This is a genomic window from Flavobacterium beibuense F44-8, assembly GCF_000769915.1.
Lineage (GTDB): Bacteria > Bacteroidota > Bacteroidia > Flavobacteriales > Flavobacteriaceae > Flavobacterium > Flavobacterium beibuense.
Genome location: NZ_JRLV01000020.1, coordinates 57,672 through 98,448 on the forward strand (window position 1 = coordinate 57,672; position 40,777 = coordinate 98,448).

25 protein-coding genes (1 of these 25 running past the window's edge) are annotated in these 40,777 nt (G+C 37.2%); 19 read left to right on the forward strand and 6 right to left on the reverse strand.

Features of this window, described 5'->3' with window-relative positions; translation table 11 throughout:
• The 6 genes in view from Q763_RS14595 to Q763_RS14620 are tightly spaced (at most 52 nt apart) and all read left to right on the forward strand, a layout consistent with a single transcriptional unit that may run on beyond the window.
• Positions 1 to 2,705, forward strand: partial view of a PAS domain S-box protein gene (locus Q763_RS14595; RefSeq protein ID WP_035135630.1) — the 3' portion only. It extends 910 nt beyond the left edge of the window; only the last 2,705 of its 3,615 coding nucleotides appear in the window; its start codon lies beyond the left edge, outside the window; the stop codon is at positions 2,703 to 2,705.
• 52 nt (positions 2,706 to 2,757) lie between these two features.
• Positions 2,758 to 3,465, forward strand: a complete 708-nt coding sequence (locus tag Q763_RS14600; protein ID WP_035135631.1) for a response regulator — start codon at positions 2,758 to 2,760, stop codon at positions 3,463 to 3,465.
• A 2-nt stretch (positions 3,466 to 3,467) separates the two neighbouring features.
• Positions 3,468 to 3,833, forward strand: coding sequence for a response regulator transcription factor (locus Q763_RS14605; protein ID WP_035135633.1), 366 nt, complete (start codon positions 3,468 to 3,470; stop codon positions 3,831 to 3,833).
• A gap of 13 nt (positions 3,834 to 3,846) precedes the next feature.
• Positions 3,847 to 4,854, forward strand: coding sequence for a HEAT repeat domain-containing protein (locus Q763_RS14610; RefSeq protein ID WP_035135635.1), 1,008 nt, complete (start codon positions 3,847 to 3,849; stop codon positions 4,852 to 4,854).
• A gap of 6 nt (positions 4,855 to 4,860) precedes the next feature.
• The gene (locus Q763_RS14615; protein ID WP_035135637.1) at positions 4,861 to 6,288 is read left to right on the forward strand and encodes a glycosyltransferase family 2 protein; all 1,428 of its coding nucleotides are present in this window, start codon (positions 4,861 to 4,863) and stop codon (positions 6,286 to 6,288) included.
• Between the two features lie 18 nt (positions 6,289 to 6,306).
• Positions 6,307 to 7,578: a YaiO family outer membrane beta-barrel protein gene (locus Q763_RS14620; protein ID WP_232297533.1), complete on the forward strand. Its 1,272-nt coding sequence runs from the start codon at positions 6,307 to 6,309 to the stop codon at positions 7,576 to 7,578.
• 98 nt (positions 7,579 to 7,676) lie between these two features.
• Here the strand turns inward: Q763_RS14620 and Q763_RS14625 are convergent, their stop codons facing one another.
• On the reverse strand, positions 7,677 to 8,096 hold the full coding sequence (locus Q763_RS14625; protein ID WP_035135641.1) for a response regulator: 420 nt from the start codon (positions 8,094 to 8,096) through the stop codon (positions 7,677 to 7,679).
• A 1,674-nt stretch (positions 8,097 to 9,770) separates the two neighbouring features.
• Between Q763_RS14625 and Q763_RS14630 the strand changes: the two genes are divergently transcribed.
• The 7 genes from Q763_RS14630 to Q763_RS14660 are packed head-to-tail and all read left to right on the forward strand — an operon-like array spanning position 9,771 to position 15,903.
• Positions 9,771 to 10,184 (forward strand): response regulator, encoded by a 414-nt coding sequence (locus Q763_RS14630; RefSeq protein ID WP_035135686.1) that lies wholly within the window; start codon positions 9,771 to 9,773, stop codon positions 10,182 to 10,184.
• 7 nt (positions 10,185 to 10,191) lie between these two features.
• A complete protein-coding gene (locus Q763_RS14635) occupies positions 10,192 to 10,731 on the forward strand; it encodes a heme NO-binding domain-containing protein (RefSeq protein ID WP_035135643.1) in 540 nt (179 codons plus the stop codon).
• A gap of 2 nt (positions 10,732 to 10,733) precedes the next feature.
• Positions 10,734 to 12,659: a PAS domain S-box protein gene (locus Q763_RS17575; RefSeq protein WP_052123461.1), complete on the forward strand. Its 1,926-nt coding sequence runs from the start codon at positions 10,734 to 10,736 to the stop codon at positions 12,657 to 12,659.
• A gap of 5 nt (positions 12,660 to 12,664) precedes the next feature.
• A complete protein-coding gene (locus Q763_RS14645; RefSeq protein ID WP_035135645.1) occupies positions 12,665 to 13,798 on the forward strand; it encodes an FIST signal transduction protein in 1,134 nt (377 codons plus the stop codon).
• The gene (locus tag Q763_RS14650; protein ID WP_035135648.1) at positions 13,795 to 14,850 is read left to right on the forward strand and encodes a sensor histidine kinase; all 1,056 of its coding nucleotides are present in this window, start codon (positions 13,795 to 13,797) and stop codon (positions 14,848 to 14,850) included. The genes Q763_RS14645 and Q763_RS14650 overlap by 4 nt, the downstream gene beginning before the upstream one ends.
• A complete protein-coding gene (locus tag Q763_RS14655) occupies positions 14,837 to 15,157 on the forward strand; it encodes an Hpt domain-containing protein (RefSeq protein WP_035135650.1) in 321 nt (106 codons plus the stop codon). The genes Q763_RS14650 and Q763_RS14655 overlap by 14 nt, the downstream gene beginning before the upstream one ends.
• Positions 15,158 to 15,171: 14 nt before the next feature.
• Positions 15,172 to 15,903 carry a LytR/AlgR family response regulator transcription factor gene (locus tag Q763_RS14660; protein ID WP_035135652.1) on the forward strand — a complete coding sequence of 244 codons (732 nt, stop codon included), beginning with the start codon at positions 15,172 to 15,174 and terminating at the stop codon, positions 15,901 to 15,903.
• Positions 15,904 to 16,124: 221 nt separating this feature from the next.
• Here the strand turns inward: Q763_RS14660 and Q763_RS14665 are convergent, their stop codons facing one another.
• The 3 genes from Q763_RS14665 to Q763_RS14675 form a co-directional block, all read right to left on the reverse strand.
• Positions 16,125 to 18,629 carry a T9SS type B sorting domain-containing protein gene (locus Q763_RS14665; protein ID WP_035135654.1) on the reverse strand — a complete coding sequence of 835 codons (2,505 nt, stop codon included), beginning with the start codon at positions 18,627 to 18,629 and terminating at the stop codon, positions 16,125 to 16,127.
• A gap of 198 nt (positions 18,630 to 18,827) precedes the next feature.
• On the reverse strand, positions 18,828 to 20,471 hold the full coding sequence (locus tag Q763_RS14670) for a tetratricopeptide repeat protein (protein WP_035135656.1): 1,644 nt from the start codon (positions 20,469 to 20,471) through the stop codon (positions 18,828 to 18,830).
• Between the two features lie 248 nt (positions 20,472 to 20,719).
• Positions 20,720 to 21,799, reverse strand: a complete 1,080-nt coding sequence (locus Q763_RS14675; protein ID WP_035135657.1) for a phosphatidylinositol-specific phospholipase C1-like protein — start codon at positions 21,797 to 21,799, stop codon at positions 20,720 to 20,722.
• 224 nt (positions 21,800 to 22,023) lie between these two features.
• Between Q763_RS14675 and Q763_RS14680 the strand changes: the two genes are divergently transcribed.
• From Q763_RS14680 to Q763_RS14705, 6 genes are all read left to right on the forward strand, one after another.
• Positions 22,024 to 22,554, forward strand: coding sequence for an RNA polymerase sigma factor (locus Q763_RS14680; protein WP_035135665.1), 531 nt, complete (start codon positions 22,024 to 22,026; stop codon positions 22,552 to 22,554).
• Positions 22,555 to 22,618: 64 nt separating this feature from the next.
• Complete coding sequence (locus Q763_RS14685; protein ID WP_232297534.1) at positions 22,619 to 23,560, forward strand: FecR family protein; 942 nt, start codon at positions 22,619 to 22,621, stop codon at positions 23,558 to 23,560.
• A gap of 144 nt (positions 23,561 to 23,704) precedes the next feature.
• On the forward strand, positions 23,705 to 26,920 hold the full coding sequence (locus tag Q763_RS14690) for a SusC/RagA family TonB-linked outer membrane protein (protein WP_394331010.1): 3,216 nt from the start codon (positions 23,705 to 23,707) through the stop codon (positions 26,918 to 26,920).
• 3 nt (positions 26,921 to 26,923) lie between these two features.
• On the forward strand, positions 26,924 to 28,693 hold the full coding sequence (locus Q763_RS14695; RefSeq protein WP_035135671.1) for a RagB/SusD family nutrient uptake outer membrane protein: 1,770 nt from the start codon (positions 26,924 to 26,926) through the stop codon (positions 28,691 to 28,693).
• Positions 28,694 to 28,815: 122 nt separating this feature from the next.
• The gene (locus Q763_RS14700) at positions 28,816 to 29,388 is read left to right on the forward strand and encodes a Crp/Fnr family transcriptional regulator (RefSeq protein WP_035135673.1); all 573 of its coding nucleotides are present in this window, start codon (positions 28,816 to 28,818) and stop codon (positions 29,386 to 29,388) included.
• 72 nt (positions 29,389 to 29,460) lie between these two features.
• Positions 29,461 to 30,135 (forward strand): hypothetical protein, encoded by a 675-nt coding sequence (locus tag Q763_RS14705; RefSeq protein WP_035135675.1) that lies wholly within the window; start codon positions 29,461 to 29,463, stop codon positions 30,133 to 30,135.
• Positions 30,136 to 30,184: 49 nt separating this feature from the next.
• Here the strand turns inward: Q763_RS14705 and Q763_RS14710 are convergent, their stop codons facing one another.
• Entirely contained in the window at positions 30,185 to 38,326 is an 8,142-nt protein-coding gene (locus Q763_RS14710; RefSeq protein ID WP_084596084.1) for a LamG-like jellyroll fold domain-containing protein, read from the reverse strand.
• 331 nt (positions 38,327 to 38,657) lie between these two features.
• On the reverse strand, positions 38,658 to 40,625 hold the full coding sequence (locus Q763_RS14715; protein WP_035135679.1) for a cytochrome-c peroxidase: 1,968 nt from the start codon (positions 40,623 to 40,625) through the stop codon (positions 38,658 to 38,660).
• Between the last annotated feature and the right edge of the window lie 152 nt (positions 40,626 to 40,777).

A 40,777-nucleotide genomic window follows, 5' to 3' on the forward strand; every position in this document is an offset into this window, starting at 1 on the left:
AAATTATAAATATAAATCCTGCTACTATAAAAATGTTTGGCTTCAGTAAAACTGATATGCCAAACGTAATACAAAACTATACTTATAAAAATCTTATACACCCTGACGACCTTAAAAAAGCTAATGAATATAGACAAAAACTTGTAAATGAAGAAATTGATCATTATACACTTGTAAGTCGCTACTATAAAACTAATGGAGAACTGATGTTATGTAAGGTTAATGCTGCTTTTGTTAAATCAACAGATGATTCTGAAAGTATGATTATTAGCCATATAGAAGATATTACTTCACAAAAAAAACTGGAAGACGATGCGCTGGAATACTCTTTACGCTTTAAAAGTGCTTTTGAATATTCTCCTAACGGTATGGCCCTGGTTGGGCTGGACGGAAAATGGCTTATGGTTAACAAAAGCCTGAGTAGTATGCTGGGGTACTCTAAAGAAGAGTTTTTAAGCCTTACTTTCCAGGACATTACCTATAAAACCGACCTTGATGCCGATTTACGATTACTTAAGGAGACTATTGAAGGAAAAAGGGATACTTATAGCATGGAAAAACGATACATACACAAAGATGAAAGTATTGTTTACGGACTACTTAATGTATCATTAATAAGGGACGAGAAAAAAGAACCGCTGTATTTTGTTTCTCAAATAAATGATATTACTAAAAGGGTTAAGGCTAAAGAAGAACTTCAAAACAGCCTGCTGGAACTTGAAGGACTTTTAGGTGCTACTACTCATGTATCAATAATAGAAACCGACCTTGTTGGTAATGTAAAGAAGTTTAATAAAGGAGCCGAAAATTTACTGGGCTACAAAGCCGAAGATGTTATAGGTACATTTAATGTAGGTGCTATTCACGATGCTAAAGAGATTGAAGAGCGAGGTAAGGTACTTTCAAAACAATACAATCAGCACATAGAAGGTTTTAATGTATTTGTACACAAACCTAATTTAGGACAATACGACTCTCACGAGTGGACTTATATAAAGAAAGACGGAAGCAAATTCCCAGTACAACTTGTAGTAACTGCTATTAGAAATAAGTACAATGAAATTACCGGATATGTAGGTATCGCTACTGATATTTCACAGCTTAAAGAAATGGAAACTTCACTTATACGTGAAAAGCAAAAAGCAGTAGCTGCCAATAAATCAAAATCAGAATTCCTTGCTAATATGTCGCACGAAATCCGTACACCATTGAACGGTGTTATAGGGTTTACCGACCTGTTAATGAAAACAGATTTGAATGAAACGCAAAGGAAGTATATGCAAATGGTTAATACTTCGGCACATTCATTACTGGATCTGATAAACGATATTCTGGACTTCTCTAAAATCGAAGCCGGAAAACTGGAGCTAAACCAAGATAAAACCGACCTGGTTGAACTATGTTCCCAAACGGTTGACATCATTAAGCACGAAGCTCATGAAAAAGGGCTGGAACTGTTGCTTGACATTTCGCCAAAAGTAAAACGCTTTATCTATGCCGACTCGGTTAGGTTAAGGCAAATTTTAGTAAACCTGCTGGGTAATGCCATCAAGTTTACCGAAAAAGGTGAAGTGGAACTTAAAATAAGAAACAAAAAAATAGAAAACGACGAGGACGAAATGATGTTCGAGTTTTCTATTCGTGATACAGGTATAGGTATTGCACCTCATAACCTGCAAAAAATATTCAATGCCTTTGATCAGGAAGACTCTTCTACTACGCGTAAATATGGCGGAACGGGGCTTGGACTCACCATTAGTAACAGGCTACTGGAGCTTATGGATAGCCGACTTGAGGTTGATAGTGAGTTGAATAAGGGAAGTGTATTCTCGTTTAAAGTAAAGTTTAAAACCGAAGTAGGTGAAAGCTTCCCTGAAAGGAATACCGAACTGGTAAACAATGTTCTTATTGTAGATGACAATGAAAACAACCTAACCATATTAAGAGATATGCTTGCCTTTGGTAAAGTAAATTCGGTTAGCGCTATAAACGGTATTAAGGCTCTTGAAATTCTTGAAAAAGAGAACAACTTTGACCTTGCCATTATCGATTTTAATATGCCTTACCTAAACGGTTTGGAACTAATAACACATATTAGGAAAAAGCTACGTATAACGAAAGAGCAACTTCCTATAATGCTGTTACATAGTTCGGTTATTGATAATAAGTCGTTACAGTTGTGTAAGGATATGGATGTTAGGTTTGAAGTTACAAAACCTATAAGAATAGATCAGTTATTTGAATTTATCAACCATATAAATGATGATGAGGAAACAACTATTGATGAGATTTTAACAACAGGCAGCAACAATGAAGACCAAACCATTAATATATTAATCGCCGAAGATAATCCGGTAAACCAGTTTCTGGCAAAAACCATTATCCAAAAGGTATTGCCTAAAGCTAATATTGTTGTAGCCGAAGACGGTGAAAAGGCGGTTAAAATTTATCGAAGCATGCCTTTAGACCTTATCTTTATGGATATACAAATGCCGGTTATGAGTGGTTTTGATGCAACAAAAAAAATACGAACTCTGGAAGATAACGATACCCACATCCCCATCATAGCGCTTACAGCGAGAGCCCTTAAAGGCGAAAGAGAACGTTGCCTTGATGCCGGAATGGATGATTATATAACCAAGCCAATTATTTTTGACACCATTAAAGAGACCATAAAACTGCACATGCCCACAGCAAACAGATAAAACGGTTTCACATAATTTATTTAATTTTAATCATTATTAAATCCCCACTCTCATGCACTTAAACATTTTAGTTGTTGAAGACAATAACACAGAAAAAGCCGCCAGACTGCTTCCGGAAGACTGGCAGGTAACTTATTGTGACAACAGCTATGACGCTATACAATTAATAAAAAAGGAGGATAGTTTTCAGCTTTTAATGTTGGATGAGTACGCTTCTCCCCTTAGCGCTTACCAGACTTTTGACTATCTTAAATCAGAAATAAAAACCGAAGTACCTGTTCTTGTATTAGGAGAAGAAGGAGAAAACGGCATATTAGAGCATTATCAAAACAAAATGGCTTTTATTAAAAAGCCGGTAACCAGTAACGACATCAAAATCATAAACGATTTGGTTGAAAAAAACTTTGTCCCAAAAGAAGTTTCAGACAAGGCTTACTCACTGGAGTACCTAAATGTTATATCAGACAGTAATTTTGAGTTCATCAAAGAAACACTGATAATATTCCGTACCTCTGTAAAAGACAAACTGATTCAGCTTAGAGAAGCTTTAGGTCAAAACGATTTTAAAAGTGTGGCAGAAATTGCCCATAATATCAAACCTTCTTTTGAGATGCTTGAAAATAAAACATCGGTACATATATGCGATCTGTTAAACAACAGGGCACCAAAAGAAGAAGTACCTGAACTTGTTACAGAACTTGAATCTCAATTTGATAAAATCAATACCGAACTGGAAAACGATTTTCCTGAATTATTATAATTATGAAAAAGAAAATTCTGGTAGTGGAAGACAACCCAATGGTTGTAAAATCATTAGAATTTAAACTCAATAAAGACGGTTATGACGTTGTTGTGGCCGTAGACGGAAGGGTTGCGCTTGACACCCTTAAAAACAATAATTTTGATTTAGTTATAACTGATTTAATGCTGCCGTTTGTTACCGGTTCTCAGCTTATTGAACATATTAAAAAAGAAACTCCCAATACACCTATAATAGTACTTTCTACAGCTACACAGGAAGACATCATTATGGACGCCTTTACTATGGGCGTAGATGATTTTATAACAAAACCCTTTAGTCCTAATGAGTTATCGTTAAGGGTTAAACGAAGCCTGAGTAAAACCTAATATTTTTTAAGTATTGGAAAAGTTTTACGACTACATATATTACAACAGTGGTTTGGAGTGGATAGTAAACGTGAATATACTAATCAGTTTACTTTTTCTGCTTTTAATACTGTTGCTTATTTTGTTTATTCTTTATTTAAGGGTATATAAAAACTTTCGCAACATTAAAAAGGCAGAACATATTGAAAAACTTACCGATTTTATTAACGGATATCTTTTTGATACAGAGTTTGAAGAGGCCAGTATTGAAGAGTTTAGAGCGCACCATGTTAGGAGTAAACTACAAAAAAAGGTAACTACAAAAGAGATACTTGTATACAGCCAAAACTTTAAGGGAGAGGCAAATGCCTCTATCAAAAAACTATTTTTCAGGCTGGAACTGGACGGTTTGGCTTTTAAGGAAATAGCCAGCAGGAAATGGTACCTGCGTGCCCGTGGTATGCATACGGTTTCCAACATGGGAATAAAAATACAGGAATCAACGGCTGTTAGGCTTCTTAACGACAAAAGGGTTGAAGTGAGGCTACAGTCATTGCTGTACTTTATAAAGCTTTCTCAAAAATATCCGCTTAACTTTTTATACCGATTAGAAGAACCCTTAACCATATGGCAGCAAATTCATATTGAAGATGCACTTAAAGGTTATAAGGAAGAAATCCCTGATTTCTCTAAATGGTTAAATCACAAACAGCCTACGGTTATAGGCTTTTGTATAAAGCAAATTTCGGCTTTTGACCAGTATGAAAATGTAGAAAAAGTGATTCCGTTTCTGGAACATCCTGAAGAGATGCTAAAAAAAGAAGCTATAAGATGTATGCGAAAAATGGGTAACCATGAGTCGGTCAATATTGTGCTTACCAATTTTGCTTCTGAAAACAACACCATTAAAAAGGAAATCCTTAAACTGATAAAAGAAGTAGGTTCGTATAACCAACTTCAAACATTATCTTACGAATTAAACGGGGATAATGAGGAAATTAAAATTGAATATTTAAAAGCAGAAGAATATTTTTTAAAGTAAAAAGCCATGAATTACGATCTTTTAGTTGACATAGCGAGCTGGCTTTTCCTGATATATGCTGTTGTCATATCATCGGGTTATCTTTTTGCTGCCGTATTTTCCTTTCTGGAAATAAAAGAATATAAGAGGGAAAACATCCCTACAGATGATGTTACCCTGTTACAAAGCACTTCCCTTCCACCTATTTCGGTACTGGCTCCGGCTTATAACGAAGAAGCTAACGTAGTAGAGAATGTAAAATCACTGCTTACGGTAAACTACCCTTCTTATGAAATTGTGGTTATTAACGATGGTAGTAAAGATAACACCCTGCAAAGGCTTATAGACACTTTTGACCTTGTTAAGGACGAATCGCTTCGATACAACTCTATACCAACAAAGGAAATTAGGGGTGTATATATGTCTACTCACAAAGCATATAAAAACCTAACGGTTATAGACAAAGCTAACGGAGGTAAAGCCGATGCACTTAATGCAGGTATAAACAACTGTAAGCACGACCTTATTTGCTGTATAGATGTGGACTGTATTCTGGAAGACGACGCACTGCTTAAACTGGTAAACCCTTTCCTTAATAATGAGAAAACAGTAATTGCATCGGGCGGTATTATCCGTGTGGCAAACTCCTGTATTATTGAGGACGGACGTATTATAGAGGTACGCCTGCCGGATAAGTTTTTGGCAAGAGCACAAATACTTGAATATTTCAGAGCTTTCCTTATGGGGCGTATGGCATGGTCAAGGCTGGACGGACTCCTGCTTATATCGGGTGCATTTGGTATGTTCAATAAAAAAATAGCCATTGAGGTAGGCGGTTACAATACCAAAACCGTGGGTGAAGATATGGAACTCCTGGTGCGTATGCGCAGGATGATGCGTGAGAAAAAGGAGGCTTATACTGTAGGCTTTATACCCGATCCGCTTTGCTGGACTGAGGTGCCCCAACAATGGAAGGTTCTCCACAGGCAACGTAACCGATGGACCCGCGGTACTATGGAAACACTATGGATTCACCGCAAAATGCTGTTCAACCCTAGGTTTAAAGTACTGGGTATGCTAAGTACACCTTACTGGATGTTTTTTGAGTGGCTTGCTCCTATTATTGAGTTCTTCGGGGTACTGTTTATTGTGTTATTATATGTGCTAGGCAGACTGGACTGGACTATTTTCTTTAGCTTTTTTGCTGTGGTATACTTCTTTTCGGTACTGTATTCCATCACTGCAATTTTCTTTGAGGAATACTCCTTTCAGCAATATAAAAAGCCGAAGTACATATTCAGGCTTGTAGCTACTGCTTTTGCAGAACCCCTGCTGTACCATCCGTTTGTAATGTGGGCTGCCATAAAAGGAAACATCGACCTTATAAGGGGTAAAAACTCATGGGGGACTATGAGCCGAACCGGATTGGCTAATCCGCAAAAGAAACAAGTATAATTTTTAAAGACTTTTAGTGTGAAAATCATTTCCGTCAACATAACAAAATCAATTATAGCAGGCTTTTACATAATGGTAACGCTTTTGTTTGCACCTGCTGCTTTTGCACAGCAAACAAGTGACGAACTGTATGCCGAAGCCCGCACACAAGCCTTTGATAATAAAAATTATAAAGAGGCTATTATCCTTGCCCAAAAGGCATTAGAGCAAACCCCTGATTACCCGGATTTAAATATCTTTTTAGGAAGACTATACACTTGGAACGGACAAACGGAAAACGCATGCAATACATTTGACAGCGTAGTAAAAAAATACCCAAACAATGTAGACGCCTACCTTGCCTACGGAAGTTTGGAGTACTGGAGCAAAAACTACGACAAAGCATTACAACTTACTGATAAAGGTTTAGCTATTAACCCAAAATCAGAAGAATTGTTACTTCTTAGAGCCAGAATATTAAGTGATTCGAAAAAATATCCGGAGGCAAACAAATCATTAAAAACATTATTGGAAATAAACCCAAAAAATAATGATGCCCGGACGCTGAGCCAAAAAATAAGCATGATGAGCTCTAAAAATGCTGTAGGCATTAACTATGATTACTACCATTTTGACAAACGTTTTGATGACGACTGGCACATTGCAGGTGTAGACTATACCAGACAGGGAAGCTTTGGTACCATAACAGGTCGTGTTAATTATGCCAACAAGTTTGCCATGGATGCGCTACAATTTGAAATAGAGTCTTACCCTCGTATATCAAATACGTTTTATGCCTTTGTGAACTTTGGTATGTCAGACGATCAGGGGATTTTCCCTGAGTACAAAACAGGCTTCTCATTATTTGCAAACCTGCCAAAAGGTTTTGAGGCCGAAGGTGGTTTCAGGATGCTTAGTTTTTCGGGAGAACAAACCTGGACCTATACCGCATCTGTGGGGAAATATTATAAAAATCTATGGTTTAACTTAAGGGCTTACATCACACCAAATAGTGATTCGGTAGGTCAGTCCTATCAGCTTACTACACGTTATTACCTTGGCGGACCCGATGATTATTTAAGCTTAAGGCTGGGAACAGGTATTAATCCTGACGGACAAAACAATATATTACTTAACGGCGAAGCGTTTAGCTATAAACTAAAATCTAACAATATAGCTGCAGAATACAGGACTACCATAAACCAAACTTATGTATTTTATGTAAAAGCCGGACTGGAAAACCAAAAATATGCACCCGATACTAAAGGGAATCAAATATCGGCAGGTATTGGTGCTATAAAAAGGTTCTAAAAAAAAATAACACCCGCCATCAACGGGTGTTACTCAACCAAACCAACCATAAAACTATCATAAACCTATTTGCAAGTATTTATGAAGTATCTTTATTTTTAATTAAGACAAAGTCCTGTACTTCCTGTAAGTCGTTTAACCCTTGCCTCTATTTCAGATATGCTAAGTGGCATTTTAGCATAATCATTAACTCCTAATTCAAAACTCTTATTAAACACACCTTCATCACTATGGCATGAAACAACCATAACCGGTGTAGACTCTTTTTTAATAAGCCTTATGTACTTTAAAAGCTCCAGCCCTGCTGTGTTACCTCTGCTTTTGTTTATAAAAGGCACCACACTGTATGCTACCGGCAGGCTTATATCTGCTATCAGTAAATCTGGCCTAAAAGCCTCATAGCTCTGTTTTGCATCTATAGCGTTATCACAACACTCTATATCATAACCTAAGTCGCTAAGGCATCTGCCAAGAGACATCAGTATATGTCTTTCGTTATCTACAATTAGTACTTTCATAATCTCCTTAGCATTAATAAACTTTATTACTCTTATCTCTGTTTTGTACTATCACCTTAACTATCTAAAAAAGCATTTACGGTATTTTTGGGTTATCGGTCATTATTGGGGGCAATAATTTTCGATTCTCTTGTTATCGGGTTTCGGTGCTAATTACATTACAAATGTCCGTCAAGTTTCAAACTTTTATGTCTACTTTTCGATTAACAAGCCTTAACTGTAGACGAACGGGGTTATATCATCCGCTAATATGTTAACCTAATTATCAAAGCACAGTTAATCACTGCTCTCTATAATAACAGAAAGCCTCCGTTACGGAGGCTTTCTAAGCATTAACCAATTTACATTCCAATCATCATATCTTCTTCTAAACAAAACATGTTTATCATCCTGGGGGCTTAGTCAGATAATATGTTCAGTTATTTCTTTGTTTTTGCTTAATGAAATAGCATTAACGGTATTTTTGGGGTATCGGTTATCATTGGGGGGCAATAATTTTCGATATCTTGTTATTAGTTTGTCATTAATTACACTGCAAATATCCGACGGGATTGCAACTTTTACCCCTGTTTTTCGATTAGCAGACTTTAACTGTCGACGAACGGAACCTATCTCCGGTTAGTATGCTTTTTACTACAAAAACACTATTATTTTTCAAACTCCATAAAAACAGAAAAGCCTCCGTACGGAGGCTTTTCTAAGCATTAATCAATTGCATTCCAATCATTATATCCTTCACCTAAATAAAATTATCATAATCATTTTTTGGGGGCACAAATACGATAACCTTGTTTTGCTTATTGCTGTAATTATACTGCAAAGATGGGCTGATTTATGAAGCTAAACATACTTTCTTCGACGAATGGAATTTTAGTGTAGACGAATGGTTTAAACTTGCCCGACGAATTGATTTAACCTATTTATAAGCCCAGAATATAGCCATAAAAAAAGCCTCCCGAAGGAGGCCACCTGAAAATAAACATAAGTTAATTGTGTATCCTAACTGTTTATTTTTTTCTTATGAGCCATTTAACTATCATAAATATTTTTGGGGGTATGCAAGTATGACAATAGTTCTATATGTTCATCGATTACACAACAAATATCGGGAGAGATTAAAAAAGTTAAGGTCATATTTCGACTATCGGCTAGTTACTATAGATAAAACACACCTTATAAAAAGGCTAACCGTAATTTAAAAGCCAAATCGATAGCCATAAAAAAAGGAGCCTCTTTACAAGCTCCTTTTACACACCAGTATTCTTTAACCGAATATTCAATTTATAGCATTATGATATAAATTATAAAACTAAAAACTATCAGATAAAAAGCTAATTGTTAACCTCTTATCTTCAAAGCAAATATCTATACTTATGTAAAGTTAATAAAGCTATTTCGACGAATGACATTTAAGTGTAGACGAATGGTTCAAAACAAGATGCTCCAAACTGAGCAAAAAAGCACCTAAAAAACTAAAAAACAAACACTTAAACATTTATCCGTATTTTTAATGTAAGAAACTGCTTATAGCAGCTCTATTACCATTCGTCGCTTCACAACTACCATTCACCGAACATTAGACATCGGTTATCGAAAAGAAAAATAAACGGATACGGACTCCCGTAATTTTGTTCTTGGTAAAAATTGTATACATTCCAGATCCCAGATTTTAAAATGGCGAGAGCACTTAATATATTATTAATTGAAGACGATGCTATAGAGGTTATGAAGTTTAACAGGGTTTTAAAAACCCTGCATCTTAATCATAAGATAGTTGAAGCTAATAACGGAGAAGAAGCATTATCTATACTTAAGGATAAAGAGATTATCCCGGATATTATTATCCTTGATCTTAATATGCCTAAAATTAACGGAATTGAGTTTTTAGGTATCCTTAAACAAGATGAAGTGCTTAGGTACATACCGTCTATAGTACTTACTACCTCAAACAACCACAGGGATGTAATGGAATGCTATAGAATTGGTATTGCCGGTTATTTACTAAAACCTCTTAAATATGAGGATTATGTAGACCGCGTTAAAAAGCTTATTGAATATTGGAGCGTAAACGAGTTAATTTCGCAATAACAAACATATGTATGGCTTTGTTAATAATGCAATAAAAGATTATGTAGTTTCTACATTTGGGCAGCCACTTTGGTCTAAAGTGAAAATGGAGTGTGCGCTCAAACCAAGCTTTTTAGATGCCGAACAGCCATACAACGAAGAATTAATTTTAGCCACAGCAAAAGCTGTATCAAATCACATCCAAATCCCTATAAGCGATATACTTAGAGGTTTTGGAGAACGTATTTCGCTTACACTTTCTGAAAAATATAAATTCCTGATGGAATCCAGAGGTGAAAACCTCAAAGATTATTTAGTAAATTTACCTAACTTTCATAACAGGATTATGTTGATTTATCCCGAATTAACACCGCCTGAATTTAGGATTAGTAATGTAGCCCCAAATAGTTTATACCTGCATTACACTTCTGATAAAAGCGGAATGAAGGATTTATTGATAGGTTATATAGATGGTTTGGTTAAAATTTTTAATGAAACAGTATTCGTAGAAACCGTTGAGTCCCCACATGAAAGCCGCCCTCAGGAAGTTTTCAAAATCAATTGGTAATTATGAACAAAAGCCATACGTTTAATTTTAATTCCGAAAATTTTAATCGGATATTTCCTTTTTATATACTACTCAACGAACATCTTGAGGTTGAGTCGTTAGGGAACAGTATCCAGAAAGTTGACGATACTCTTAAAAAAGGGGGATACTTTCCTGATTATTTCTCACTCGTAAGGCCACATTCAGAAAACATATCGCAGGAAATACTTGTAGACAACCTGAGCCAGTTAGTGATACTGGAAAGTAAAAAACAATCAGATCTCATACTACGCGGGCAGTTTGAACCTATGGAAAATAATTTTCTGTTTGTGGGTTCGCCCTGGTTAATGTCGGTCGAAGAAATAAAGACCAGGAAACTTTCTATTTTTGACTTTGCCAACCACGACCCCCTACTTGATTTACTGCAAATATTAAAAACACAGGAAACCACCACTCAGGAACTCAAAGAGCTTTTACGTGTAAACAACGAGCAGAAAAATGCACTTAAAACCGACCGTGAAGAGCTAAACAAACTATCGGTAGTAGCTAGTGCAAACGAAAATGCCATTGTTTTTACCCATCCTAATGCACAGATATTTTGGTGTAACGATGCCTATTTAAGGCTTACGGGCTTTAGCCGTGAGGAAATTATGGGGCGTACTCCTATTGAAGTAGGGCTTACAGAGTCGACCGACAGAGATGCCCTGCAAAAAATGATAGATCTTTTTTACACAGGTGAATCATTTGACGTAGAGATAACACATGGCCGTAAGGATGGCAGTTACTTTTGGACAAGAACAAAAGGTCAGCCTATTTATGATGATAACGGAAATGTACTTCAGTATTTCGCTATGATTGAAGACATGACCGAGGTAAAAGAAAAAGAAGAACAACTGGTACTACTTTCGCTAATTGCCGAAAAAAATATTAATTCGGTTATAATATGTGATAAGGAAGGGCAAATAGAATGGGTAAACTCCAGTTTTGAACAAATGTCCGGCTACACCAAAGAAGAACTTATAGGGCAAAAGCCCGGTATATTATTACAGGGACCCGACAGCCACCCTGAAACAGTAGCTTATTTAAGTGATCAGATAAAAAAAGGAGAACCGTTTAACTGCGAAATAGTTAACTACTCTAAATCTAATAAAAAATATTGGGTAAAAATACAAGGACAGGCTCTTTACAATAACTGGGGAGAAATTGTCCGTTTTTTTGCTATAGAAGAAGATATTACAGACAAAAAGCTTTTGGAAAGTCAAAAAGAAGTACTGCTTAAAAGCCTAGCTAAAAGTAATAAAGAACTGGAAGATTATGCCCAAATCGTATCGCACGATCTTAAGTCACCATTACGAAGCATAAACTCGCTTGTTGCTTGGATTAAAGAAGATAATGAGGGAGCACTTACAGAGCAGACTACCCAATATCTTAACATGATTGAGGACAAGCTGGAAAAAATGGATCACCTTATCCAGGGGGTACTTACCTATTCTAAAATCGATAAAACCGATATCGCTAAAGAGAATGTAAACATCCATGAAGTGGTAAGTAACATTATAAGCATTATACATATACCGCAACACACAAAGGTAGAAATCAAAAACACATTGCCGGTACTTAAAGCCGACAGGTTCAGGATACAGCAGCTATTCCAAAACCTTATAAGTAATGCGGTTAACTATATAGACAAGGAAGAGGGACTTGTTAGCATTGACGTAGTGGAAGCTAAAGACTGTTTTATATTCTCTGTAAGGGATAATGGTCCCGGTATTGCAGAGGAGAATCAGGAAAAAATATTTAAAATATTCCAGTCGTTTAGCAAAAGTGAAAAATCTACCGGGTTAGGGCTATCCATAGTAAAAAAGATTGTAGATAACTATGGTGGTAAAATCTGGATTGAAAGTGAATTAGGCTCAGGCACCGTTTTTTACATTAAACTTTACAAGTAGGCATCATGAAAACAGTACAGGCATACAAAAAAGAAAACGGAAAGTGGAAATACATTTCCGAAAAGAATACACTTAAAAATCCGTTGGTACTGGTTTTTGGCAACAGGTACTTACTGGAAAACGATGAAGTAATTGAAGACATTAGAGCTGAATTTCCATATGAACACTTGGTATTTGGTTCTACATCAGGAGAGATTGCCGGCACTAATGTTCTGGACAAATCGGTAACAGTTACTGCTATTGAATTTGAAAAAAGCTCTTTTGTTATAAAACGTGCTAATATACTGGACTATAATAAAGATGCTGCCGAACTGGGCAAGATACTTTATGATGAAATGCCTAAAGATAACCTGAAACATCTTTTTGTACTTAGTGAAGGTAGCTTTGTAAACGGCAGCTCATTAATTGCCGGACTGGAAGATGATCTTTATAAAAACGTTTGTATAACCGGAGGAATGTGTGGCGACGACGCCCGCTTTGAAAAAACCCTGGCTTCCTATAAGCAAAATCCTAAAGAAGGCGAAGTAATACTAATGGGCTTTTATGGAGACACCCTGGATATTAGCTTTGCCAGTGTAGGCGGATGGCAACCCTTTGGACCGGAAAGACTTATTACAAAATCAAACGGAAATGTATTATATGAAATAGATGGGCAACCAGCCCTCGATTTATACAAAAAATACTTAGGAGATAAGGCTGTGCAATTACCGCAGGCCTCCTTACTCTACCCTCTTAATGTTACTATACCGGGTAAGGAAAAACCTGTGGTAAGAACAATATTAAACATAGATAACGACAAACAGTCAATGATACTTGCCGGAGATGCTCCCGAAAAATCACACGTACAACTTATGATGGCTACCGTAGATGCAATTGCCGAAGGTGCCAGTAAAGCAGCCCTTTATGCAATGCATAACCGTAAAAGCATGCCACAGCTTGCACTACTAATCAGTTGTGTAGGCCGTAAGCTGGTAATGAATCAGCGCGTAGAGGAAGAAATTGAACAAGTTAAAGAAATGGTTGGTGACAATACCACTATAACAGGATTTTACTCGTATGGGGAAATGGCTCCCTTTGTAAATACCACATCCTGCGAATTACATAACCAAACAATGACCTTAACATTAATTAGCGAATGAAAAACTCCCTGATAAAAAGACAGATAGCCAAACATATAGGATCTAACATTCCTGAAGGACTTAATGCCTTTTTAATGGCTGTACAGGAATCATATATAAATTATGAAGATCAAATCTCAATGTTGCAACGCGCTATGCGTATAAGTTCTGAGGAGCTTTTTGCCGCTAATCAGAAACTGAGAAATGAAGCAGACAGCCTAAAGGAGATTAACAGCAATTTGGAGTTTATTTTGAGTTCCATGAACATGGACAATGATACAGAGACTTCAGATAACACGGGAGATAATAATTATGACCCCTCAGATTATATTAAACAACAGTCCATACAAATTATAAAAATAAACGATCAAAGGGAACAACTTCTTCAAAGCCTTGAAGCACAAAACCAGGCTTTAAACGAATATGCTCATATGGTATCGCATGACCTTAAGGCGCCGCTTAGAAACATCAGCACCCTTATTGAATGGTTTAAGGATGATAACGCCGAAAAGGTTGGTGATGAAGGTGTAAAATCACTAGACCTTATGCAGTTTAATGTAGAGAAGATGGACTTGCTTATACAGGGAATTCTTGATTACTCCTCAATAGATAAAGTGAAGACCGATGATAAAATGGTCGACTTTAATTTACTGTTAGACGAGCTGTTAAGAACCGTAGCGGTACCTAAAAATATTGAGATAAAAATAAACAATACGCTTCCTAAAATACAGGGTAACAATTTCAAATTCAAACAACTGTTCCAAAACCTTATAGAAAATGCTATTAAATATAACGATAAGGAGAAAGGCTGTATAGAAATTAGCTCGAAAGAAAAGAAGTACGATATAGAATTTTGCATAAAAGACAACGGAAAAGGTATAGCAGAGGCTTATTTTGAAAAAATATTCAATATCTTTACTAAACTAGACAGCGAAAACCCATCATCAGGTATAGGTTTATCTATAGTTAAAAAGATAGTAATGTACTACGGTGGTAAGGTTTGGCTGGAAAGTGTTGAGAACGAAGGCACTTCTTTTTATTTCACCATACCTAAATATCATGGAACAGCCTAATTTAAACTACATAGACCAACTTGCCGGAGACGATGCTCCCTTTAGGCAAAAATTAATAGACACCATTAAAAGTGAACTACCTACAGAGATTGACACTTACAAAAGCTATTTAAGTGCCGATAACTATAATGCTACTGCGGGTAGTGTTCACAAACTCAAACACAAAATTAGTGTTATGGGAATGGAAAAAAGTTATTATATTGCTGAAGAGTTTGAAAAAAACCTGAAGAATAACTCACTGGATTTACAGGCTGATTTTGAAGCTATTTTAGCCAGTATGCAAAATTATATTGACGGTATTCAATAAACAGGGGGACATATATGAACAGCATTATCATTGACGACGAAACATTAGCAAGAACTATAATCTCGCAAATGGCAACAAAGGATCCGGAGCTTAATGTAACCGGTGAATTTAGCAGTGCCATACAGGCTATGAAATTTTTAAATGAGGAAGAGACTAAACCCGACCTTATTTTTCTTGACATCCATATGCCAGATTTCACGGGGTTTGACTTTATTAAAACCATTAAAAACCCTCCTGCAGTTATACTTGTAACTTCAGATAAAAACTTTGCTATTGAGGCATTTGAATATGATTGTATTGTTGATTATCTGGTAAAGCCCATAACAGAAGAACGCTTTCTTAAAGCGGTTAAAAAAGCTAAAGCTAAAAAAGATGAGACTCCTGCTACAGTTTCCGTTTCAGCATCTACAGATGAGAAACAACCTACAGATACCGCAAATGAGTTTTATGTAAATATAGACAGAAGGCTTATTAAAATAGATATCCCTACCATTAATATTGTTGAGGCAAAAGGTGATTATATCCAGATAAAAACTGAAACCAAAAACTATACGGTACACTCTACCTTAAAAAAGATTGAAGAAAAACTTCCTTCATCACTATTCCTTAAAGTACACCGCACCTATATCATTAACACCAAAAAAATTATAGATATAGAGGATAACAGTGTACTAATTGGTAAAGATGTAGTACCCGTAAGCCGAGCCAACAGGCCCGAACTTATGAAAAGGCTAAATATGCTTTAAAAGCAATAAAATATATAATTCTAAAAGCGGCTATACAGCCGCTTTTGTTTTTTTAAACCTCTTAACAAAGAAAACCCCGTATTGGATAAATACAGGGTTTACGCTAACATAATTACTAATTAATTAAAACTTTTGTTTCTACATCATAGGCAGTTTTGGTATTAAATGATTAATTAATCTGTTTGTTTTACTTTATATACTTTGCTAGATCATAACTTATTTTAGTTTTCCTGACGGTTAATGTATACCCATCCTGTTTTGGTATCCCCACCATTCATTTTTATGGCATAATAGTAAGTACCGGTAGGTAGTTCACTCCCGTTTTTGTTTTGTCCGTACCATTCATTAGTATAGTTATTCATGTAGTATACTTCCTGCCCATATCGATTAAAAATGCTAAGGCTGTCAACATCAAAACCCGAAAGATCAAACTCATCATTCTTATCATCTCCGTTTGGTGATATGCCTCGTGGTATAAAGCAATCACCATTAAAAATGTTTAGATAAAAGATAATTGCACAGCCATTAGCAGCCTCCCCTCTCACATATATAGTTTGCTCATCAGCTTCAACAACATAAGCATTTGGGGTAGTAATAGCATTTTGTATTAGCTCTGCATCTGTTTCAGCTTCATAATACCCTTGTATAGTAATACCTTCAGGTAATATTACCTCCGGAAGATTAAAAGGAGAACAACCAGTTACATCAAACTCCCGCTCCACCGGAGGGTTTTCATAAACAAGAATATTATAAGTAGTTACAGCACTACATGATGAGTTACTAACCCTTACATAAATTGTTTGTGGGTTACTTATATTTTCATATTCGGTAGGGTTTACTATTGCGTTGCTCTCTTCTTCAGCGTCCTCTTGAGAAATAAAGTATGCTACTACAATATTCTCCTGCCCTTCTGTTAACATATTCTCGTTTTCAGTAAGGTCAAAAATGGTATAACCGTCTTCAATACTGTCATCACACAAAGTGATTTCGGGCAATTCGCTTACCTGAGGAAAAGAACTAACAATTAATTCAAAAGATAGTATGGCATAGCAACTGTTCTCATTGTTAAGCACTCCCATATAAATTGTTTGCCCTATTGTTGTATAAGCATTAGGGGTTGTTATTTCATTTTCCTGTAACTGGGCATCTTCCTGCGATGTATAATAGGTAATTGTGTACTCATCAGGATTAAGTCCGTTTAAAGCTTGCTCCCCCTGTTGTGTTAAATCAAACTCTGCCGCGGTAGTGTCACTACAAACAGTAATATCAGCCGGTGCTGTAAAACCATCTTCGGGAGCCTCAATAAGTATTTTCACTGTTGCGGTTTGTATAGCTCCATTACTTGTAACCACAGCTGTAACTGTATAGGTTCCCGGCGCACTGAACAAATGCACTCCATCTATATCTGTAGATGTATTATCATTACCACTATCAGAATCACCAAAGTCCCACGTTACACTATCAACTTCGGGTATACGTAATAGTGTAAAAGTTACCGCATCATCCGGACAGGTTTGATTAGCAATAATACCCGATTCAAAATAACTCTGTATAAACGAAGGCAACCCTAACCCCCCGGCAAAACTAAGAGGCACCTGATCGTACTGAAACATACATGCACTTCCCTGATTGTTAGGGCAATTAATTACATTTAGTGAATTTTGAAAAGAATTAATTATATAGATTTTTCCATCTGGTCCCAGCTGCATAGCACTGTTCCCTATTACACTATCAAGTGAAACTGTTGAAATGACTTCTTTTGAAGCTATTAAATCATCATTAGTTGTACTGGTAACGTCAAATTGATAAACCTCATTAGCTACTGCAAAACCTAGAGAATTACACACATACAGGTATTTACTGTTAGGAGAAAACTCTACTCCATATGGCATTAGGGTAAAATCACCAACATGCATATGATTGGTTATTTCACCTGTTTCATTATTAAAATCAAAAACATCTACACCTTTATTGGGTCCATTAAATAATGCAGCGGCCAGCTTACTACCATCGGGCGACGCTTTTAGGTGCCCTATTCCTTCTGGACCATAGAACACAGCATCAGGATATGGAAACCCCTCGTAAAACGTTCCTATATTGCTTATAACCGGAGTCGTACTAACACCATTGGCTGAAACAAGATAGGCCACATAAGTATCGCTAATAGCCCTATGGGTTATAACCCATACCTGCTCGCCATCGGCATGGTAAACTGCTGTAATCTTTTCTACCTTAGCATCTTCATCCAGTACAATATTTTTATTTTCTGTAATCGCACCCAAACCATTATCAAGTGTCATATCAATTTCAGAATATAGTAATCCCGGAGAGAAAGAAGCCCCTTCATCTATATTGAACAGGTAGTAAATATTATCAGACCCCGGTTTTTTCACCACTACACCGCTTTGTGTAGAACTGATGGCACCAGAAAGGAGTCCGCTACCATTTAACATAACAACGTTATTTTTATTCCATACTGTTTTACCCCCAGCGTAAAAAAGAAGTTCCCCATCAACATCTGAAATAGCCGTTAAACCTTCAGTAGCCCCAAAAAGTTGTATACCGTCCATGGTAACAACAGGCTCCCCACTGGTAAAAGTTATTCCAATATAAGGTAAACACCATGTGTTTGCCTCCTTACCTATCCATAGTCCGTTTTGAAATTGGGAAAAGGCAGTTTGTGATAAAAAAAGTAGAAAACTCGTAAAAAGCAGTAGTTTTTTCATATAGCTTAATTTTTAATTTGCCATAGCTATTGAACCAGGCTGTTTAAAATTCAGGGATATTATTGAAACAGGCATACCGCTACACCGGCGTTTACTGTCACAACATTAATCAAAAATCAGTAGTATTATTTTACAGATAACAATTATTATATTACAAAAAAAGGGACAAATAACAATAATTTAAGTGACATTTAAATTTTAAACCCCTGAAATATACGCATATATATCAACTTCTTTTGAAATTTCCATTTTTGCTGCCAAGCGTTCTTTTCTCTTCTTTGCAGCTACTATAGTTATGTTTAAAATGGTTGCAATTTCTTTAACGCTTAAATTCATGTATATATAAGCAATGAATCGTATATCATTCACCGTTAAATCAGGATGCTGTTCTTTAAGTCTGGATAAAAAGCCCTGATTAACCTCTTCAAAATGCTTAATAAAGTTATCCCATTCTTTATCGGCTCTTAAATATGCTTTTAGTGAACTTACATGATTGGCTAAGGTTTGGTCCTTAGCTAGTTTTGGTCTTTTAGAGAGATAAGCCACAATTTCTTCAATAATCTCATTTCTGTCGGAAAGATATAATGCCTTCGCCGATAATTTTCTGTTTTTAGCTTCAATTTCATCATTAAGTCTCTCCTGCTCTAATAATGCCTTAGTAACCTCACGTTCCAGTTCCAGGTTATGGTTTTTTTCTTTTTCAAGGTTAAGTTCAGTAATGTTGCGGTTCCTTTCGGCAATAATCTTTTTTTGTCTAAAAATCAGCACAAGTATCACAACCACAGCACATATTATTACAATAATGGCATAAAAAGTTTTCCTTTCGGCAGATAACTTTTCTTCTTTTGCATAAAGCTGGTTTTTATAGTTTTGAATTTCAAACTTAACGCGATTGTTTTCAAACATTCTTCCGTTTTTACGCTCATTTAACTTTCTTTCAGCCTCAAATATGGAATCCTTATAGCGAAGTGCATTATGGTACGATCCGCTTTTCTCATATATATCAGCCATTAGTTTAAATATCATCTTTTTATACTCAGGGTCACTACCGCTGTTAAGTGCCCTTTGTGCATAAGACACAGCCTGAGCATATTGATTTTCTTTAAAATATGTTTTTGAAATAATAATCCATAAAAACATCTCGAGTCCGTTTTCGGATACATTAGGCTCTTCGTTGTACATATCCCACGCGCCTTTTCTTGCCTTGAGAACATCGCCAAGGAGCAAATCATTTTCAAGTAAAAGTACTTTAGCTGATAATAAAAAGTCGTTTTCAAGTAGTTTTATACTTTGCTGTAAGTAAGGCCTCGCCTTTTCGGGTTGATCCAATCGGTTATATATATATCCTAAATTCATTAACGGAAGCCCTATATGCGATTCAATATTTTCCTCTACTGCCTTTTCAGAAGATTTGGTATAATATTCAATAGCCTTATCATACATCTTTTCACGAGTATAGAGGTTTGCTATATTATTAAGGCACTCCAGTTCGTTAACCGTCCATTTTTGAGTTATAGCAATATTGTAGGCATCTAAAAAATATTTTAAGGCCTCGCCATCATCAAACATGGAATAATATGCGAACCCCATATTAAAGAGAACACTGTATATTTCCTGATCCCATTTCTCTTTTACGGCCATTTCTCGGGCTACGGTAAAATATTCTAAAGCCTTAATATAATTACCTTTTTCAGAACTCTTTATACCTTTATGAATAATGGAATCGCAGGTGGCCTTATTATAACTGTCATAATTATTGTTTGCCCATAGAGGCAGACAAAGAAAAAAACATAGCACTAGTAACAGGGGGCGTTTGTAACCGATGTTTTTAAAATGTCTCATGTGTGGTAGTTTGATTAATTCTTTTAAATTTTATGTTTTTTTTAACATTTTCAAATATAAGAATTGTATTACCTAATATTGTTTTTAAAATTCTTAAATTATTAATAATCAGAGCATTTTTACAAAAAGCACAATCATAGCGGACTTCATTTACAAAAAAAATATTTTTTGTCTTTAATAATGATTTTTATAAAAAAACAAGGCACTCCAAAATGGAGTGCCCTGCCCTGAATAAAACGATAGAAATGTTATTTGGTATTGCCTGTCACAGGATTTGAACGCACAAATGTGTTGTTTTTAAAGGATATATGGTAAGTTGATTTGAATAGCTTACTAGGCAAATAATAGTCGGTCGTAATAATTTGTGCACCACTATTACAGGCTTTTTCAAAACGGCTGTAATCATTATTTCGGGCTTCGGTAGTACCGGCATCAGCCCTGGTACGTATTATATAACCTTTTTTAACAAGGTCTTTGATATCAGTGTCGGTATCCGGTTCATTTCTAAATAACCACGCAGCTTCAGGAGTACCCGGTTCGGCATTTACAAAAACAGCACGTCCTTTTAATGACGGATACCCTTCCATGTATAAATCTCTTTTCTCACTATTGTTATCTAATATAAAAAGAAACTTACCTCTGGCATCTTTTAGTTTAGGCCAGTTATTGTGTAATACTGCCTCTTCCAGTGTAGCATAATTACCTTTAACCATATCGGGAGTAATTATTTTATCCCTTCCCAGCACATTAAATAATACACTATCCATCTCATTAAAAAGTTTAGCTGTAAATTTTTCAGGCTGTGTACCAAAACGGGTAATGTCTCCGTCTTTAGGTTCAAGTGTTATAAATACAGGTACATGGTCAGGGTGTGCCTCACTCCATTTTCTTAATTTGGTAAGACAGTCTTCAAAAGTCATGCATTGTGACCTGAAATCAATATCCGGAATATGAAAAACCTTAAAACCCGGTTTCATCATAGCCCCATCGGGATCATAGGGAGCTACCGGAGGTATTAAGTCAAGGCCTTTAGGATGGGCATATTTTCCTCCTTCGCTATCGGCATGTATATCTATTTCAAGATTCCTTAATCCCATACCCAGCTGCTTCTCTATAGCGATATGTTCATACTGCAATCCATATACAGAGTTTGTAGTATCCAGTTTTGCAAGAGCATCCAGTAAGTTTGATTCGATAGCAATTTTATAACTGTTGTGTGACCCTATTACCTGTATTTTATTAATAGGTGTATTGTTATCCTGCGCTACAGCATTAAAAAGCGGAGCAGCAAGCATACCAAAAAGAATTGGTTTAAGTAACGATTTCATGGTTGAGAATAATTATGGTGAAGTAATGTGGCGCAAAGTATAAAAGCCATATTAAGCCTTTGTTATTTAAACAAAAACAAATCAAAATTTTACGAAAACGTTTTATACATCAGTATCAGCAAATTAGCTCTTCAAGAAATTAATTTAAATATAACTTTCAAGTAAAGTATAGTGCGTTTACATTTTCTTATTTAGCATTTTTATACAGCCCCTCTGTAAAACAAATGAAAAGTACTGCCGAGTTTGAAAAAATATACACTGCATACTGGGAGAAACTCTATGTTTTTTCTTTTAAGATAACCCAGGACCGCGACCTTGCCCAAAATATCGTACAGGATATTTTTATCGATTTTTGGGAAAGGCGAAGTGAGCTCGAAATCAATTCTGTAGAGAATTATCTTTTCAGGGCAGCAAAAAACCAAATATTTAAACACTACCGTAATAACCGCTTTGACAAAAGCATACCCGAAGAGAAATTTGAAAATTACCTTATAGAAAATATTACTTCAATAGACGAGGAATTATTAGATAAGCTTTATTCATTACTGGATAAACTACCCGAGAAAAGAAAAGAGATCCTGATAATGTATAAAATTCAGGAAATGGATATAGACCAGATTGCCGCCCAGCTACAACTATCCAAACAAACTGTAAAAAACCAAATAACATCTGCCCTTAAACAACTTAGAGCCGAGATGAAAAACATGGATTTTGTCACGGCTTTACTGCTACACCTGCTCTTAACTTTTCTTTAACAATATCGTAATAATTCACGATAGTACTATTTCCTCCCTGGGGTACTTATAGACGAATTAGACTATGATGATTAAAAAAGTAAAACATTATCTGGAAAACCTTATCGAAAAAAGTACAGATAAGACCGCTTCTCAAAAAGAAGAGCAATTGTTAGAAAACTTTGTTCAGCACGAGTATTCCCATAATAACGACTGGGACGAAACTACTATGGGCAACAAGGATGATGTTAACAATACCATATACGGTAAAATAAACGACAGTATTAACAGTGAAACTAAAGTAAGAAAGCTATGGCCTGCTTACCTTAAATATTCAGCCGCCGCCTGTGTGGTAGCCGCTGCCGGAGCCTTTTTCTTTCTGAAAAACGATCCACAGGCTAAAATGCTGGCAATACAAACTACAAATACTATGGACTCCCTTAAGCTGGGGGATGGTTCTACCATATTCCTGGCGGCTAACTCACAGCTATCGTACCCTGAAAGTTTTACAGGAGATGAGCGTAATGTGACTCTACTACAGGGAAATGCTTTTTTTAAAGTAGCTAAAGATCCATCGCATCCTTTTGTTATAAAATCAGGAGATATTAAAACCAAAGTACTGGGTACTTCTTTCCATATAAAATTATGCAAAGAGAACTGTAATGTTACCGTGGTTACCGGTAAGGTAAATGTATCATCGGCCGGAGAGAGTGTTGACCTGCTTCCAAACGAGGAGGCTGTTTATAACAACAATAAACTAACCAAGCAAGTTGTATCACAAACCATTTTAGCCGACTGGTATAAGGAAGATATAGAGCTTAATGATGTAAAACTGGAAGAGGTATTCACATTGCTTCGCTATAAGTATGGTGTAACAGTAGACCTTAAAGAAGATGAAATACTAAATACACGACTAACGGTTTACATTAAAAATAAAGCATCACTAGACAGCATTTTAGAACAGATAAACTACATAACAAATCAAAAATTTAAAGCCTATGACGATATAATAAAAACTACTAAGTAAAACACCGCTCTAATAAAAAAAACCGCAGTTGGTGCGAACAACTACGGTCTTATATAAAATTAAGCCATCGTAAAACCAATAACTTAAAACATGTATTCTAAATTTACTTCTTTTAAGCTAAAAAACACATTTTTTTTAGTGACAATGCTTCTGACCTTTATAGTCGGTCAGGCAGGCGTGTTAAATAACCCGCCAAAGGTAAGCTTTAAAACAGAAAAAGCAACCCTGGTGACTATTTTTTCAACTCTAAGTGAGCAATCTAACTACAAGTTTAGCTATGGTGAAAGCATCATAGAAGACAAAACTCTTTATACAGTATCATACTCTGCTACAGCGGTAGAAAAAGTACTAAATGACCTTTCTAAAAAAGCTCATTTTACATACAGTATAAACAACAAACTGGTACTTATTAAAAAACAGGCTGCCGATAAAAAACTATCGGAAGTTCAGCAAGCTGTAAAAGGTAAAGTACTGGATGAAAACGGAATGCCGTTACCCGGTGCTACTGTTATGGAAGCAGGTACTACCAATATAGTATCTACTGATATGGACGGTGCCTTTACAATAATGGTAGCTCAGGGAAAAACCCTTGAAATATCTTTCATAGGGTACAAAACTCAAAGTATTGTTGTTACCGGAAGTAACATTTCGGTACAAATGGAATCAAACGCGTCAGAACTTGACGAGGTAGTGGTAGTAGGTTACGGTAAGCAAACTAAGGCCGACCTTACCGGATCGGTAACACAGCTTGAGGAAGGAAACTTCAGAAAAGGTGTTAACGTTTCTGCCGATCAGTTATTACAGGGTAAAGTTGCCGGTGTAAGAGTTGTTCAGTCAAGCGGTGAGCCGGGTGCTCCAATGGATGTAACCATTCGTGGTGTGGGCTCGATAAGAAGTGGAAGTACTCCCCTTTTTGTTGTAGATGGTGTGCCTCTTACTAATGATGATGCCAGTCCTGCCGGACAGGACGTTGGTTTTGGTGGCTCAAGAGCTAAAAACCCGCTTAACTTCCTTAACACAAGTGATATTGAATCTATAAGTGTACTTAAAGATGCTTCTGCTGCTGCAATTTATGGAGCAAGAGGTTCTAATGGTGTGGTTATAATTACTACTAAAAAAGGTAAAAAAGGTGAGGCAGGTTTCACGGTAGACTCTTACTTAGGTTTCTCTAAAGTTTCAAAAAAACTTGATGTACTTTCTGCCAGCGAATACAGAAATGCTCTTACAGACCCTGCCTTTGATCATGGTGGAAATACCGACTGGCAGGATGTAATATACAGAAGCGCTGTTACTAAAAACAATGTAATGTCGTTCTCAAAACAAACCGATACCGGTAACTACTATGTATCTCTTGGACAAATGGACCAAGAGGGTATAGTAAACAACAGTAAGTTTAAGCGTACTTCAGGAAGGATTAATGCTTCCGAATCGTTTTTTGACAAGCGTTTACGCGTTAGTGCAAACCTTACTGCCAGTGAGACTGTAGATAACGGTGTGCCTACCAGTGATGATGGTGGTTCTAACGGACAGCTTATTATTCACACTCTTATGGCAAACCCTACACAACCGGTATTTGACGAAAATGGTGAATACCAAAACTTTAATATGAATGCGCATTATAACCCTGCTTACCTTTTAAGCATTTATGATGATGAAACACGTACAGTAAGAGTATTGGGTAACTTTGAAGCTTCTTTAAGACTTGCTAAAGGTTTAGACTATAAACTTAACGTTGGTGTAGACCGTTCAATGTCTGAAAGAAATACTACAATATATCCAAACGTAACCGACCTTAATCAAATTGGTAAATACGTTCAGGGTAACCTTGAGTCAAAAAGTGCGCTTATTGAAGACTACCTAACCTATAACTGGTTTAACGATAAACATAAAGTAGAAATTCTTGGAGGTTTCTCTTACCAGAAATTCCAAAGATCAGGAACAAGCTTTAGTATAGAAGGAATAGACGAACAGGGAGTAGGTATAAACCCTGCAGATAACCCTGGGTTTTCAGGCCGCCAGACAGGTGTAAACGGTTTTGCACAGGAAAACGAACTACAGTCGTTCTTCGGTAGGGTAAACTACGCTTTCAATAAAAAATACCTTGTTACCGCTTCGATGAGAGCCGATGGTTCAACCCGATTTGGTGAAAATAATAAATATGGTTACTTCCCATCGTTTGCAGGAGGTTGGGTAATTTCTCAGGAAAGTTTCCTTAAAGAGAATAAAGCTATAGATAACCTTAAACTTAGAGCAAGCTGGGGACAAACCGGTAACCAGGAAGTACAAAATAAAATCACTAAAGCGAGTTACTCTCTTAGTGGCGGAGACGGTTACTACCTTTATGATGACCTGGGGCTTGTTAACGGTTTAACATTCTTCAGAACTCCAAACCCTGACCTGAAATGGGAAGTTGTAACTCAGTTTGACTTAGGTATCGACTTTAGCCTATGGAATGGTAAGTTATATGGTACTCTTGATTACTTTAACAAAACTACTACCGATGCTATTCTAAACATACCTTCTCCACTACTGAGTCCAACACCGGATATTTGGGTAAATATTGACGGAGAAATTGTAAACAAAGGTTTTGAGTTTATGTTAGGTTCTAAAATAGTTGACAACGGTGATTTTAAATGGTCGGTTGATTTTAACGGAGCTACACTTGACAATGAAGTGAAAAACCTTCCTGTTTCAGAAATCCTATCGGGTACTATATCAGGTCCTGGTCAGTCGGGAGTATTGGCAAACATATACAAAAGCGGATATGCTGCCGGTTCATTCTACCTTATTGAACACGAAGGATTTGACGAAAACGGAGCAGAAATATTTAAAGATCAAAATGGTGATGGTGCCATTACCGGAGATGACCGTGTAATTATTGAAGGTGCACTGCCTAAGTTTACTTATGGTATTAACAGCCAGATGAGCTACAAGAACTTCGATTTCTCTTTCTCTATTATTGGACAAACAGGCGGATATCTTGTAAACAACACAGGGCTAAATGCACTTAACATTAACAACCTTGCATCAGACAGGAATACTGCTACTGATTATTACAACTCCGGAGCTAACCCTGCAAATGCACCTTTACTGTCTACCCTTTATCTTGAAAAATCAGATTTCTTAAGGTTAAACTCAGCCCGCTTAGGTTACAACTTTAAAATTAACGACATCAACTGGCTACAGGGACTTAACCTGTATGTAACAGGTCAAAACCTGTTTACAATAACAAATTATAGTGGTTATGATCCGCTAATTAACAGTGCAAAAGCAAGCGGAGGTAACCAGTCACTGGGTATTGATTATTCCAGCTACCCTAGTGCAAGAACAATTATTCTAGGTGCAACTCTAAAATTATAAAAAATGAAAAAGAATAAAATATTTACAGTAAAGAGTATAGCAGTAGCACTTGCTGCCCTGACTTTAGCAAGCTGTACAGACTTGGACGAAGTAATACTTGATGAAGTATTAGATGAAAATATTTATAGTGTAGATGGTGCACTTGCAGCTGCATATGACAGATTAGGTGACGGAACTTTTGTAGATAACGGCGGTATGTTTGCCATGCAGGAATATACTACTGATATAGCACTGCTGCCTACCCGTGGTAGTGACTGGGGTGATGGTGGTAAATGGCGTACAATGCACGAGTTTACCTGGACTCCAAGTAGTGCTGTTGTTACAGATAACTGGACCAGGCTTACCAGTGGTATTACCCGTTCGTTAACCGCAATTAAAGCCGTTAGTGAAAGTGACATTACCGATAAAGAAATGTTCCTTGCAGAAGCAAACGGACTACTGGCATTTTATACCTACTATACTTTAGACCTTTACGGACAGGCTCCTTATCGTGATCCTCTTAATGTTAATGCTCCTGTTGAAATACTACAGGCAGCTGATGCTATTGACGGACTTATTGAAGATGTAGAAGCTATTATCCCTGATTTAGCCGAGCTTGGTCAAAACCAAACGCATACAGGAAGGTTTACAAAAGAGGCTGCTTATGCGCTTCTTGCAGATATGTACCTTAACCGAGCCGTTTATAAAGATCGTTATAATGCAAGTTCATCTTTCAACTTTAACGAAACTGCTGTAGATGGTAACGGTACTGATATGGACAGGGTAATTTACTATACTTCACTTCTTATCGATTCTGGTAAATTTAGCCTTAACCCTAACTTCTTTGATAACTTCTCTATTAATAATTCAGGAGGTCAGGAACACATTTTTGCAGTTGTACAAAAAATAGATAACATCCGTAACGGCGATAACGATCTTGGCTATATGTGTGTTGCCCGTAACCAAAGACCTTCTCCAGCTAACAGGGGTACTAACGGTGCATGTACAACTCCTGAGTTTTTTGCAAGCTGGGATGGTAACCATGATGACCCAAGGTTCTCAAGAAAATACCAATACAGCGATGGTACATGGTTTATGAATGATGGTACCGATGTTAGCGTGCCGGCTTCAGATCTTGTACCGGGTAGCAGCGACCTGCCTTGGTTCCACTTTAACAGCGGATTACTTTTCGGTCAGCAGTATGGTCCTAAACTTACTCAGGCGGGTGGTTTTGAAATGACAGAAGACGGAAGAATTAAAGTATCTCAGTTATTCATGGAGAAAAGTTCTAATACTCCTATGGTGTTTACTCCTGAGCTTGATTTTGATAACCCTTCTCAGGCAGTATTTGCTCAGGACCAGATTAACCGCGGTGTACGTATCTTTAAATTTGAGTATGACCCTGAACAAGGTAACGGATCGAGCAATGTTGATATTCCTTTATACCGTTTAGGAGGTATTTATACCATGAGAGCCGAAGCTTACTTACGTAAAGGAAATAATGGTTCTGCTCTTGCAGATATTAATATGCTTAGAACATCAAGAACAAGAGAAGCACTTTTCGGAAATGTTCCGGGTACAGCTATCTCTTCTATTGATGCCGATATTTTATACAAAGAAATAGGATTTGAACTTTACTGGGAAATGAAAAGAAGACCACAAATGGTACGTTTCGGTAAATTCGATCTTCCTTATACAGCAAAAGCTGCCACACAACCATTCAGAAGGGTATTCCCTATACCTCAGCAGGCAATGGATGTTACAGATGAACTAGAACAAAATTTAGGTTATTAGCATTATATTGTTTTCAGTGAAAAAAGACTCCGGCTCACGCCGGAGTTTTTTTATCCTCATATCTAAAAATACTGTTTAGGTTTTGATTGCTATATTTATACTTCAAATCTAAACTAACTAAAATGGAACGGGAAGCATTAATAAAGTTTATAAAACAAACTATCCCTATATCTCAAAAAGAAGCAACTACTATTTCAGCGATATTTGAACCTATTACCTATAGCAAAGGAGATTACCTCCTTCATCAAAATGAGATAAGTGATATTTACTTATATCTTGAAAAAGGACTTATGAGAACTTTTTTATTTGATACCGATGGTAACGAAATAACTACCGATTTCCATAAAGAAAATAATGTGGTTTTTGAGGTTACTTCTTTTTTTAACAGAGTAGCTTCTCAGGCTAATATTCAGGCTGTAACTAATTGCAGGGGGTACAGGTTATCATACAGTGAACTCAATACTCTTTTTCATAACAAACCCGAGTTTCGTGACTTTGGAAGAGCTATACTAGTAAAAGAATTTATAAAGTCTAAAGAACGTAACTATGGTATGATAAATAAAACTGCCGAAGAACGCTACAAAGCACTTGTAACAAACGATAATAAAATATTACAATATGCCCCATTAAAACACATTGCGTCTTATTTAGGCATTACCGATAGTACCCTTAGCAGACTAAGAGGTAAACTGTAAAACTTATTTCTTGCCTTTTGTCAAGAACCAAACAAAGGCTTAAACAGAAATTTGTATTGTAAACACTTTATTATGATACAAATTTCAACTCCGGCTGCAATAGGGTTTATTATAACCACAGTACTTACTGTATTCTTTTTATACAAAGCCACAAAAAGCATAAAAACACTCATCATCATATCTCTATGGATGATTGTAACTACAATATTGGCTTTTAAAGGCTTTTACAGCAATACAAAGGAATATCCACCACACTTTATATTTTTAATTGCTCCCGGAGTATTATTTGCTGTTATAACAGGTATTGGAAAATCACTCTCAAAAGACAGAATCAGCACCTTACTTAAATGGTTTACAATACTCCATATTATCCGTATCCCAGTAGAGTTAGTATTATTCTGTCTATATAAAAACGGAGTAATACCTCACCTCATGACATTTGAAGGATATAACTTCGACATCATTTCGGGTATTACCGCACCCATTATCTATTACTTTATTTTTATTAAAAAAACGCTTGATTATAAGTACCTTTTAGGGTGGAATATCATTTGCCTAATCCTACTTATAAACATTGTAACCATAGCCGTTTTAAGCGCCCCTACTCCATTCCAGAAACTGGCTTTTAATCACCCAAATGTAGGGGTAACCTATTTTCCTTATGTATGGTTACCAGCTGTAATTGTTCCTGTAGTTTTATACTCTCATATTATATCCATTCGACAATTACTTAAATCAATAAAATAAAAAAGGCCGGTATTACTACCGGCCTCCTTTTCATAAAATTATATGTGTACTATCTGTTTACTTTAAGCATTTTGTAAGTACCTGTTTTATCACCCACTTTTACATTGATGATAAACACCTGCTCGCCCTGAAGCTGAGTTAGGTTTAAGTTAATGGTTTGGGTACCACCTGTAGTTTGTGCATTAATTGTAGTGATTTTTCTTCCTACAAGGTCATACACGTCAACAACTACATCTTTACCACCTTCATCGTTAATTTCAACCGTTACCTTACCGTTTGTAGGGTTAGGGTAAAGGCTTACTTTATCTTTTAACTGATTTGGAGTATCAACACCAAGAGCCTCTTCAACTATAATATACTCTTCTTTGGTAAGCGACTGGTTACCGGCAACGTTAGTTGCTATAAGAGTTACATCATAAGTCCCGGCTTCGGCATAAGTAACTATTGGGTTTTGCTCTGTAGATGTAGCAGGCTCACCACCTTCAAACGTCCAGGACCACTCTGTAGGGTTATTGGTACTAAGGTCAGTAAACGTTACTGTTTCACCTTCTTCAACCTCTACCTGATCTGCAACGAAATCAACCACAGGAGCCTGAGTACCTAAGTATTGGTTAAGTGAGAACACTACGGTAGCCGAAGCGTTAAAGGTTACATCGTTAAATGTAGCATCCTGTTGCGGAGCATTACCACCATTAGGATGCTGTACAGAGAAGAAACCATATTTAAAGTCTGGCGTAAATGTTAATCCTGTTGGCTCAGAACCTGCAGGCATAGACGCGAATAACTCAATTTTAGGCTCATTTTGAGAATGGTCAGGACGAATTACCCAAATGTAATTTAATCCACCATCCTGGCATACCCAAAGGTTACCTTTATCGTCAAACACAAGGTTATCGTTACCGTCGCCCCATGCTTCGTTTACTGTACCGTTTGCAGTTTCAATGTCGTAAGACATACCTCCGGCAAACGTTTCAAAGTCGGTAATAGTATCATTTACACTTGCAGGGTCCGTAAATCTGTAAATACGGTTTCTTCCTTTTGCAGTGAAGTAAATTTTACCATCAAGCGGACTGATTTCACAGTCTTCCACGCCGTTAAAGTTAGTACCTCCTACAGAGGCTGCTACCGTACTAAGGTTGTTTCTGTCTGCCTGAGTAGTGTTTGGAACCTGAATCCATCTTGCTTTAGCAGAACTTGGCTCGTTATCAGACATCTCAACATCTAAATGAAGTACATATACAGTACCTGAGTATAGGTTACCAGGTACATCCGGTACAAATTTGTAAACACAGTGTGTACCACCATCTTCACCATAGTAAGCTGCTGATCCATCGGCTTTAATCACCACGTTTTCGTGATTCATTCTACCCATAGCCCAAAGTTTTTCCTGCTTACCGTTACCATATTCCATAACCTGTGCAGTAGTTGGGTCTATTTCCACTAACCAACCTTCGTCATCATAACCATCACCGTTCGCATCGCCTGAAGCTGTGTTTTCCTCGGCAGTAATAACAGTTCCCCAAGGTGTAATACCTCCTGAACAGTTTCTTGTAGTAGTTACAAGATCATTGTTATAGAAGTCTACCGGCTGAGAGTAGTCTACTTCCCAAAGCTGATCGTCTGTATTTAAGTGAATATCGAGCATAGATACACCACCCGGAGTGTTCTCGTGGTTCACAGATAAGTTCCCCAGTTCACTACTTCCTTCTGTTGCCACATAGGCAGAAAAGTCGTTGTTACCCGGTACGTTACCCGAACCATCCATATAAGCTTCTCCCTGTTTGAATAATAACTGGAACCTGTGGTCTTCAGAAATTATAAGGTTAGATGTTTGCCCTGTAGGGTTAATAGAAGTGAAACATGCAATGTGTTCTTCATCACAAACTTCCATTTCCTGAGGAGCATCTTTAATATACATATCAAAACTGATATCAGAACTTTGTCCGTCACGGTTATGCATTTCAACAGAAATTCTGTTTACACCTTCCTGGAATACTGTTTTAGGAAGTATGTGAGAGAAGTATCTCTTCTCATTTGCACCATCAACTGTAGAAGCTGATGTAGTTAAATAGTCAAAGTCACCTTCGGCCATATTATCTCTAAATATTTCTACACCGTTTACATAAACAACAGCACCATCGTCTCTTCTTAATCCAAACTCTACGTTATCTGCCACGTCTGCAAGGTTAATTTCTATATCCCTTGTAAAGTAGTATGTAATGTATTTGTTGGAAGAATCAGGACCATAAGAAATTGTTGTTTTCATTGGGTCTCCATATCCAAGCGGAGCCTCACCTCTATCCCATGAGTTATTATCATAAGTAAGTGCAGACCACTCTGTATCATCAAGGCTGGTACCGTTATCAAGGTAAGCCCATGTTTCTCCTTTTGGAAGCGGATATGAAGCCGGCTCAAGCGGAGGAAGATTAAAGTTAACCTCCATATCAAAACCAAGGTCTGAACTGTTTGCAGAAGCCTGGTGTAGCTCTACCGCAATTACGTTAGTACCGTTTTGAAGTAAGTTAGCTGTTTCAACAAACTCATAAGTAGTTTCATCCTCGCCACCTACTGTTGAAGAAGCATAAGTATTGTAAGTAACAACACCTTCAGGCATGTTTGTCCTGAAAGCCTCAACACCGTTTACGTATACTACAACACCATCATCTTTTAACGTATGGAATAGTAATGAACCTATTTGTGAAGCATCTTCCACATTAAACGTATGTCTAAAGTAGTAGGTTGGGTATTTGTTGTTAGCGTCTTCACCATAACTAAGGGTTGTAGCTTCAACACCATCACCATAACCTAATACACCGTTACCAAACATCCAGTCGGTATCATCATATTCAACCGTTGTCCATTCAGTACCAAGGTCCACACCGTTATCGTTGTACTTCCATAAACTTTGAGCAGCAATTGGGAAGTTACCCACAGGATATTCTGTAGAACTCTCTAACCATGCAAGGTATACCGGAGTACCATCAAGAGGAATCTCTGTAAAGGTTACTATACTACCCAGTTTAGTACCTGTAGCCACAACGTTAATCTCTGTAGCAGGATCACCCGCTAACAGGAAGTAAGTTGTTGCAAGTGTATTTACATCGTTAGGATTTTCAAACACTTTAGAAACATCCACACTAAGTGAAGCGTTATCTATAAATAAAGTATTTGGCATCCATCGGCTGTTTATATACAGCGTATCATTTTCTGTATCGTTTAAGGCATGAAGTACATCTGTACCAAGTTCCTTACCTATAACCACGTTATTGTTAACGCTTTCAACTTCGTTAGTAAGGTACATACCGTTACCATTATCGTTCATAACACTCCAGTTACCTTTAACCGCATTACGGAAAGGAGCTTCCATATCCCTTACAGGATTTGTAGCCGGCTGGATTGAAGCATTAGTATAAGCTACCTCTACGGCTTGAGAACCACTGTTAACTAAATAACCGCTATCGTCCTGATTAAAGGTATAGTTGTAAACAAGGTTATCAGTAACATCATTTATAGTAAGGTACATGTCTTCACGTATCTCTTCTATAGTTTTAGCTGTACTCCAAATACGGAACTCATCGATATCACTGCTTGTTGGCGCATCGTTAGCAATGTTTCTACCAAAAGCAAGATTGTTTGCGTTTGGCTGGAATTCACCTACCTGCATGCTGTCTACAAGCTCACCGTTAACATAAAACTTAAACTCACCGTTAGGTACAAATGTTACCGCAACGTGGTTCCACTCGTTTACTCCCCAAACATGGTCTGAGTTTAATGAGTTCCATCCGCCACCTGCACCTTGTCCGGTAATGGTTTGAAGTGTTTGGTTTCCTAAAAACTCCATTTCCCATCCGTAGTTACCACCGTTAAAGCTGGTAAATCCTACCAGTTTTCTGTTTGATGCAGACGGTTCTCTTAAACGTGCCCAAAGCTCAATTGTAAATTCTCCCGAAAGTGCTGCGTTAACACCTTCTTTTGGTAATTGTACATCGTGTCCTGCTCCAAGGCTAAGTACACCTCCCTGTGCTATAATAGCAGCAGCCGGGTCTATTTCAAAAGCAAGATAGTAGTTACCTATTGCAAGATCTACGTCTTCAAAAACAACCACACCATTTTCTTCTGTAGCTGTTGCCACAGTTTGGTAAGTACTGTTAGGATCTCCTTTAATTAATGAATACTGTGCTACTGTAGCGTTTACTGCTGCAAAGTCTTCTATTACTGTTGCAAGGTCTACTTCTAAATTAGCAACACTCATATTAAGGGCGTTTAAATGCCATCCGCCAGAGATGTATTTGTTATCGTCATCCTCTCCAAGAGGTAATACTTCGTTAGTATTGTTGCGGGAAACAACCAGGTTTTGTGTGTAGTTAGTAATACCACCGTTTACATACAAACCGTTTAATGTTTCGTTTGTTATACTCCAGTTACCTGTAACCTGGTCTGGGAACTCTTCGTTCACTACAGATACCGGACTTGTAGAGTTGATAATCGAAGCATTGGTATAACTTACCACAGTAGTTTGTGTACCACCTGCGTTTTCAAGTGTACCGTTATCCTCCTGATCAAAGTTGAAGTTGTATAATAGTCCGTCCTGACCTTCTTCAAGAATCATGTGCATTTGCTCCACAATTTCTGCTTCAGTCTTAACATGATCCCATACACGGAACTCATCCATCATAGAGTATGACTGACCCCCATAATTGATACTCTTACCAAAAGCAAAATCCCAGTTTTGATTAGGCACAAAACCTGCAAAAGCATTTTCTGCTTTAAGCTCACCGTTAACGTAAAGCTTAATCATACCATCTGGTGAAGCTGTAACCGCAATGTGATTCCACTCACCTACAATTAATGGTGTTCCTGAGTTAATGTTATTCCATGCACTTGTATTTGTACCAAATACTGCCGAAATACTGTTATTATCCGGTAGCTCCATAGTGAAACCTGTTGAGTTACCGTTTATTTTACCATGACTGGAAACTACTGGTGCATTATTACCCGGATCCTGTGTTAAGTTTAACCAGAACTCAAGTGTAAATGCTCCTTCCATAATAGGGTTCATATCCTCATAAGGAATAGTAACATCATGACCACCTGTAAGTGATAAAGCACCACCTCTGCCCGGTACAAATTCGGCTACCGACCATGCCACATAATAAGTACCTTCTGTAAGGTTAGCGTTATAGAACGTTACATTCTGACCGTCAAAGCTACCTTCGGAAACATTTGTAAACTCTTCCGATCCTTCTTCCTGTTTAAGCAGATAGAACTGTCCGGCTGTTTGAGTTATGGTTTCATAGTCTGTTATACTTTCCTCAAGGTTTATTTTTACTGTTGCAAAAGGAGTACTTAAAGGATCTATTCTCCATCCTCCCTGCAGGTAAGTCATTTCCTCATTACCCGGTACAACTGCAGTAGTCTCTATATTTTGTTTACCAACAACTATATTACTGTTATAAGCAGTTATGTTGTTAGGGAAAGTAAGACCTGAGTTATTTACATTGTTGTTACGGCTCCATTTACCTGTAACTACTTCCTGATATTCTGCCGGAAGTACACTTACCGGTGAAGTTGCTGTAGCAAACACACCTCCGTTAAGAAATATTTCCTGCTCTACAGAACCAAGACTTATAAAACTGTCCTCATCCTCATCGGCAGCACTAAAATCAAAATAAAGGGCAAGATCTTCTTCGTCACCTGTTAGGTGATAATGCATTTGCTGATTGATCTCCTCGGCAGTAAGTGCTCTTTCCCAAATACGGAACTCATCCAGTTCCGCCTGTAAAGAATCAGAATAAGCCGGGCTACGTCCAAATCCTAAACCAAACGGGTTAGGCACATATTCACCAAACGAAGCCGAACCTATTTCCTGTCCGTTTACATAGTAAGTCATGGTACCGTTTTTAGTAACCGATAGGGCTACATGGTTCCACTCTCCTATATTCCATACATCTCCCTGTCCTGAAATGGTATTCCACCCCGAACCGTTTGTACCTACAACTACGTTTAGTTTGTTGTTATCAGGAAATTCAAATGATATACCTGTGGTAAGATTGTTTACCCTACCGTTACTGGCTACTATTTTAAAGTTATTACCCGGATCTGAAGTAAGTTTACCCCAAAACTCAATGGTAAAATCATTACTTAAAACATCGTTTACTACTTCCGAAGGAATAACCATATCCTGACCTCCGGCCATTTTAAGTACATCACCACGTGTTGACTCAAAATCAGCCTCTTCCATAATAGCCTCATCAGAAATGATTCTTCCGTAAAGGTTAAGTTTATCTAATAAACCTATATATTTCTTATCCTGGAAGTTATTACCTATTGTAATATCAGCTTCTGAAGCTATTGGAGTAACAATATTACTCCACTCCTGAATTAGGAATCCGTTATAGTATACTGATAGTTTTCTTTTTACGTTATCGTATTTCCATACAATATAAGACCATTGGTTTACAAGCAGATTGTATTCTGTTGAAAGTGTAGCTCCTGTAGCATGATCTGTATAGGTTAGTTTACCATTAGGGCTAATACCTAAAGACATACCCTGTCCTTCAGCCCCGTTAGAGAATATTACCGAACCCGTTGAAGTAAACTGCTCCGGTTTAACCCAAAACGCTAAACTGAACGGACGGTCGTGCATATCAAAAGCCGTAGCATAAGGTATGCTCACGCTTGTTGTTGCACCAAATTGTAACGCTCCGTTAGCAACTTCATCCCTATCGGCTGCAAAAGCATAGTTCTCTGCATCGATGGTATGGTTGTAGTCAGACCCGTCAAGGATTGAGTTCTCAATACCCATTTCCAGTTTAAGCGCATCGGCATTCTGGCTGGTAAGCATGTCTTCGTGTATGATTGTCTCAAAGTAAGGCTGTCCTACCGAATCCACATACTCTACTTTCATCCTTCTGTCGTCTGCATCACCATAAACATTTATCCTAAGGTAAGTTTGTTTTACACCTGTAAGGATATAATTACTGTTATAGTTGATGTTGTAGTTACCACTACCTACATCTGAATTAATGTTACCCGAAAGTACATCGTATAACGGATAGTTTACATCACCGTCCCTTATCATGAACTTTTGCTCATGGATATCGGCACTTAAAGAAAGTACACCGTTAATGTTGTTGTCTTTAATGTAGTTAATTAACTCCTGAGACTGTGTTGTATTACAGAAATTCCTACCACCACAGTTACGCTCAAATGAAGGTGTACCGTTTATAAGTACCTTAAACGTAGCTGTAGAGTTTAATAATCCGTTTTTAAGCCATTGCAGCTGATCCGGACCTAAATGCTGCGATATACCGTCGCGGTAGCTACGGTTATCTAATAAAAAGTATTCTACATCCTTATATACATAAGACGAGAATAATCCCTGTCCTTCCGGTGTACTGTTGTATTCCGGGTTAGGCCACCAGTCCATGAATATTTCACGCATCTCACCAATGGTAGGAAGCGTTTTATTAAATTCATTTGGACCTAGATCATGGTTGTCTGTAATAGCCAGCTGTGGCATTGCTACAGTTAAACTGTCATGGAAGTTCCTGAAGAACCTGTAACGGTCAAAAGCCATATCCTTGTTAGCCCAGTCGTCCACACCGTCAGGACACTGTCCCATAGCGTGCTGTAACCCTAATAGATAAACGGCATCACCCAGCCATACCATAAGGTCACTCTCCTCTTCTGCCATTACATTGAACATAGTAGGAGTACCATTAAAATGGAATTCAGCCTCCGGCTGATCTATACAACGGCTAAGGTCGTATATACGACCGCATCCGCCTGAAAGGAATTCAAAATCACTAAGGGTGTTCTGTCCGTTAGTGATTGATGTTTCACGACCCGATGCCGCACCGTTTTCCAGTACCTGAGCCGTGTAACTTGCTCCCTCTGTAAGACCGGTGTACTCAAAAGACCTAAGGCTGTAACCTAACCTGTCGTCTGAATTGTAAACCGTACCTGTAAGAGGAGTGTTTTCTGTACCGTTTTGGGTAAATGAGATGGAAAGCTCATCTCCCGAACCGGTATTGTTTTTGGTTAAAACCCAAACCCTTACTGAGTTATTGTATACAGGGCTCATCATGGGCCCGTATACTATGGAATCTCCCGGAATGGTTTGTGCCTGCAGGCCAAAACTCATTAGTAAAGACACCATAAAACTCAAAAAAAGTAAACTTTTTTTCATTTCTGCTGTTGTTGGTTTAAATTAATTAATAGATTCTGCCGCTAAATTAGCTTCACTATTTCTTAAGGGCTGTTGGAAATCCTTAAATTTACTTTAAGCCAACATGAAGATTTTTAAGACTGCAACATGCTCATTTTCACCTAAAAACACCTAAAGTGATTCTTAACATTGAAAATGATAATAAAAAGTATAAAAATGACACTTTTTTAATATTTAAGCCTCTAAATAAACAACAGAACCAATTATGTAATAATTATTACATAATTGGCTCAAATCTTAACTTTCGCTTAAAACACTAATACACTATATTAATGCGCGAAGAATAATCTATTTATTTTTTAAATGAAGTTGGATTATCGGTTAATGATTCCAAAAAGGCAATCAACTGTTTTATCTCTTTTTTACTTAGTTCTAACTTATCCGGCGGAAGTGTTTGGTAAGGCAGTTCGTAGTCAAGCCCCTTACCGGAAGCACCACCCTCATTATAAAACGCTATAACCTGATCCAGTGTCTCATAAGCCCCATTATGGAAATAAGGTGCCGTGAGTTTCACATTCCTTACGGTTACTGTTTTAAATGAATTCCTGTATATTTCCTGATTATCATCAATAACACCATTGCTTATACGTCCGCTATCGGTATCAATCATTAGTGTATCCGGATGCTTTAATACGCCCAGTATCTCACTTTCGTTTTCTGTAAACAGTGGAGGAACCAATCCGCTGAATGTTGGCGGATAATGACAGGTAGCACACCCAGCCTTACCCATAAAAAGATTAAAACCTGCTTTTACATCTTTAGGTAAGTTATCTTTTTCACCCTGCATGTACAAATCAAAATCACTCTTAAACGAACGTAACGATAATACAAAAGAGGCTAATGCCGATGAAAACTGATACCTGTTAACAGTTCCTGAGTTTTTAAACACAGTATTAAACTGCTCTTTATATTCAGGGTAGGAATTCAGTTTACTAACTATTTCTTCAAAACTGGTATTGAACTCCATATGATTTTCCACTACGTGTTCTGCCTGCTCTTCCAAATCGTATGCTCTTAAATCATAAAAGTACCTGTCGGCATAAACCGAATTGACTAAAGTAGGTGAATTACGTAACACATTTTTACCTTCTAAACTAGCCATAGATGTTTTATAACCATCGGTAAAAGCAAGTTCAGGCTTATGGCAGGTAGCACAACTCATTTTATCGTTCTTACTCAACCGGGTATCATAAAACAGTTGTTTTCCCAGTTTACGTAATTCTTCACTATCATCCTCTTTTTTAAGCAGACTATAATAATACGGATTAAGAAAATCTTCAGAGAAGATGTTATCACTATAAGCATTCCACGATGGTGTATAGCTTTTCATTTCGGCATCCGTTTTAATACCTAATGCTGTTTGCATTTCATGAAGCTTACCGTATAGCGGATTAATATAATTTTTTATAAAGGTAAGTCGGTCAAAATTTTCAAACGATCTGCTCTTTTTCAAAATGGAAATCGACTCTTCAAAAAGCTGTTCAATTTCATTTCTCAATCCTTCATTAGTTTTTAAAAGCAAAGGCTGCAATGCTTGCTCTATTCCCTGTAATGAACAGGCTGCCTCTTCCATAGCGTTTAATGACCCCGGTGTGTCAAACCCGGTTATTCCTCTGGCCATAATCCTCACAACTTCAAGTCGACAGGCTTCCAGCACTTCAAAATCATAATAAAATGCACGTCTTTTAATAGCAGTAACTAAAACCTGATAAGAATCCCTTACCCCTTTAGCCAGCTTATAAACTTTATCACTATCGGGTTTATCATCAAGAAAAAGCAACTCGTCTAATACCTGTAATCCTGCAGGTTCTAGTATTGTAGGAACAGTTTTGTAATGCCCTGCTTCCAGATTATCTAAAGGCATACTGTTTTTATAGGCTGCCGGACTCATACCGTAATAGTTTTCGTCAACCTTATCATCTATTGGAAGTGGGTCCGGGTGTAAAAGCGGAGCCCCATTTATATATGCTTTTACATGCTCAGGATAATAAAACTCAAGTATATATTCACATTCCTTAAAACTGTTACGGGTTGCCGTTAGCTGTTCCCTCATTTCCTTAACGGATGCTCCTCCCCTTCTATATAGGGAAGCAGTATACTCTAAAGTATTTAATTGTGTATTAAAGTTATCTACAGATGTGATTATAATATCACGAAATTCACTCGCATAATAATCACCCGAAGTGTACTGAAGGTTAAAAGGCAATACAAAAACAGCCAGTATAAGTAGTGGTAAAAAACGTTTATACTTAGTATTCATCCCAAAGAATGTTTAGTAGTACAAACTTACCATGCTATAGTATTAATGAGGGTTTAGGCTGTATTAAGAAATGATTAAGCTATAAAACAGAAAAGGCAGCCTATCGGCTGCCTTTTCTGTTTTATAGTTTGTTAAAGATATTATCTCTTCAG

Excerpts from the sequence above, each read along its gene's own strand:
- Q763_RS14600 (WP_035135631.1), top strand. The coding sequence starts at position 2,758 with ATGCACTTAAACATTTTAGTTGTTGAAGACAATAACACAGAAAAAGCC.
- Q763_RS14605 (WP_035135633.1), top strand. The coding sequence starts at position 3,468 with ATGAAAAAGAAAATTCTGGTAGTGGAAGACAACCCAATGGTTGTAAAA.
- Q763_RS14615 (WP_035135637.1), top strand. The coding sequence starts at position 4,861 with ATGAATTACGATCTTTTAGTTGACATAGCGAGCTGGCTTTTCCTGATA.
- Q763_RS14625 (WP_035135641.1), bottom strand. The coding sequence starts at position 8,096 with ATGAAAGTACTAATTGTAGATAACGAAAGACATATACTGATGTCTCTT.
- Q763_RS14630 (WP_035135686.1), top strand. The coding sequence starts at position 9,771 with ATGGCGAGAGCACTTAATATATTATTAATTGAAGACGATGCTATAGAG.
- Q763_RS14635 (WP_035135643.1), top strand. The coding sequence starts at position 10,192 with ATGTATGGCTTTGTTAATAATGCAATAAAAGATTATGTAGTTTCTACA.
- Q763_RS17575 (WP_052123461.1), top strand. The coding sequence starts at position 10,734 with ATGAACAAAAGCCATACGTTTAATTTTAATTCCGAAAATTTTAATCGG.
- Q763_RS14645 (WP_035135645.1), top strand. The coding sequence starts at position 12,665 with ATGAAAACAGTACAGGCATACAAAAAAGAAAACGGAAAGTGGAAATAC.
- Q763_RS14650 (WP_035135648.1), top strand. The coding sequence starts at position 13,795 with ATGAAAAACTCCCTGATAAAAAGACAGATAGCCAAACATATAGGATCT.
- Q763_RS14655 (WP_035135650.1), top strand. The coding sequence starts at position 14,837 with ATGGAACAGCCTAATTTAAACTACATAGACCAACTTGCCGGAGACGAT.
- Q763_RS14660 (WP_035135652.1), top strand. The coding sequence starts at position 15,172 with ATGAACAGCATTATCATTGACGACGAAACATTAGCAAGAACTATAATC.
- Q763_RS14665 (WP_035135654.1), bottom strand. The coding sequence starts at position 18,629 with ATGAAAAAACTACTGCTTTTTACGAGTTTTCTACTTTTTTTATCACAA.
- Q763_RS14670 (WP_035135656.1), bottom strand. The coding sequence starts at position 20,471 with ATGAGACATTTTAAAAACATCGGTTACAAACGCCCCCTGTTACTAGTG.
- Q763_RS14675 (WP_035135657.1), bottom strand. The coding sequence starts at position 21,799 with ATGAAATCGTTACTTAAACCAATTCTTTTTGGTATGCTTGCTGCTCCG.
- Q763_RS14680 (WP_035135665.1), top strand. The coding sequence starts at position 22,024 with ATGAAAAGTACTGCCGAGTTTGAAAAAATATACACTGCATACTGGGAG.
- Q763_RS14685 (WP_232297534.1), top strand. The coding sequence starts at position 22,619 with ATGATGATTAAAAAAGTAAAACATTATCTGGAAAACCTTATCGAAAAA.
- Q763_RS14690 (WP_394331010.1), top strand. The coding sequence starts at position 23,705 with ATGCTTCTGACCTTTATAGTCGGTCAGGCAGGCGTGTTAAATAACCCG.
- Q763_RS14695 (WP_035135671.1), top strand. The coding sequence starts at position 26,924 with ATGAAAAAGAATAAAATATTTACAGTAAAGAGTATAGCAGTAGCACTT.
- Q763_RS14700 (WP_035135673.1), top strand. The coding sequence starts at position 28,816 with ATGGAACGGGAAGCATTAATAAAGTTTATAAAACAAACTATCCCTATA.
- Q763_RS14705 (WP_035135675.1), top strand. The coding sequence starts at position 29,461 with ATGATACAAATTTCAACTCCGGCTGCAATAGGGTTTATTATAACCACA.
- Q763_RS14710 (WP_084596084.1), bottom strand. The coding sequence starts at position 38,326 with ATGAAAAAAAGTTTACTTTTTTTGAGTTTTATGGTGTCTTTACTAATG.
- Q763_RS14715 (WP_035135679.1), bottom strand. The coding sequence starts at position 40,625 with ATGAATACTAAGTATAAACGTTTTTTACCACTACTTATACTGGCTGTT.